The organism is Paenibacillus sp. MAHUQ-45 (assembly GCF_058133325.1).
The window spans coordinates 698179-755693 of the sequence record NZ_JBYUPV010000003.1; the positions used below are offsets into that span (position 1 = coordinate 698179).

Annotated in this window: 55 protein-coding genes (2 of these 55 only partly in view); 13 read left to right on the forward strand and 42 right to left on the reverse strand. The window is 49.0% G+C overall.

The genetic code is table 11. From position 1 onward, the window contains the following. Both AC3Y23_RS10580 and AC3Y23_RS10585 read left to right on the forward strand, forming a co-directional pair. Positions 1–1442, forward strand: the 3' portion of a protein-coding gene (locus AC3Y23_RS10580) for an S-layer homology domain-containing protein (protein WP_379198423.1). Its footprint begins 1438 nt before the window's first position; 1442 of the gene's 2880 nt are visible here — the last part of the coding sequence; its start codon lies beyond the left edge, outside the window; the stop codon is at positions 1440–1442. Positions 1443–1518: 76 nt separating this feature from the next. Then, positions 1519–2676: a HupE/UreJ family protein gene (locus tag AC3Y23_RS10585; protein ID WP_379198425.1), complete on the forward strand. Its 1158-nt coding sequence runs from the start codon at positions 1519–1521 to the stop codon at positions 2674–2676. Between the two features lie 181 nt (positions 2677–2857). Here AC3Y23_RS10585 and AC3Y23_RS10590 read toward each other — a convergent pair whose 3' ends face one another. The 6 genes from AC3Y23_RS10590 to AC3Y23_RS10615 form a co-directional block, all read right to left on the reverse strand. Beyond that, entirely contained in the window at positions 2858–3421 is a 564-nt protein-coding gene (locus tag AC3Y23_RS10590; protein ID WP_379198427.1) for a hypothetical protein, read from the reverse strand. Between the two features lie 11 nt (positions 3422–3432). Continuing rightward, the gene (locus tag AC3Y23_RS10595) at positions 3433–5202 is read right to left on the reverse strand and encodes a sensor histidine kinase (protein WP_379198429.1); all 1770 of its coding nucleotides are present in this window, start codon (positions 5200–5202) and stop codon (positions 3433–3435) included. After that, a complete protein-coding gene (locus AC3Y23_RS10600; protein ID WP_379198431.1) occupies positions 5199–5879 on the reverse strand; it encodes a response regulator transcription factor in 681 nt (226 codons plus the stop codon). Before AC3Y23_RS10600 ends, AC3Y23_RS10595 begins: the two co-directional genes overlap by 4 nt. Before the next feature lie 18 nt (positions 5880–5897). After that, positions 5898–6041 (reverse strand): hypothetical protein, encoded by a 144-nt coding sequence (locus AC3Y23_RS10605; protein WP_379198433.1) that lies wholly within the window; start codon positions 6039–6041, stop codon positions 5898–5900. A gap of 4 nt (positions 6042–6045) precedes the next feature. Next, complete coding sequence (locus AC3Y23_RS10610) at positions 6046–6723, reverse strand: hypothetical protein (RefSeq protein WP_379198435.1); 678 nt, start codon at positions 6721–6723, stop codon at positions 6046–6048. A 168-nt stretch (positions 6724–6891) separates the two neighbouring features. After that, on the reverse strand, positions 6892–7929 hold the full coding sequence (locus tag AC3Y23_RS10615) for a YeiH family protein (RefSeq protein WP_379198612.1): 1038 nt from the start codon (positions 7927–7929) through the stop codon (positions 6892–6894). 206 nt (positions 7930–8135) lie between these two features. Between AC3Y23_RS10615 and AC3Y23_RS10620 the strand changes: the two genes are divergently transcribed. Further along, positions 8136–9029: a LysR family transcriptional regulator gene (locus AC3Y23_RS10620; protein ID WP_379198437.1), complete on the forward strand. Its 894-nt coding sequence runs from the start codon at positions 8136–8138 to the stop codon at positions 9027–9029. Between the two features lie 3 nt (positions 9030–9032). Here the strand turns inward: AC3Y23_RS10620 and AC3Y23_RS10625 are convergent, their stop codons facing one another. From AC3Y23_RS10625 to AC3Y23_RS10660, 8 genes are all read right to left on the reverse strand, one after another. Beyond that, a complete protein-coding gene (locus AC3Y23_RS10625) occupies positions 9033–9713 on the reverse strand; it encodes an ABC transporter ATP-binding protein (RefSeq protein WP_379198439.1) in 681 nt (226 codons plus the stop codon). After that, positions 9710–10816, reverse strand: coding sequence for an ABC transporter permease (locus AC3Y23_RS10630; RefSeq protein WP_379198441.1), 1107 nt, complete (start codon positions 10814–10816; stop codon positions 9710–9712). The genes AC3Y23_RS10625 and AC3Y23_RS10630 overlap by 4 nt, the downstream gene beginning before the upstream one ends. A gap of 107 nt (positions 10817–10923) precedes the next feature. Then, positions 10924–12300, reverse strand: coding sequence for a sensor histidine kinase (locus AC3Y23_RS10635; RefSeq protein ID WP_379198443.1), 1377 nt, complete (start codon positions 12298–12300; stop codon positions 10924–10926). After that, a complete protein-coding gene (locus AC3Y23_RS10640) occupies positions 12297–12974 on the reverse strand; it encodes a response regulator transcription factor (protein WP_379198445.1) in 678 nt (225 codons plus the stop codon). Before AC3Y23_RS10640 ends, AC3Y23_RS10635 begins: the two co-directional genes overlap by 4 nt. 104 nt (positions 12975–13078) lie before the next feature. Further along, complete coding sequence (locus tag AC3Y23_RS10645; RefSeq protein WP_379198447.1) at positions 13079–13900, reverse strand: NAD(P)H-binding protein; 822 nt, start codon at positions 13898–13900, stop codon at positions 13079–13081. Positions 13901–14059: 159 nt separating this feature from the next. Next, entirely contained in the window at positions 14060–14506 is a 447-nt protein-coding gene (locus AC3Y23_RS10650) for a MarR family winged helix-turn-helix transcriptional regulator (RefSeq protein WP_379198449.1), read from the reverse strand. 170 nt (positions 14507–14676) lie between these two features. Then, entirely contained in the window at positions 14677–14904 is a 228-nt protein-coding gene (locus tag AC3Y23_RS10655) for a helix-turn-helix transcriptional regulator (protein ID WP_379198451.1), read from the reverse strand. 75 nt (positions 14905–14979) lie between these two features. Continuing rightward, complete coding sequence (locus AC3Y23_RS10660; RefSeq protein WP_379198453.1) at positions 14980–16173, reverse strand: metallophosphoesterase; 1194 nt, start codon at positions 16171–16173, stop codon at positions 14980–14982. Between the two features lie 274 nt (positions 16174–16447). Between AC3Y23_RS10660 and AC3Y23_RS10665 the strand changes: the two genes are divergently transcribed. Next, positions 16448–17632 carry an MFS transporter gene (locus tag AC3Y23_RS10665; protein WP_379198455.1) on the forward strand — a complete coding sequence of 395 codons (1185 nt, stop codon included), beginning with the start codon at positions 16448–16450 and terminating at the stop codon, positions 17630–17632. 4 nt (positions 17633–17636) lie between these two features. Then, entirely contained in the window at positions 17637–18098 is a 462-nt protein-coding gene (locus AC3Y23_RS10670) for a heme-degrading domain-containing protein (RefSeq protein WP_379198457.1), read from the forward strand. Positions 18099–18323: 225 nt separating this feature from the next. Here the strand turns inward: AC3Y23_RS10670 and AC3Y23_RS10675 are convergent, their stop codons facing one another. The 5 genes from AC3Y23_RS10675 to AC3Y23_RS10695 form a co-directional block, all read right to left on the reverse strand. After that, complete coding sequence (locus AC3Y23_RS10675) at positions 18324–19067, reverse strand: IclR family transcriptional regulator (RefSeq protein WP_379198459.1); 744 nt, start codon at positions 19065–19067, stop codon at positions 18324–18326. Between the two features lie 152 nt (positions 19068–19219). Continuing rightward, the gene (locus tag AC3Y23_RS10680) at positions 19220–19630 is read right to left on the reverse strand and encodes a bacteriohemerythrin (RefSeq protein ID WP_379198461.1); all 411 of its coding nucleotides are present in this window, start codon (positions 19628–19630) and stop codon (positions 19220–19222) included. A 127-nt stretch (positions 19631–19757) separates the two neighbouring features. Next, positions 19758–20663 carry an NUDIX hydrolase gene (locus AC3Y23_RS10685; RefSeq protein WP_379198463.1) on the reverse strand — a complete coding sequence of 302 codons (906 nt, stop codon included), beginning with the start codon at positions 20661–20663 and terminating at the stop codon, positions 19758–19760. Between the two features lie 336 nt (positions 20664–20999). Next, positions 21000–21863, reverse strand: a complete 864-nt coding sequence (locus AC3Y23_RS10690) for a cation diffusion facilitator family transporter (protein WP_379198466.1) — start codon at positions 21861–21863, stop codon at positions 21000–21002. An 875-nt stretch (positions 21864–22738) separates the two neighbouring features. After that, positions 22739–23242 carry a ferritin gene (locus tag AC3Y23_RS10695; protein WP_379198468.1) on the reverse strand — a complete coding sequence of 168 codons (504 nt, stop codon included), beginning with the start codon at positions 23240–23242 and terminating at the stop codon, positions 22739–22741. A 229-nt stretch (positions 23243–23471) separates the two neighbouring features. Here AC3Y23_RS10695 and nagZ point away from each other — a divergent pair, with 229 nt between their 5' ends. Next, positions 23472–24818, forward strand: a complete 1347-nt coding sequence (gene nagZ / locus AC3Y23_RS10700; RefSeq protein WP_379198470.1) for a beta-N-acetylhexosaminidase — start codon at positions 23472–23474, stop codon at positions 24816–24818. Positions 24819–24826: 8 nt separating this feature from the next. Here nagZ and AC3Y23_RS10705 read toward each other — a convergent pair whose 3' ends face one another. The 12 genes from AC3Y23_RS10705 to AC3Y23_RS10760 form a co-directional block, all read right to left on the reverse strand. Continuing rightward, on the reverse strand, positions 24827–25915 hold the full coding sequence (locus AC3Y23_RS10705; RefSeq protein WP_379198472.1) for an efflux RND transporter periplasmic adaptor subunit: 1089 nt from the start codon (positions 25913–25915) through the stop codon (positions 24827–24829). Between the two features lie 29 nt (positions 25916–25944). Continuing rightward, complete coding sequence (locus AC3Y23_RS10710) at positions 25945–27324, reverse strand: ABC transporter permease (RefSeq protein WP_379198474.1); 1380 nt, start codon at positions 27322–27324, stop codon at positions 25945–25947. Next, positions 27314–28033 carry an ABC transporter ATP-binding protein gene (locus AC3Y23_RS10715; protein ID WP_379198476.1) on the reverse strand — a complete coding sequence of 240 codons (720 nt, stop codon included), beginning with the start codon at positions 28031–28033 and terminating at the stop codon, positions 27314–27316. Before AC3Y23_RS10715 ends, AC3Y23_RS10710 begins: the two co-directional genes overlap by 11 nt. Before the next feature lie 33 nt (positions 28034–28066). Beyond that, a complete protein-coding gene (locus AC3Y23_RS10720) occupies positions 28067–30676 on the reverse strand; it encodes a hypothetical protein (RefSeq protein ID WP_379198478.1) in 2610 nt (869 codons plus the stop codon). A 244-nt stretch (positions 30677–30920) separates the two neighbouring features. Beyond that, positions 30921–32258 carry a DUF4129 domain-containing protein gene (locus tag AC3Y23_RS10725; protein ID WP_379198480.1) on the reverse strand — a complete coding sequence of 446 codons (1338 nt, stop codon included), beginning with the start codon at positions 32256–32258 and terminating at the stop codon, positions 30921–30923. Then, complete coding sequence (locus AC3Y23_RS10730; protein ID WP_379198482.1) at positions 32255–33343, reverse strand: DUF58 domain-containing protein; 1089 nt, start codon at positions 33341–33343, stop codon at positions 32255–32257. The genes AC3Y23_RS10725 and AC3Y23_RS10730 overlap by 4 nt, the downstream gene beginning before the upstream one ends. 3 nt (positions 33344–33346) lie before the next feature. Continuing rightward, positions 33347–34327 (reverse strand): AAA family ATPase, encoded by a 981-nt coding sequence (locus AC3Y23_RS10735; protein ID WP_379198484.1) that lies wholly within the window; start codon positions 34325–34327, stop codon positions 33347–33349. Positions 34328–34413: 86 nt separating this feature from the next. Continuing rightward, a complete protein-coding gene (locus AC3Y23_RS10740) occupies positions 34414–35502 on the reverse strand; it encodes a GerAB/ArcD/ProY family transporter (protein WP_379198486.1) in 1089 nt (362 codons plus the stop codon). A 22-nt stretch (positions 35503–35524) separates the two neighbouring features. Then, complete coding sequence (locus AC3Y23_RS10745; protein WP_379198488.1) at positions 35525–36679, reverse strand: Ger(x)C family spore germination protein; 1155 nt, start codon at positions 36677–36679, stop codon at positions 35525–35527. Then, on the reverse strand, positions 36676–38109 hold the full coding sequence (locus AC3Y23_RS10750) for a spore germination protein (RefSeq protein ID WP_379198490.1): 1434 nt from the start codon (positions 38107–38109) through the stop codon (positions 36676–36678). The genes AC3Y23_RS10745 and AC3Y23_RS10750 overlap by 4 nt, the downstream gene beginning before the upstream one ends. A gap of 243 nt (positions 38110–38352) precedes the next feature. Beyond that, positions 38353–39345 (reverse strand): aldo/keto reductase, encoded by a 993-nt coding sequence (locus tag AC3Y23_RS10755; RefSeq protein ID WP_379198492.1) that lies wholly within the window; start codon positions 39343–39345, stop codon positions 38353–38355. Between the two features lie 194 nt (positions 39346–39539). Then, positions 39540–40628: a LuxR C-terminal-related transcriptional regulator gene (locus AC3Y23_RS10760; RefSeq protein WP_379198494.1), complete on the reverse strand. Its 1089-nt coding sequence runs from the start codon at positions 40626–40628 to the stop codon at positions 39540–39542. Between the two features lie 112 nt (positions 40629–40740). Here AC3Y23_RS10760 and AC3Y23_RS10765 point away from each other — a divergent pair, with 112 nt between their 5' ends. Together AC3Y23_RS10765 and AC3Y23_RS10770 are read left to right on the forward strand one after the other, a co-directional pair. Then, entirely contained in the window at positions 40741–41478 is a 738-nt protein-coding gene (locus AC3Y23_RS10765) for a class I SAM-dependent methyltransferase (RefSeq protein ID WP_379198496.1), read from the forward strand. Next, complete coding sequence (locus AC3Y23_RS10770) at positions 41478–42599, forward strand: saccharopine dehydrogenase family protein (protein WP_379198498.1); 1122 nt, start codon at positions 41478–41480, stop codon at positions 42597–42599. Before AC3Y23_RS10765 ends, AC3Y23_RS10770 begins: the two co-directional genes overlap by 1 nt. A 37-nt stretch (positions 42600–42636) precedes the next feature. On the opposite strand, the gene AC3Y23_RS10775 is transcribed toward AC3Y23_RS10770, so the two are convergent. Beyond that, positions 42637–43497 carry a DUF421 domain-containing protein gene (locus tag AC3Y23_RS10775; protein ID WP_379198500.1) on the reverse strand — a complete coding sequence of 287 codons (861 nt, stop codon included), beginning with the start codon at positions 43495–43497 and terminating at the stop codon, positions 42637–42639. A 166-nt stretch (positions 43498–43663) separates the two neighbouring features. Between AC3Y23_RS10775 and AC3Y23_RS10780 the strand changes: the two genes are divergently transcribed. The 3 genes from AC3Y23_RS10780 to AC3Y23_RS10790 all read left to right on the forward strand — a co-directional run bounded on the left by AC3Y23_RS10780 (position 43664) and on the right by AC3Y23_RS10790 (position 45210). Further along, entirely contained in the window at positions 43664–43870 is a 207-nt protein-coding gene (locus AC3Y23_RS10780; RefSeq protein WP_379198502.1) for a DUF1657 domain-containing protein, read from the forward strand. Positions 43871–44124: 254 nt separating this feature from the next. After that, positions 44125–44556 (forward strand): Lrp/AsnC family transcriptional regulator, encoded by a 432-nt coding sequence (locus AC3Y23_RS10785; protein WP_379198504.1) that lies wholly within the window; start codon positions 44125–44127, stop codon positions 44554–44556. Positions 44557–44574: 18 nt separating this feature from the next. After that, entirely contained in the window at positions 44575–45210 is a 636-nt protein-coding gene (locus AC3Y23_RS10790) for a LysE family translocator (RefSeq protein ID WP_379198506.1), read from the forward strand. 151 nt (positions 45211–45361) lie between these two features. On the opposite strand, the gene AC3Y23_RS10795 is transcribed toward AC3Y23_RS10790, so the two are convergent. The 4 genes from AC3Y23_RS10795 to AC3Y23_RS10810 form a co-directional block, all read right to left on the reverse strand. Then, positions 45362–45730 (reverse strand): DMT family transporter, encoded by a 369-nt coding sequence (locus AC3Y23_RS10795; RefSeq protein WP_379198508.1) that lies wholly within the window; start codon positions 45728–45730, stop codon positions 45362–45364. Next, on the reverse strand, positions 45730–46284 hold the full coding sequence (locus tag AC3Y23_RS10800) for a TetR/AcrR family transcriptional regulator (RefSeq protein ID WP_483874848.1): 555 nt from the start codon (positions 46282–46284) through the stop codon (positions 45730–45732). Before AC3Y23_RS10800 ends, AC3Y23_RS10795 begins: the two co-directional genes overlap by 1 nt. Before the next feature lie 156 nt (positions 46285–46440). Further along, positions 46441–47481: a Gfo/Idh/MocA family protein gene (locus AC3Y23_RS10805; RefSeq protein ID WP_379198512.1), complete on the reverse strand. Its 1041-nt coding sequence runs from the start codon at positions 47479–47481 to the stop codon at positions 46441–46443. A gap of 17 nt (positions 47482–47498) precedes the next feature. Further along, the gene (locus AC3Y23_RS10810; protein WP_379198514.1) at positions 47499–48386 is read right to left on the reverse strand and encodes a sugar phosphate isomerase/epimerase family protein; all 888 of its coding nucleotides are present in this window, start codon (positions 48384–48386) and stop codon (positions 47499–47501) included. A gap of 125 nt (positions 48387–48511) precedes the next feature. Here AC3Y23_RS10810 and AC3Y23_RS10815 point away from each other — a divergent pair, with 125 nt between their 5' ends. After that, positions 48512–49402, forward strand: coding sequence for a helix-turn-helix domain-containing protein (locus AC3Y23_RS10815; RefSeq protein WP_379198516.1), 891 nt, complete (start codon positions 48512–48514; stop codon positions 49400–49402). 505 nt (positions 49403–49907) lie between these two features. On the opposite strand, the gene AC3Y23_RS10820 is transcribed toward AC3Y23_RS10815, so the two are convergent. Genes AC3Y23_RS10820 through AC3Y23_RS10840 form a run of 5 tightly spaced genes read right to left on the reverse strand, consistent with a single transcriptional unit; the run spans position 49908 to position 54934 of the window. Further along, positions 49908–51011, reverse strand: a complete 1104-nt coding sequence (locus tag AC3Y23_RS10820) for a Gfo/Idh/MocA family protein (protein ID WP_379198518.1) — start codon at positions 51009–51011, stop codon at positions 49908–49910. A gap of 17 nt (positions 51012–51028) precedes the next feature. Beyond that, complete coding sequence (locus AC3Y23_RS10825) at positions 51029–51760, reverse strand: ThuA domain-containing protein (RefSeq protein ID WP_379198520.1); 732 nt, start codon at positions 51758–51760, stop codon at positions 51029–51031. Positions 51761–51786: 26 nt separating this feature from the next. After that, on the reverse strand, positions 51787–52947 hold the full coding sequence (locus tag AC3Y23_RS10830; RefSeq protein WP_379198522.1) for a Gfo/Idh/MocA family protein: 1161 nt from the start codon (positions 52945–52947) through the stop codon (positions 51787–51789). A 19-nt stretch (positions 52948–52966) separates the two neighbouring features. Continuing rightward, the gene (locus AC3Y23_RS10835; protein WP_379198524.1) at positions 52967–54034 is read right to left on the reverse strand and encodes a LacI family DNA-binding transcriptional regulator; all 1068 of its coding nucleotides are present in this window, start codon (positions 54032–54034) and stop codon (positions 52967–52969) included. Between the two features lie 15 nt (positions 54035–54049). After that, positions 54050–54934 carry a LysR family transcriptional regulator gene (locus AC3Y23_RS10840; RefSeq protein ID WP_379198526.1) on the reverse strand — a complete coding sequence of 295 codons (885 nt, stop codon included), beginning with the start codon at positions 54932–54934 and terminating at the stop codon, positions 54050–54052. 126 nt (positions 54935–55060) lie between these two features. Here AC3Y23_RS10840 and AC3Y23_RS10845 point away from each other — a divergent pair, with 126 nt between their 5' ends. Continuing rightward, a complete protein-coding gene (locus AC3Y23_RS10845; RefSeq protein WP_379198528.1) occupies positions 55061–55954 on the forward strand; it encodes a DMT family transporter in 894 nt (297 codons plus the stop codon). 156 nt (positions 55955–56110) lie between these two features. Here AC3Y23_RS10845 and AC3Y23_RS10850 read toward each other — a convergent pair whose 3' ends face one another. Beyond that, a protein-coding gene (locus AC3Y23_RS10850; protein WP_379198530.1) for a DHA2 family efflux MFS transporter permease subunit crosses the window boundary here: on the reverse strand, positions 56111–57515 show its 3' portion. The gene runs 86 nt beyond the window's last position; 1405 of the gene's 1491 nt are visible here — the last part of the coding sequence; the start codon falls outside the window, past its right edge; it ends in the stop codon at positions 56111–56113.

Below are 57515 nucleotides of genomic sequence, written 5' to 3' on the forward strand. Positions count from 1 at the left end.
CTTCGGCAGCAATTGACTTCAATTACGCGATCAGCAACGCCAATGCCGTGAAGAATCTTGATACTACGTTTACGTATGACAGTACGAAAATCAAGTTCGATAGTGCTTCAGCAGTCTCAGCAACCCTGGGTACACTGACCATCACCGAAAAACCAGGTGAGGTTAATATCAAAGCCAATCCTGAAACGCCTTTCCGTTCTGAGGCTTATGGCAAGTACGAAGATTTGATTAAACTAAGCTTCAAGCTTGTCGATCCGAAAAACCCTGCAGTAGCTAGTGTGAAGCTTAGTGCTTCAGCCCTTACGACGCAGAATAAGCACATCGCTGTCCCATCCAACCGGGATGTGGAAACAGCGTCTGTAGCGGTGGGTACCCAAGTTAGTGAAATCACACTAAGTAAAGATGCGCTTAGCTTAAACGTAGGCGAAACAGCTAATCTGACCGCCGTTGTCGCACCAGCAGATGCAACGAATCCGGCAATCAGTTGGATCTCCAACAATGATTCAATCGCAACCGTTGATGCAAACGGCAAAGTGACAGCTAAGTCGGCAGGAACAGTTGAAATCACTGCAAAAGCACTGGATGGATCAAATCTTGTCAGTAACATCAGTAAAGTCGTCGTAGCTGCACCTTCAGGTGGTGGTACACCAACTACAGCCCCAACTGCTGCACCTACAACTGCTCCAACTACCGCACCTACAACTGCACCAACAACCAAACCATCTGCTTCACCTACGCCTGCGCCAACCAACGCACCTTCGTCGGGATCGGGGTCGAATACTTCGCCAACTGCTTCACCTACAGCCTCACCGACAAAAACACCTGCGCCGACGGCAACGACTGCACCAGCAGCAAGCGCTACGGCGGCACCAGTCGCTACACCAGCACCTGGAAAAGGAAACACACAGACCTTTACGGATGTTCCTGCGTCCTACTGGGCCGCTGCTGCAATTCATGATCTTGTCTCCAAAGGCATTCTAAATGGAACCAGTGCTACTTCCTTTGAGCCTGGTCGCAGCGTAACGCGTGCAGAATTCACAGCAATGCTCGTCAGAGCGCTCGGTCTTACAGAGAAGGCGACCGTGGCATTCTCAGATGTTAACAATGGTGATTGGTATGCCGATGCCGTTGCGGCAGCGGTCAAAGCAGGGATTGTGCAAGGCACTAGCCCTTCCCAATTCGGCTCTAAAACAAATATTACCCGTGAAGAAATGGTAACCATGCTGATGCGCGGATACGAAAAGCTGCATGGCAAGTCTTCAGTAAGCTCCGGCAGCACCTTCAACGATGAAGCGAAAATTTCAGCTTGGGCTGCGCAATTTGTTAAGGAAGCCGCAGCACTTCAGCTGATCAACGGCCGTGCCCAAGGTCTATTTGAGCCTAAGGGAATCACTACGCGTGGGGAAGCCGCTCAGGTTATTTATAACTTACTCAATAAATAGTGAAGGACAACAGGGTTTACGGGAATACCGTTCATATGAACGGTATTCCTGTTACTCTTTACAGGGAGGACGAACGATGATCCGTATTCATTCTGCATTAAAGTTTTCCTGTTGTCTGGTGCTAGCGCTGGTCATTCTCCTGATACCGTTTGAACGGCAAGTGGATGCCCATGCGTACAGCGCCGGTTACACTACCGTTACTTTGACCCAATCAGCCTTGGAAATGACCTATGCCCTTGATGACTTATCAGTAATTGAGCTTATCGGCGGGGATGACAACAAGAATGGCAAGCTTGAGGCGAGTGAATTTGCTGCAGTGAAAGACCTTCTTGAGGCTTTACTGCAAGAAAATCTGCTGATCCTAATCAATAATAAGCCTCAAGAGTGGACTCAAGTACACAGTTTGACACTGGAACAGGAATCAGGTGCAGAAAAAGCCGTGCTTAAGGTCTCCTTCCCGCCTGTTCAAGCCACCCAATCCGTATCCTTAACAGACCATCTGTATTCCCAAGATGCCGCAGCCAACTACGTTAATTTGTTAACCATTCATTATGGCAGCTCCAATACTACGCAGGCTTTATCCGGCAAGTACCGTGAATGGTCCATGGTGCTCAGCGACAAGGATTATGCGGGTTTACCGCAAGATTTGCAGATTACATCCGAAGGTTCTGATTCGACGGAAGTCCTGTCAGGCTGGTTCTCTTTCTTCAAACTCGGTATGAACCATATTTTGAGCGGATATGATCATTTACTCTTCCTCTTCTCCCTGCTTCTTGCCAGACAGACGTTCAAGCAGTATGCGGCTATGATCACCGCCTTTACTGTTGCGCACAGTATTACCCTGACATTGACAGTACTCGGAATCATCAGTCTCTCGCCAAGAATCGTCGAGCCGGCAATTGCGCTGAGTATTTGTTTCGTGGCAATAGACAATATGATTCGCAAAGAAGTCAGTTACCGCTGGGTACTAACGTTTCTGTTCGGCCTCATCCATGGGATGGGCTTCGCCGATATTTTGACCGAGATGGAATTGCCCAAAAGTCAGCTTGCCGTAGATTTGGTCAGTTTTAACCTTGGCATCGAGGCAGTTCAGGTTATCCTGATTGCAATTCTGCTTCCGGTACTAGGATTGCTACATAAATGGAGATTCTCCAGGCGTGCGGTGCTCGCAGGTTCGTCGATTGCTTTTCTATTAGGCGGAGTCTGGTTGCTGCAACGACTGGTTTTTGCCTGATAGCAGGCGTATTTGATTGCCTTTCTTCTATTATAAATAGAGCAGGAGGCGGCAGAATATTATTGGTGTTTTGGGACATTACCATGTACCTCGCCTGAAGTTCTCCAACGTGAAAAAGGACAGACAAAAAGCCGCGCAAGCGGCTTTCGTTATTACTCTGTAGCTCAATTCTGTTTTCCGGTTATTTTAGTGTAATCGTCTTTTTCCACGTCAGTTCCTGACCCTGATCGTTCTTAAAGGTGAACTTCACTTCACCTTGCTCCTTCTTCATTTCATCCGGGTAAATAAAGCCCATAAACTGGCCGTCACCGCTGATGTAGAAGCCATCGCCTCCGCTCTGACCATGCTCCACAGCTTCTTGCAGCGTATTTACGATATCATGTTTATCCGATTTCCATTCCATCTGCGACAATGCATACCCTTCAGGCCGCTGCTTAACGGAAAAATCAAAGCTATTTCCCTCAATGGGCTTGGGTGTCTGGTCGATTACGATCAGAATCTGTTTCTCTGTCACTCCATTATTTCCATTATCGCTAGGGCTTGCCACTTTTGCTGTTGGTGCCCCTGTGGGTGCTGTTGCCGGTTCTTCTGTAGGTACGGTGTTAGGTTCGCCCTGTGTCACCGCATTTGGCGAAGGGGAGGGCGCACCGCCATTGGCAGCAGACTCCGGTTTTGCTCCGCAAGCACTCAGTAGTAGTGTTGTTGCAAGTACTGCCAGCACATTCATGGTTGCTATTTTGTTCATTTGATGCATCCTCAGCTTTCTTCTGCTATTATCATTGGCTTTGCTTGTTCCAGCGTAAAGTTAAAGGCGACGCCCTGCTTCGTGTTCTCGGCACCGTACCGACTTCCGTGCAGGTCCAGAATATTCTTCACAATGGCAAGTCCGAGGCCGGTTCCTCCGAACTTCCGGTCCCGGGAGCGTTCAGCACGATAGAACTGATCCCAAATCCGCTCCAGATCATCCTCAGGAATAGACGGACCATCATTCTCGATGCGAGTCATAATAATGCCGGGTGATTCCTGCTGTATTTGAATTCTTATCGTGCTATGTTCCTCGGCATACCGGACGACATTGCTCAACAGATTCAGGATAACCTGTTCCATACGCCTAGGGTCTGCCTGCACGGCCCATTCTTCGGTCTCCAGGATATCGATGTGAAGATTCTTGCTTCCCAGCTGATGCGCGAACGATGAGGTCACATTTCGTACAAGACGTCCCAGATAAATCTCCTTGGGATTCAGGCGGACAGCTTTGGCCTCAAATTTGGACAGCTCCAGCATGTCCATGATTAAGGCGTTCATCCGATCTGTTTCGTTGACAATCAGATTAAGGTATCGCTCTCTTTTATCCGTGGCCACATCATCCTGCAGTCCCTCTGCGAAGCCTTTGACAATCCCGAGCGGAGTCTTGAGCTCATGCGAGATGTTCGCAATCAATTCCTTGCGCAGCTGCTCAGAGCGCTCCTTCTTAGCCACTTCCTCCTGTAGTTCCTGGTTGGCTTCCGTAAGCTGCTTCAAGGACGTATCCAGATTTCGGGACAATGTATTCATGCTCCGTGACAGATCACCGAACTCGTCCTTGGAAGTAATTGAAGGCTGCTGGCTGAAATCCAGTTTTGCCATGCGTGTAGCCGCCTTGCTGAGCTTTACTAGCGGGTACGAGACGATTCTGGAATAGATCAAAGATAGCAATGTCACCAGAATTAGAATCACTGGGGCCAGAAAAAGAAAGTACTGGGTCAGGATACTAACCGCTTCTCCGACCGGCTGAAGCGAAGTCATTGCAAAGACATAACGACCTCCCTCTCCGGCTTCAGGAAGTGAAAGAACCACCACAGCGTACACGATACCGCTCCATTTGTCGGTCCATTCCATCTGAACGGGAAGCCCTTTTGTCAAACGATCCCTGTCTTTGTCCATCTGGTTCATCCAATCGCCAAGCGCGTTCTGAATTAGCGTATCTTGGTAATATGGGTTGAATGACCGATCCTCAGGCAGCAACAAATCCGTGATCGTGCCCGTGACACGGGACAATCCTTCCTCTGGCTGTGACCCGGTCGTCTGTAGCTTTGCAGGCTGCATAATCGTATCCTTTTCATCCATATAAAATCCGTCTACGACCAGGTGATCACCGATATGGAGACCGGCTGGAATATCGTTCAGCATGGTTCCGTCCGATGATATGCGGATCGTAATGCTTGCGGCAGGAGACTCAGGTGAAGCTATCCGAATAAAATAAGGCTCTACACTTATACGTTCAAACTGATGATTGAATATCGCGAGACTGACATCATGCTGGTTCATAAAGTCTCCGAGCAGACGAGCGGCTTGATCTCCACCTGAAGGCACCGCCCCATACTGGCGGCCAAAATCCTGTACATTCTGTTCCAGCTTGCTGATCTTGGTCGTGCGGTAAAAACGTTCGAAGAACAGTCCTTCCACCAGCATGGCAATGGAAAAGACAATCACAATCATCACGGAGGTCACGACGAACAGCTTCAGAACTACCCCGTTCTTCTTCATGGCTCCAGCTCGAATTTATAGCCCGAACGGATGACCGTGCGGATCAAAGTGCCTTCACTGCCCAGCTTGGCCCGCAGCTTTTTGATGTGGGTATCCACCGCCCGGTGATCGCCAAAGTAATCCAAGCCCCACACCGCGTTCAGAATATGGTCACGGGACAGAACGATGCCATAATTTTTGATCATCATCAGCAGCAAATCGTATTCTTTGGGCGACAGGTTGAGAAGTTCACCGCTTAACGTTACCGTATGAGCTTTTTGATTCACCGACAATTCTCCATAAACCAACGTATCGCCTTTCCGCCCAATCGTCCCTTCCGTTCGCTTCATCAAGGCCGTGGCGCGGGCCACCAGTACCTTTGGACTAAACGGCTTGGTCACATATTCATCCGCCCCGAGCTCAAAACCCATCAGCTGATCATCATCTTCTGTTCTCGCCGTGATGATAATAATCGGGACATCCGACTGCTGGCGAATCCGTCTACACACCGACCAACCATCCATTTCCGGCATCATAATATCGAGCACCACCAGATCAACCATCGACTGTGCAAAAATCTCCAGCGCCTGCCGTCCGTTCTCCGCTTCATAGACTTCCCATTGTTCTTTCTTGAAATAGTCCGTTATAAACTCCCGTGTCAGCACATCGTCTTCCACCAGCAAAATCGTTCTCTTCATGTCTTGAACACTCCATATTTACCGATTCACCGCGATCACACCGATTTTCTTGTCAACTTGACCGATCCACAGCTCGCCGTCGCCTACCATAACACCCTGCCAGTTCACGAATAGCTTGTCTTCCTGCTGAGACAGCAGCTTCTTCTTCACTTTAGCGGTCATGATGTTATTGTATTGGGAGATAAACTCTTTTTTTGTTTTGATTTGCACACTTTTTTCCTTTAGTGTTCACGCGCAGCGGATAGGATATGCTGTCGGCTACCGCTGCTTTGTTATTGGCGGCTACATCCTTTTGCAGCTTGCTCAGAAAGTGTGTGAATGCGAAGGGATTATCGATCCCAGCTACTTCATATGGATTTTCTATAACGTTGACTGCATACACAAGCACACGATTATTGATCTTGCTGATCCACAGTTCTCCATCCCCGATCATGATGCCATTAGCATTGGAAAAGGCTTGATTCGGCTGCTGAGCCAGCAGCTTGGCACGCACATTAGCGGTCATAATCCGCTCATATTTTTGCACAAATTCTTCTTTGGTGTAAATGGGGAAGGTTTTGCCGCCCTTGTTCAAATTAAGTGGATAGGACATCAGCTCAGCAACTTCTTTGCTTTTGTCTTCAGAGACTGCTTTTTGTAGTTTGGCTAGGAAGGTCGTGAATTCCTTAGGATCGTCAAACCCAGCATTGTAGTATGGATTATTGTTGCTTTGCTGTACGGCAGAAGCTGCTGCTACTTTAGTGGAAAAAGCTTCTGTGAAACCAGCCTTTTGATCGGCCCATACCGGTCCTGTCAATGCGGTTGCAGCTACTGTGAGTCCTAGCAAAAATGCGATTTTTTTCATTGTTTATTACCTCCAGGGGTCATTTGATAAACCAAGTATAGTCCCCGCATGTGTACAACAGGTGTACATGAAGTGTTATTTCAATATGGTTTGTCCTTGTGAGGTTTTAAAAATAAAACAGCGCCCTCCGTCAATTACGGAGGACGCTGTTTACTGCTATGCAGTGGCTTAATTCAGCCCAAAGGCATGAATGAGCAAGAAGCCGAGGATGGAGAGCAATATAGACCCGATCAGTCCAGCATAGAAAGGCTTTTTGCCCAGACGCCGGAAGGTAGCGACATCTACGCCCAGTCCGAGGCCCGCCATGGCCATCGCCAGCAGCATATAGGACAATACGAGAAGAGCCGATATCACCTCGCCTGGGATGATTCCCAGCGTGTTCACCCCGCTCATGAGCAGAAAGCCAAAAATAAACCATGGCACCGGCAGCTCACGCCACTTGAATGTATGGACCTGTCCTTGTTGTTCCTGTGCTTGTTCCTTACGCGCCTGCCGCGCATCCCAAAGGCCAATAACCAAAGCGATCGGCACCAGCATCGCTACACGTGTCAGCTTCACAATCACCGCCATATCCAGTGCTCCCTGACCTCCCGGTGCCGCCGCCGCGATAACATGCGCTACCTCGTGCAGCGTTGCCCCTGAGAATATCCCGTAGCCAGTTACGGTTAATCCTAGCAGCGGATACAACAGTGTATATGCAAGCGTGAAAATAGTGCCCAGAATGGCTACCGTAGCGGCACCGACTGCCGTCTCTTCATCCTTCGCCTTAATTTGTGGTGCAATGGCGACCACTGCTGCAGCGCCACAAATGGCCGTTCCACATGCGGTCAACAGCCCAAGGGACTTGTCGACCTTGAGCCACCTTGCCAATCCATAGACAACCACAAGCGTGAACACAATATTGATGGCAGCAATCGCCACTACTTTATAGCCCGCATGAACGATGTCCAGTAAATTCAGCTTTAATCCAAGCAGTATGATACCGAACCTTAACAGTTTTTTACTGGAGAAGGCTATTCCGGTCTGGGCCTGCACAGGTACACCCCAAACCGCTCGAAACAGAATACCAAGTAGAATCGCAATAACCAATTGACCCATGATGCTCAAAAATGGCAAGTACGACAGCACCTTAGCTATGATGGATAGTAGTATCGTCAAACCTATCCCCTGCAAAAATCCGCCGTTCTTCATACCTTTTAAAGACATTCGGTGTGTAAGTCCCATCATCTTCGTTGCACTTCCTTAATGAGATAAATTATACTCTCACTATAGAAGGAGTGAAGCCGAAAGGGAAATACGACTTTGCGATAATAATCATTACAAAAACTTATTATTAGACGAAATAACTATGCTAAAATGGCTGTAACAAGCCTAATAGGCCCCAGAATCTATTTTAAAAATGAGGGATTATAATGATCACTGATGCACTGCGCGTGTTTGTAACCGTTGCAGAACAACGTCATTTCTCCAAAGCCGCAGAGCTGTTGAACCTGTCTCAGCCGGGAGTTAGTCTACATATCAAGAATCTGGAGAATGAGCTTGGAGCCAAGCTGCTGCACCGTTCACCGAAGCAAGTCTCCCTGACCGAAGCCGGGTCCATTCTCTATAGACATGCCAAGCGGATTTTGTCCCACTACGAGGACGCCCGTCAGGAGATTCAACTGCTTCAGGATGAGGTCACAGGCAGTATCCTGATCGGGGCCAGCTTTACGATTGGCGAATATATTTTACCGGGGAAGCTTGCGGCGTTCGCCAGCCAATACCCACAGGTCAATATTCAGGTCACGATCGGTAACACTCAGGAGATTATCGGGGCTATTCGAGGAAATCAGCTGGATATCGGTTTTGTTGAGGGTGAAGTGCAAGCTTCCACTGACCTTGAGATTATCCCTTACATGAAGGATGAGATGATTGTTGTAGCCTCCTCTGATCACCCGCTGTCCGAATCTGTTGTTGTAGAGCAGGCCATGCTACAAAATCAGGTCTGGGTACTACGTGAACTAGGCTCAGGAACTCGCGCCTTCAGTGACCATTTCATCCAGGAGACGGGGATTGAAGCGAAGCGATCCCATGTCTTCACCAGCAGTCAGGGCGTGAAGGAAGCCGTCGCTGCCGGGCTTGGAATCGCTCTTTTATCAAGATGGGTGGTACGAAAGGAACTTGCTGCGGGTGAAATTACTGAGCTACGCATCCGGCAGCTGCAATTAGAGCGAAGCTTCTCCATCATCCGTCATAAGGAACATTCCCGTTCGATGGCGGTGGATGTGTTTTTGCAAAAGCTGCTTTTTGGCAAAAAAGAAGGCTGAAGGCTAAACGCCTTCAACCAGTATTCCCTCTTCTAAATGCAGTACACGATCACACCATTCCAGCATTCGCTCGTCATGCGTGACCATCACTGCTGCCTTACCTTCTCTCTTTACCTCGTCGGCAATCATGCTGACGACCTCTTTGCCTCGCTTAAAGTCGAGGCTAGCCGTCGGCTCATCCGCGAACAGAATCGCCGGCTTGTTCATCCACGCCCTGGCGATGGCGACCCGCTGCTTTTCCCCACCGGAGAGTGCCTCTGGGTATTGGTTCCGCCGTTCCCAGATCCCCAGGCGCTTCAGCAAGTAATCTGCCCGCTGCTTGGACTCCTTCGTCCCAAGCTTCGCCAGCTTGGCGACATACAGGAGTTGCTCTTCCACCTTCAGATACGGGAGTAGCTGAGCGCTTTGGAACATGAAGCCGATTTTCTCCAGCCGCAGCTGAGTCAATGCGCTTTTATCCTTGTCTTTTAACGATTCCCCGTCAATCAGGACTTCACCGCTGGTCGGCGAGAGGAGTGCACCTGCTGTAGACAAAAAGGTACTTTTCCCGGAACCCGAGGGTCCCAGCACCGCTACGAATTCCCCTGCCTGAACTTCCAGGTTCAGCTTGTTCAGCACCGATATGGTCGTGTCCCCGTCACCATAAGTTTTAGTTACTTGCTTCATTGTTAGTTTCGCACTCATGCGTAAGCCCTCCCTATCGCTTCCAATGCATCGACTTTCGCTACCCGTACCACCGATATGAGCGATCCACACAAGGACATACCTACGAATAATAAGCTGGTCCACAGAATCGTCATCGGTTCAAGTTGGAATGGCATCGAAGCCGGCAGCGCCATGTTCATCCCAAAGGTCAGCGCCAGACTGATAACCAAGCTCGCAATGGACAGAATCATAACCTGACCTACGACGCTCCAGGCGAGGTAAGACATCTTGGTGCCCATGGCTTTGAGAATGCCGAACTGGCTTGTTTTTTGAATGGTGATGACATAGAAGAACACAGCCAGTACAAAAGCAGCAATAACAAACAGGAAGACAATCATCATGAGTAGAGAGCCTTGCTCGGCGGAATATCCCGGAATGCTCTTGATCGCCTGCTTCTGGGTAATAATCTCCACATGATCCAGCTTGCCATTCAGCTCGGCGGCCTGATCACCAGTGATCTTCAGTGCAATAACATTAAAGGATGCTGCTTGCGGAGAACCTTCTCCTTGGCTAGCACCTTGCTTCATCTCCTGCCACTCTTGTTGATTGATATAAACCACAGGGGTATGGCTATAGGAGCTGTCCTTCACGAATCCGGCTACGGTAAAACTTCGGCCAGTTGCCTGATCGCGGAGCGTGCTTCCGATGGTAATACCGGACTTCTCCAACTTCTTGTCTACGAGCACGCTGCCTGTGGTGTCATTCGTGAGCTTATCGCCCTGCACCACCTTAGGAGCCAACATTCCGTTCATATCTACTGCAAAATAAGTAATGTCAGCCTTCACGTCATCGGCGTTGCCACTCCCTGCGGTAACCGTGCTCATCTGAACTGCAAGCGGGGTTGCGTTATCCTCTCCGGTGACGGCCCGAACCGCTTCAAGCTCTGGATCGCCCAGAACGGAACGTCTGAAGGTATGCTCCGCATCGCTCTGTACCGCGAAATAATTCGCCGGCATGTTCTCAATAGCGGAGATATTAGCATAGGCCAGGCCTCTTGCTAGTCCAGTGACAAACAGGACCAGAAATGAGACCAGGAGCATAATCACCATGATCAACGAATATCTGGCTTTGGAATGCCTCATCTCTCTCAGGGCTAAAAACATAATACCACTCCTTCTACTCTGTATAGCTACAGTGTAGAAAGTGAAAATGAACGGAGTATGAATAACGAATTACAAAAACCCACTATTTACAATAGTGGGAGGGTCACGGTGAATGTCGTCCCTTCACCTACGCTGCTCGTAACCTCCACGGTTCCGGCATGTGCTTCAACAATCTTTTGCACAATGGCAAGTCCGAGGCCGCTGCTATGCGTCTCATGGGTGCGCGCCCGGTCGACTTTATAGAAACGGTCGAAGATCATCGGCAATTCTTCTTCGGCGATGCCTTCACCGGTATCTGTGACCGATACGACGCAGTTTCCCCCAACCAGCTTGGAGGTAATGGCAATGGAGCCACCGACAGGAGTGTATTTGATGGCATTGGACACCAGGTTCATCCACACCTGATAGAGCAGATTGGAATCAGCTCGGATGTTGATATCCGCCAGATTGAGACGTACGGCGAGCTGCTTTTCCGTTAGCCTCCACTCCATAATCTGCACAACCTGACGTAACTGGGCCTTCAAATCGAAGTCTTTCTTAGTCAGCGCCTCGGCATCATAGTCCAGCGAAGACAAAGTAAGCAATTGCTTGCTGAGCAGGGATAGACGACGGCTCTCTCCGTCAATGATGGTGAGATACTCCAGCCGCTGCTCTTCTGGCAGCGATGTTTCTCTAAGCGCATGCGCAAAACCCTGTATCGACGTAAGCGGCGATTCGATCTCATGCGAGACATTGGCGACAAACTCCTGCCGTGCCTGGTTCGTCCGTTCCAGCTCCCGGCTCATCACCATAAAATGCGAAGCCAGTTGGCCAATTTCGTCCTTCCGCCATGTGTTCAGTCTGATATCGTAACGGCCCTTGGAGATCCGCTTCGTGGCTGTAGTCAGCCGTGTAATTGGTCGTACAATATGAAGTACACCGATCATCACAAAGCCCAGACTGATTAGAAGCGTGAACCCAATAATCATCGCAAAAAAGATCCGCAGCTCTCCGAACTGAACCTGAGCATCCGGCCGTAGGAACAGCGCATAAGTGCCTGCCGCCGTGTTGATCGGCACGCCAATTGAATTCCGCAGCTGGTTGTCAAAAAAACCAGTGATAAACGGCTTGCTAGGAAACTCAGCAATTCCGTGGTATATCTGACCTCCAAGCACTGTGTCGATCTGCTCTTTCTCCAGATCCTTGACCCGGAAGGGCTCGCCATAGGTGCGCTCGTTGCCTTTTCCATCCGTCAAGTAGAGCCGGTAGCCGAGGGCTGCCGTGCTTTGCAAATAATCCTCTTGCGACTCAGGGTGCGTGGCAATAAACTGCTGGATTTGTACAGCCATCCCGGTTAGCTTCGCATCGTTCTCCGGCTTGACCTGAGACTGATAGTAGAGATTAGAGATCAGGAAGCCGAGCAGACTGCTCACAACAATGATAGAGCAAAAGACAATACACATCCGAACATACAAAGATTTCATGTGTTGATCATCTCCACCTTGTAGCCGATGCCCCGCACCGTCCGAATTACAAAATCATCTTGATACGCCGCAAACCGCTGCCGCAGCCGTTTAATATGTACATCAACCGTCCGCTCATCTCCCTCATACCCCGCCCCCCAGACCAGCTCAATCAGCTCGGAACGCGAGAACAGCCGACCCGGATATTGAGCTAACTGCGCCAGCAGCTCGAATTCCTTTACAGGAAGCAGCAGGACATCATCCCCATCGTTAATCTCATAATTTTTGCGGTCAATGACAAGGGAATTCAGGCGGATCTTATCGTTGGAAGCCACAGAATAACGCCGGAACAACGCCTTCATCCGAAACAACAGCTCCTCCGGCTCAAAAGGTTTGGTCAAATAATCGTCGGTTCCCCGCAGGTAACCTTGCTCTTTGTCACTGAGCTGCTGACGTGCCGTCAGAAGAATAATCGGGATATCATACGTCTCACGGATATGTTGGCATAGCTCCAGCCCATCGACATGGGGCATCATCACATCGACAATCGCCATGTCCACCGTGTGCTCTTTTAAGACCGTAATTCCTTCCCGGCCATCCTTGGCCTCCAGCACCTGATATCCTTCTCTCGTTAGCACATGCTTTAATAAAGTACGGATGTTCATATCATCATCGGTCACTAGAATTTTCTTCATCTCTTCTCACTCACTCTCTGCCATACCTGGACATCATATAATGCTCCCATAGTATCAACATTAGAGCGATTCAACAACTCTTTGTAAGTCTGTGAAGCGCTAGTTCAATCGCCTGTGGTACGGATAAAGGGAATAATACTCTCTTTTAGAGAAAGCAGAGGTCCGCCAATAAAAGTTTCCAGATCTCGTGAGGTAGAAGAGGTATCGAGCTTGACGAGGAATGGGTAGATCCAGTGCTGCACCCCTGCGTCTTGCTTATGAACCACTGGCTGACCAGAGATCTCCGACAGTACTGCAGCGAGATGGCCGAAACCCCACGTCTCTGAGGCAGACAATTCATAAACGGTATTCTCATGGCCGGTTGAAGCCAGTATGCTGGCTGTGCCCAGTGCAAGATCACGACGGGTTGCCGTGTTAAATGCCCATTCCCCCGGTGCAGTAATCAGTTCGCCGCTCGTTATCGCTTCATTCAATCCAAGTACGCCAACAAAATCCGTATATAAGGCATTGCGAAGAAAAGTATAGTTCAGACCGGAATTAAGAATTGCCTGCTCCGTGCGCAGATGCACATTATGCTGCGGATCGGCACCAGGCTTCGGAAAAGCAATACTTGTGTAAAGGAAATGCTCCACCTTCGCATTCTTCGCTGCTTCAATGACATGGCTATGCTGAACATAGCGGATATCGTCATCCGTATTCGAGCTGGAGATGAGCAGCAGCTTGGTAACCCCGGCGAAGGCTTCACCAAGGGTATCTGGAAGATCATAATCCACAACCCGGATCCCCGCTCCGAGGGACCGCAAAGGCTCTGCCTTCTGCAGGTTCCGCACACCTGCTATCACCTGCCCCGGAGGGACAAGTTCCACCAGTCTCTTTACAATCATTGTTCCCAGCTGCCCGGTTGCTCCGGTAATAAGTATCGACATAAATAACATCCTTTCAAATATGCGAATTTAGTTAAGTTATTAACTATTCGGACAAAAAGAGCGTGCTGAAAATTGGCAGTTGAACTATGGCTTACATGTCTACGAACCTGTTGACCATGAAGGCCATCGTCCAACTCCGGCAAGCAACGTTTTCTTTAGCTACGCTCTATTCAATTTCCGAAGTAATCCCATCAATTGCTCCATTTCCTGCGGCTCCAGCCGCTGCATCCGCTCACCCACAGCAAGCCGATTTTCCGGTAAATGCTCCTCCAGCAAGGCTTCACCTTTACCAGTCAAGGAGATCACCGTCTTCCTGCCATCTGCTGCATCACTGGCCCGACTGATGTAGCCGTCCTTTTCAAGAGGAGTCAGTAGCAGGCTAATATTGGCCTTGGTAACCCCTATGGTCAACGCCAGTTCGGAGGGTAGGATGCTGCCGCCCTGCTTGGCGATCTCTACCAGAATGCGGATTCTCGCCCCATTCAGACCCTTGGATTGCCAGTACTTCTCGGAAACAGCCACCAGATTGGCTGTCGTCTCCACCAGAGTGAAGAACGCTTCCGTATGCAATGGCTGGTTCAGTACATATTTCTGCAAATCATCCATAACTTTGTTGTCAGCTCCAATTAGTTAATAGCTTAACTATATTCAAAATACATCAGCTCTGCGGCTTTGTCAAACTATGCAGATCATCGCGCTACCATCATCTTAAAAAAATAGGCCAACCTCAAGTATCCTGTTGACCTGGTACTACTCCCTCCACATTAAGGAGGTTATTAAAAATAAAACAAATCTTCAAATTTTTTATCCAGCGCAATGCATAAGATCAAAGCCAGCTTGGCGGTGGGATTAAATTGTCCTGTTTCTATAGAGCTTATCGTATTTCTTGAAACGCCAACCATTTCAGCCAATTGTGCCTGAGATAATTTCAGCTCTGTTCGAGCTTCCTTTATAAAGGAATACTGAACTTCACCGGCATAAAAAATACACCCCTTAAATAGCATCGGATAAACCAAGGGTTTATTCCAATGTCATTTCTAAGGGGTGTATTTCACATAGACTGAGGGGTACTGTTGTTACTAAATCAACACAGGATTGACTGTCACAGGCTCCTCACTATAACGCTTGCGGCCTTCCGGCAGCACTTCCAACTTAATCAGTTCTGAGCGGCTCGCGAGGCGGATTGGTGGTCCCCAAGTGCCGAAGCCGGAGGAGACTACGACATGCAGGTTGTCTTTTTGCAGATATCCCCAATCAAGCTCAAACAATCGTTTGGTGATCCAGTGATTCGGTGCAATCTGACCGCGGTGCGTATGGCCCGACAATAGAACATCCACCCCGGCCTCGGCTGCAGCTCCAAAACCGGTCGGTTGATGGTCCATCATGATAACAGGCTTGGAATGATCAATTCCCTCTAACAGTGCAGGTACGCTCAATCTGCCACCGGCTTCCATCGTTTCCGCAGTTTTGTCCTTACGACCTACGATATAAACACCAGCTGTCTCCACAACCTCATCTTGTAGCACTCTAATCCCGATGCTCTTCATCACTTGAGTATATTCCTGGATGGAGCCGCCATAGTATTCATGGTTCCCCAGCACAGCATATACACCATAACGGGCTTTGAGCAGCTTTAACTGCTCACTCATCCGATTCCGAACGAACGGCTCGATGCTGTCATCCAGCACATCCCCGGCTAGCAAGACAATGTCCGGCTGCATGCGGTTGATCTCTGCCACCATTTTTTTCAGATGACGATTGCCCACGATATTCCCCAGATGCAGGTCGGATGCTACGGCGACGGTCAGTGGCTTCCGAGTTCCACGCGATTTGGCGATGGGCAATGAATGATTCCGCACAACCGTACTCCAAGCATTTCTGGAGCCCCAAATCAAGAACAGGGCCAACAGCACTAGCAGCACCCCGCCAGCATCAGACACGAAGGAATAAGGCACTTTACCACTCCAGTGGAGCAGCAGATAAACCAAATCTGTCAAAGGCAGCAGGAGAATAGCAAATTCCATACAAGCCAAATAGTATGAACCTACGACTTTAAACAGTCTTCCAACTGGTTTAATCCCCTGCGGCCATGGAATCATTCCGATGACGTATGCCAGTGCAACAATTGTAAAGAGACTCCAGAACCAAGCCGGAGACGATCCTGGCAGCCATTCCTGAACCAGCAGCCACAGGTGATAGCCGATGTAATAATTCACTAGAACCAACCCAAGCAGCATTAATACTCCCGAGGCTATTCTTTGCAAAATCTTCATTGTGTTTCTCCCCTTTACTGCATTCTTCTGTATCTAACTCAAATCATAACACAAACCGTTAACACAGTATAAATTCCACGCATGGGATCGTCAAAAACCGCAGATTTATTCCTGCTGTAATGGCCCTAGCTCGTTTCTATTTTTGAAACTTTTATGCATTTTTTGAGGTTTATTTTTAACTTCCGTTATTATAAAAACAGCTTTTGCTGCAAGACTTCTCCGGAGAAGTAACTCAAGCAACAGAGCTTCAAGAGAGGAAGTGACTTGATCCCTAATGTCAGCCAAGATTTATATCGCTCTACTCTCCCTTGCCATCAGCGCGTTTGCTATCGGCACAACAGAGTTTGTCCTGGTAGGGCTACTGCAAACGGTAGCGGATGATCTTTCCATCAGTATCACACGAGCAGGAACACTTATTTCCGGCTATGCCATCGCAATTGCCGTAGGAACTCCGCTCATCGCGACCTTTTCAGGGCGTTTTCCCAAAAAGCAGCTTCTGCTCCTTTTGATGGCCATATTTACCTTAGGCAACTTGCTGGCAGCATTCTCGCATTCGTATGGTCTGCTAATGTTGTCACGGATCATTACAGCCATCGCCCACGGTGTGTATTTTGCAGTAGCAGCTACCGTTGCTGTGGACATGGTTCCGGCCAGTCATAAAGGTACCGCTGTCTCGATCATGTTCACCGGACTAACCGTAGCCACCATTGCCGGCGTTCCCATGGGAACGTATATCGGCCAGCATTTCGGCTGGCGGGCTACCTTTGGCGTTGTGGCCGCACTTGGCTTCATCTCTTTGGTCTCCAATGGTCTGGCGATCGGTAAGGTTAGTCAGGATTCGAGCAAGCTTCGCTTAAGCGATATCAGAAAGCTGGTCTTTAACAACCGTATCCTGCTGGCCTTACTGATGACCGTACTCGGCTTCGGGGGAACGTTTACCTTATTCACCTACCTTACGCCTATTCTGGAAAATATCAGCGGCTATGCACCCAGCTCCATTACGCTTCTGCTGCTAGTCTATGGAGTTGCTGTTGCGATAGGCAACCTAGTCGGCGGAAGACTCGCCAATGCGCACCCTGTAAAATCGCTGCGGCTTGTGTTTTTGTGCCAAAGCATTGTATTGCTGCTGCAAATCGTACTGCTGCCGAGCAAGCAACTGACCATTCTGGGGCTTGTCTTAATGGGCTTCTTCGCCTTCATGATGTCTCCGGGAGTTCAGGCCTACATCCTGACACTCGCTGAAAAGTTCGCCCCGTCAGCTAAAAATCTGGCATCAGCACTGAATATTTCCGCCTTTAATATCGGCATTGCGGCTGGATCTACCATAGGAGGCTATGCCGTGGACCATCTGGATTACTTGGACACTGCTTGGCTTGGAGCCATCATGGTGTGTGGAGCTATGCTTTTGGCCATGCTCAACTATCGTCTAGACCGACAACAACAACTTTTTGAGGAGTGAAATTATGATGAATCTTCAATCGCTGGAACAACTGGAGAACCAACTCCAATTAGATCATTTTACTAACGAGGATGCCCTGGAGCTCGGACTTACCATTATCAACTATGCCAAAGAACAAGGCACCTCAATTGCCGTTCATATTGAGCGGAACCGCGTCCCATTGTTCACCCATCTGATGGAAGGCACCTCTGATGAGAATCACCACTGGATCTTCCGCAAAAAGCGGGTAACTGACCACTACAACCGTAGCTCCGCTTACATTGCCGAACGTTTCGCCCAAAGTGGAACTACGCATACAGAGAGCTCTCTTCTATCACCCGCTGAATATCAGGCGGTAGGCGGAACCTTTCCGCTACGCATCAAAAACGTAGGTGTAATAGGCTCCGTTACAGTGGCCGGACTAACAGGTCAACTTGACCATGATTATGCGGTAGAGGGCCTAAAGCGATTTATAGATAGTAATTAATTCAGGGGAAACGTCGGGAAAATACGGCTGCATAATGCCAAGTCAATTTCCACGACGTTTCCCCTGTTTTTCCAACTTTCTGGTATTGGTGACATCTTAGACAAGAACATTCAAGAACAATGAGAAGCTTTTTATGATTGCTATTGCGCTAAATCAAGGATGTAACGGCTTCATCTAAAGATTAATCTTCAATGATAAAAAGCGAGGCCCTCCCTGCCGGCATTGTTATTCATTCTCCAGCAGTTTCGATATCTGCATGCTGCATTCCAGTAATTGTCTGCTCAGCGCCCGGTCTTTCTTTTTGGTCATCCGCGCAGAAGGACCTGAGATGGCAACAGCAGCTATAGCAGTCCCTTTATAAAAAACAGGAGCCGCAATACAGCGGAGGCCGATTTCCGTCTCTTCGTCATCAATGGCATACCCTTGCTGGCGAATCACTTTAAGATGCTCTCTCAGCAAGTGGAAATCGTCAAAGGTATTTGGGGTATTTTTGTGCTGGATAACGTTCTTCAGTATAGCTTCCAGCTTGCGTTCATCCAGATGTGCAAGAATGGCTTTGCCGAAGGCGCTAAGATGTGCGTAAGCCTGGTCGCCCACCTTGGAATGAATCCGCATCGTATGTGTTCCTTCTACCACTTGGGTTGTCACGACATGGATACCGTTAAGAATCCCAATGTAGAGGGTCTCACCGACCTCACGGCTCAAATGATACAACGGTGGGACAGCCACCCAGTCCAGCCTGGGGGAAGGGTGACTCACGGCTCCGCCTATTTTCTCCGTCACACTATAAGCGAAATCCGTCTTTTTCACATAGCCTGCAAGCTCCAGGGTATGCAGCAATCGATATGCGGTAGATTTATTCAGATTAACGATCTGGATGATCTCACTTAGTTTCATGGACTCTGTCTGCTGCAGCGTCTCCAGGATCAGAAGCCCTTTTTTTAAAGTGGACGATTCATATTGCTTCAAGATACTCACCTCTTGTCTGTGGTGTAGCCATAATAAGTCAAAGGCAACAGAAGATCAAATATTGATCCATTCATATCAACTATTGAAATATAATTTCTGTATGCAAAAAGCCAGCAAACTCCGGCTAGGAAGCTTGCTGGCTTTAAGTCATGTTATACGGCTTTGCCGCGGCTGGCCATGTATTCACCGATCAGCTTGTCACATTTATTAATGTGATTAACAAGCCAGTCCGTCAAGGTTCGGTTCAATTTGATCGTAGACAGAACGGATACGCCCTTGGCGTTGATCGTTTCTTCAAGCTCAAGCACTGTTTTCACAAAATCCGCGTGGGTCTTGCGATGCTCTGTCAGCTCCGGAAAATCAATCTCTCCCATCAGTTCTTCTTCGTCGCCGAAATGCTCGAGTGTGTACTCTTTCAGGAATTTCAGAGTTTCCATAATCTTGTCCCGGCCCTGCTGATTCGAGCAAGCTTCGAAAAACTCATTGAGCTTCGCCAGAAGCTGTCGGTGCTGACAGTCAATCTTTTCTACCCCAATATCATAAGAATCTTTCCAGGCAATCATGGCCTCATCCCTTCGTTATCCCAAACCATTCAAATGGGAAATAAGGTATATTCTCCACCTTTTTGCATGAAAATTCTGTTAACAACATCACACGACAATTTTCTACAAGAAATATTATCAATGCTGGCTATCTATGGCTCCACTCCGAGTTAAATCGGTACAACTTCGATGGGCGATGTCCAGCATCCTTGGTGTACTCTTCGGTTTCGGTAACGGCATCGGCCATTTTCCGGCGAAAAGCTGCAGCCAGCAACTCTTTTCCGAGAATAATCTCATACACTCGCTGTAATTCTGACAATGTGAACAATGGTGGCATCAGGTTGAAGACAATATCGGTATATTCAGCCTTGCCCCGCAGACGCTCGATCGCATACTCAATCATGATGGAATGGTCAAAAGCTATTCCTTGGCTCTCTATAACCTCACGTGATAGTTTTTTGACACGGCCCTGTACGGACTCCACGATTCGCACAACTCCAGATAGGGTCTCTTGCTCATTCTGAAGCTTGATGCGGACCCGCTTCTCTGTATCCCTTCCTTGTTCAGTGGTTCTTGTGTGTTCTTCTTCTATCGAATAGGACACATCGAACCAGGCAGCCTCTGTCGCATCGTCCCCAGCTCGTACATCCAGCGTAGCTCGGTCAACCAGCGCCATGTACGAGCAGCTAATGACCCGAGTACGCGGATCACGATGCACATCTCCCCAAGTAAATAGCTGCTCCATATATAGATCCTCTATATTCGTTTCGCTGTACAACTCGCGCCGCGCCGCATCCTCAATGCTTTCATCTACAGCAACGAAGCCGCCCGGCAATGCCCACTGGCCCAGGTACGGGTGCTCGCCCCGTTTGATCAATAGCAGCTGGAGAGATTTTTGGGGAAGCTTGCGGTAGTTGTCTTGTTCCAGATCCATAACGGTAAAAATCAGCATATCTACTGTTAGAGAAGGGTGTTCATAGGCATTAGCATCATAATTCGCTAGAAATTGTGCTTCAGTCAACCCACTGGCGTCCGTCAGGCTTGAATCAGGCATAAGTTTCATGCTCCTTTTCTATAAAAACATTAATATTATCCAGTTGTTAATATCATATTGTAATTATACACTCATCTCCCTGTACCCAGTCAACAACATAGAAAAACCGGGAGCATCCTCATAAAAAGGACAGTTCCCGGTTCCAAAGATTCTTGTGTATCTTCTTCTCTAAACACAGTTGAGCGCCAAAGACTTAATCCTATATCTGTATACAAATAAAAAAAAGAGTATACCCGCCCAGAGAAAATATCTGTCAGCCATAAATAGTGACAGTACCTCTTAGCAGATATACTTTTTTTGCGAACGAACAGTCAACTATATTTTTTAAGCTTATTGTTAAATTGGCTCAATGTGTACATGCACGTAGGAGACCCGGTGCTGGTCCTTCAATTGATCCTCAATTTCTTCCGTAATATCGTGGCTCTGAACCACATTCAGCCTGGCATCCACCAGCACGGTTGTATCAACCAAAATGTTATTGCCGTGGACACGGGCTTTAATATCCTTGATCGACTGCACACCGTCAATTTCGGCTACCGTACACTTCATCCGTTCAAGCTCCGTCGCGTCGAATCCATCTGTCAAGTCATGAGTGGCCTTGCGGAAGATATCAAATGCAGTCTTGCAGATCATCAGGCCAACGATGGTCGCTGTAAGCGGGTCCAGCCAGGGAATCCCGAATTGGGAACCGATAATCCCGATAAAAGCACCTATGCTGACCAGCGCATCCGAGCGGTTGTCCTGCGCCACAGCTTCAATAGCATTGCTGTTGATACGCCGCGCCAGCTTTATGTTGTACATATAGACCGCCATCATGATGATTGCACTTCCCGCCGCGGTCCAGGCAGCGATGAGATCCGGTGTCGCAAGTGACGGCTCCATGAATTTGTTCACACCTTGGTACAAGACCTGAAGTCCGACCGCGATCATAATAAAAGAGGCAATCATTGCCGCAATAGTCTCTGCACGGAAATGTCCGTATCGGTGATTGGAATCCGGAGGTCTACGCGAAATTTTCAGCCCCGTCAGGACAGCTATCGAAGCTATAATATCCGTAGTATTGTTCAATCCGTCGGCAAGCAGCGCCTGGGAACCCGAGATCGTTCCTATGAACAGCTTGACGGCGGATAACAAAATATACGTTGCTATGCTTAGCCAGGCACCTCTTTCACCCTGTTTTATGTCTTTGTAATTATCCAAAACCAAGTACCCCCAAGCAATAGTATTGTTCTATATTACACGCAGCTAATCGGGTGGGTCTAGAGAAACAGTGTTGCCGAACGGCGCAAGAGTTACCCCTACCAAATAGAGTTGGGACACATGAATTTTTTTGTCGTGTGCAACAATATTTGACTCCGTTCAACTTTTTTTAGTCTGGCGGGCGATAACAAACATAAAAAAGCGGTTGTCTCAAAGCCATAGGCTCTAAGAACATCCGCTTTTGCATGAGCTATCCATTGAGATAGCCGATATTTACTGGCGACTAGATGCTCATGGTTAGTGCCTAGAAACTCACGCTCGTAGCTGGTGGCTCATAACCCATGGCTCATAACCCATGGCTGATGATTCAAGACTTGCGACTTGAAGACCCATACTCGTTGATAGTGATCCACGACTTGTGGCTTGTACTCATACTCATGGATCGTGACCCATGACTTGTAGCTAGTAACTCGCTCACGGCTTAAAATAATGGCAATTTTGCACCTTAATTCAAGATACAATTCATATATTTGGAAAATAAATGCAATTTCGCACTCTATTTTCGCGGATATAGCCTATTTCAGGGAAAATCTGGAGAATTAACATACATTTCTGCCCTTAATTCCTGTTTTGCATGTATTAATCACAAATTAAGGGGCGAATTTGCATCTATTTCTTAAGCCTTTGACCTTCTTGACGCTAGCCAACCGCATGGATCAAAGGCACAGAGCAACGGTTTTCCAGAAACGCAAAGCAGCGATTCTCCAATAATGGAAGATCGCTACTTTGCTGTGTCATTGCTTTTTCAAATGAAGCAAGGCTATCTCTATCGAGGAAACACCACTTAGGTGACGTCCTCAATAAGTAGTCTGATATTACTCTGCTGGAGCAGTAAAGCTGCGAGTAGCAAACTCAGCATCTAGCATATAGAAAGCGTTGCTGTCTTTTTCGATACGTTTCAGCTTGGAGATGATGTTGCTAAACAATGCTTCTTCTTCCACTTGCTCGTCAATGAACCATTTCAGGAAGTAGATGGTCGCATGCTCGCGCTCGTCCAGGGCAATATCCGCAAGATGGTAGAACTTCTTGGTGTTCTGTTGCTCATGGGCATATGCATGCTCAAACGCATCCAGCATCGAAGTGTATTCATTCTTCGGCTCCTTAAGCGCCGCCAGTGTTGCCCGTTTGTCGCGGTCATTAAGGAATCTGTAAATTTTCATTGCATGAAATCTTTCTTCTTCAGCTTGAACCAAGAAGAAGTTAGCAAATCCGTCGAGACTCTCACCGGAACAATAAGCAGCCATCGCAAGGTATACGTGAGCAGAATAGAACTCAAAGTTCATCTGTTCATTAAGTGCATTAAATAATTCGTCTTTCATGGACACGTCACCTCAAAATTTAAATTTAAAAATATGTATCGTCTCACATATATCTTATCACCCAGACTGATAAAGGGGCAAGTCTACCCTCACGGCTACTGCTCAGAGCCCCTTCTCCTTGGGACAGATAGACGAATAATGGTATTATGGAATTTAAAGGTGGATACACTAAAGCGGGTTCCGATATCAATCCACATTACTTCATGAAGACGAAAGGAAGATTCCAACGATGAAATCAGCAGATCGCCTGACGATGCTTTCCACATATAAAAAACGCATTCCCCTTATTGCTTCAGTGCTTCCCATTGCTTCCGTACTACTCTTGTTTCCCCTTCTTAGCGGCTGTGGCAGCGGCACTTCGTCATCCACAACATCCGTACAGACGCCTCCAGTAACGCCATCCATATCAGCAGCGGAGCCGTCCAAAACAGAAGGTAACGTCTCAACACCTACGCCCGCAGCGCCTACGGCGGAGCCTGATCCTACAGCCCTGCAGCTTCAGAGCCTGACCCTTGAGGAGAAGATCGGACAAATGCTGCTGGTCGGCATTAATGGCACTACCCTGGATGCGGGAGCCAAACGAATGATCACAGAAGATAAAGTAGGCGGCATTATCCTCTATGGCAACAACATCGACAATTTGCAAGATATGGTCAATTTAGTTAATGCCATGAAGAAAAGCAATGCAGCCAATCCTGCTCCTTTGTTCATGAGTGTCGATCAAGAAGGTGGAAAAGTCAGCCGTATGCCTACGGAGTTCGCTACCATCCCCTCTAACGCCAAAGTTGGCCTTACCAATGACGTGAATGCCGCACGAACCATGGGCACACTGCTGGCTCGGGAGGTACGATCGGCCGGGTTCAACATGAACTTCGCTCCTGTGCTGGATATTAACAGTAATCCCAAGAACCCTGTTATCGGCGACCGTTCCTTCGGCAATTCGGCGGATAGCGTTGTGAAACTGGGCATTGCCGAGATGAAAGGCATTGAGAGTGAACGGGTTATCCCAGTAGTGAAGCATTTCCCTGGACATGGCGATACCTCCGTAGACTCTCATCTGGAGCTGCCTGTTGTAAATAAAACAAGGGATCAGCTGGCTCTGTTAGAATGGCTTCCCTTCCAGGCTGCCATTAAGGAGAATGCCGATGCGGTCATGGTGGCTCACATTCTGTTTCCTAAACTGGACCCTGACAGACCTGCATCCTTATCTCGCAGTATCATTGGCGACCTGCTTCGGAAAGAGATGGGCTACAAAGGAGTCGTTATCACTGATGACCTGACGATGGGCGCGATCATGAAGCATTTCGACCTGGGCCAAGCTGCGCTTGACAGTGTCAATGCTGGCAGCGATATCCTGTTGGTCGCCCATGAATATGACAATGAGAAACGTGTTCGCGAGGCGATTCTGCAGAACGTAAAGAACGGTAAGCTCAAGGAATCGAGAATCGACGAGAGTGTCTACCGTATTTTAGCGTTGAAGCATAAATACGGCCTGACTGACAACTCCGTCCCCGTTCCTGATCTTACCGTTCTCAACAAAGATATTAAGGCTTGGCGCTCAACAATTGCTAAATAACTGTGTTCCTATTGGAGAACAACCGTATCACCAGGCTTAACCCCGGTCAGAATCTCTGTCTTGTCAGTTGTCTCCAGTCCAATCTTGATATCTTTCCGCTCGACTTCACCGTTACCCTTGTCCAGCATGACATACGCGGCATCTCCTTCATGGATTACGGCCATGCTGGAGACCACCGTAGCGTTCTCTTTTCTTATGGCTTCAATCTCGCCATTCAGACTTAGACCGCCGATGAGATGCTCATTGGCGTCAAGCTTAATAATGACTTCAAATTGCGGAACCTGACTGGTGTTATTTCCCTGTCCCGCTGCGGTAGTAGCAAACTTGGCTACCTTAGTCACTTCACCGGACAATTTCTCTTCTTTGAGCGCAGTCATTTTCACGTCTACCATCATGCCGGTTTTGATCCGGAACACATCCTGCTCTCCTACCAGAGCGACAAATTCAACCTTGCTTAGATCGACAATCTTGCCGATGTACTGGTTGTCCGATACCGTCTGTGGACGTTCGCTGGTGCTGTCAAAGAGGAAAATCCCACTTGCCGGAGCTCGATAAATGGCTGTATTCAGCTTTTCTTTCTTGCTGGCAAGCTCCCGGGCCTGAATCTCCGCAGTCACCTCATTCAGTTCATCGCCGATCCGCTTCGCCTCCTGGGAAGCCAACACCTTCAAACGATCTGCCTCGGTTGCGCCCAGCACGGCGCTCTCCTCATCCTGCTGACTCACGAAAGCATTCAGCTCCGCTTCCAGCTTGCCTTTACGGATAGTCGCTTCCGTTGTCGCAATATCGTTCTTCAGCGCCTCTTGATCCAGTGTATACAAGATATCGCCTTTTTTAACTTGTCCGCCATTCTCTACCTTCCAGGCAGTCACCTTGGAAGCAAACGGCGCGTAGACGAGTGTTTCATGTTCGTACTGTGATTTCCCTTTGACCTGAATCGTCTTATTAATCGTCTCCTGGGTAACCGGGAAGGTGATGCTTTGCACCGGCTCCTCAATCGGCAACGCTTCCTCCTTTTTGAACATTTTGTCATAAGCGAAATAACCGGCTACGGCAACAATCGCTAGGATGAAGACCCACTTTATAATCCTTTTCATTCCCTCGGCTTCCTTTCTGCCACAAAATACTAATCCCGTTTGATGGCCGTAAGCGCATTGGTTCTCGATGCACTAATGGCCGGATAAATCCCTGATAAGACGCCGGTCATGATGGCGAATGCGATGCCGATCGGAATCGTCATCAGTGGAATGGCGATGACAAGACCACCTTCACTTCCGCCCATACCGCCGGAGGAGCTGATTAGCTTGTTCATGCCGGTCACGATCAAATACGAGAATACCACGCCCAGCAATCCGCCCAGCAGACCAAGCAATGCCGCTTCTGTAATGAACATGTTGCGAATCTGCCGCATATTGGCACCCAATACTTTCATGATCCCAATCTGACGTCGACGTTGATGGGAAGACATGGTCATAGCAACAATAATTGAGATCGACGCGATAATCAGAATAAATATCCCCACGCCTAGCGCTACTTTTTTAATCATACCGAATTCCTCTGCAAGCATTTCCTTCTGGTACAGATTTGTACTTGTGTTCAGGGTAAGCTTCTGAATGACCTTCTCCAAAGCTACAACGTTATCAGTATTGTCAACCTTAATGATTGCATTGTTATAGGCACCTGCTTGTACATTGGGATTATTGTTCAGATTGAGCTCCTCCAGCAGACGATCCGCTGTTTCTAGAGACACATAGATCTTCTTGTCATACATCGCCATATTGTCATCCATTCCCTTAGGCTTGGCGAGGACCCCCATGACTCGAATGGAGGAGCTAAGAATAGTCTTGCCGGTGTTATAGTCCATCGATTGGAGCTGAATCTGCTGCTGGTACAAATTCGATGGCAAGCGGCTAAGATTATCATACTGCTGCCTGAGATCATTGTTGTAAGGATCATTCCCCATCGCCTCGAACAGACTTTGCCTTGTCTCATTATCAATCAGACCCAGTGTCGCCCCATAATTCAGTACAGCCATTCCTGCTAGCTCAGAAGGACCTCCCTGCTTGAAGGTATTATCGTACTTTGTCAGCAGGCTCAGATTGGTGCCAATGACCTGAATATCCGTTATTTTATTATCAATCGTGAGCATTTGAAACCAGCCAATTTCCTGAAAAGGTGCTGCCGCATTCACATGTTTCAATCCAGAGATGATCTCCAGCTTTTGCCGGGTCAGCTTGCCGGGATCGAGCTTCTCGTTATCTTCTCCTCCCTGACCCCCATTCTTGCCCTGGTTGGGTACACCACTATTGGGGGTTACGGTGATCTCATCCATCTTGAATCGGCTGTTGATCTGTTTCTCAGTGTACGCCTGCGCTGAATCTCCGAGACTGAGTGCAACGATAATGGCAGCACATCCGATAGAAATCCCTGCCATACACAGTCCAGTAACCACCTTCCGGCGTTTGATCTGATCCCAGGCCAGGCGCGAAATATCTCTAACTCTCATCCTGCTCTCCTCCTTTGGACTCCGCTTCGGCAGGAGGCTGGTCTTCGGTGATCATAAATCCGTCCTTCAGTGTGAAGATACGTTGCATCTGTTCTGCGACCTCGATCTCATGGGTAACAACGATAAAGGTTGTGTTCATTTTCTTATTCAATTCAAGCAGAATCGTGATGATCTCTTCTTCTGTTCTGGAATCCAGGTTCCCTGTCGGTTCATCTGCGAATATTACGGAGGGCTCCGTGATCAGGGACCGCGCGATACTGACACGCTGCTGCTGACCACCAGACAACTGTGCAGGGAACAAATTGGCTTTATCCGGAATCCCCACCGCTTCCAGCAGCTCCAATGCCTTTTTCTTACGCACGGATGGAGCCACAGACTGGAAAACCAGTGGCAGCTCCACGTTCTCACGTACGGTCAGACTGGTAATAAGCTCATAAGCCTGAAAAATAAATCCGATGTTCTTCCGCCGGAACTCAGACAGTTTGTTCTCGCTCATTTTCACAATATCATGGTCGGCAATGTAAATATGCCCTTCCGTAGGCTTCATCAGCCCCGCCATCAGGTTGAGCATAGTCGACTTCCCGGAGCCTGAGCTGCCCAGAAGTGCGACCATCTCGCCCTTCTGAACCGAGAAGTTGATGTCATGCAGAACGGCAGTTGTTTCACTGCCATTCTTGAAAGAATGGGTTACTTTTTCCACTCGCAACATACAAGCTGCTCCTTCTGTACTTTAATAGAGGGTTTATTTTTCTGGCGTAGGCGCTCTGTCAATGAACAGGGAATACGCCTGACTGGCCAACTCAATCCGCTCGCCCTGGAACTCGTCATAGAGCGTGATCCGGTAGGCTCCTCCGGCCAGTTTCTTGTAAACCGGGTTACTGAAGGATAGATTGATCGTATTGGTACTGCCCTCTGTAAGATCTGTGCCAATAACAAGACTCTTTTCTTGGGATAGGCCATAAGGATCTGTCATTTTGAGTACCAGCTTGTGGTTAAAGGTCCCCATATCATAGCTGGCATCGCGCAGCAGATTGTAGTTCATCACAATATTGATCGTATCTGTACCTTGCAGGTTCCGGCCATCCGAACTAAGCATGGACAAGGTGTAAGGGTACAGCTTGACATTCAACAGATTGTTCTCCGGCGGAGTCTCCACAGGATTGAGATCGAGTGATGCAATATTAATGAAGCCGGTTGGCTCCTGACCTGGCTCACTGAGCTTGTTGCCGGTAATGCCTGGCCCCAGGTACAAAGCAATGTTATCCGTGTTCACGGACTTCGGAAGCTTCGCCCAGAACGTGACCAACTGCTTGCCTCCTGGTGTTGCCGAAGTATCGGGCTGATTGGATAACGCTTCAAACAGCTCACCGTTCGGCGTCGCAAAGTAACCTTGGATGCGGGCCATCTTGCTCTGTCTTTTCTCTTCGCTGCTAAGGAGCAATTCGGAGTATACAATGTTAGAGTTAACCCCTTCATAGATTGTGGTCTTGTGCTCCTGAACTTTGGCATTCTTACCCTTGGCAATGATCTCGTAGCTTCCTCCGCGCTCAATCTGCGTCACGGCATTGATCATATTGTCTGTAGTGAACGTCAGGAAGGAGACAGTCTCTTCTTTGACGGTTGTATACAGGTTGATACTCAGTTTATCAAACCTCTGGGTGTATGGAATTTTGGCCATCACGTAGATGTCGGCCGATTTACCCGGTGCGAGTGATTGGAACTCCTTGTCCATAAACAGTTCGGTCGAAGTAGCAAGATCGCCATTGTCTAGCTTCATAGCACCTTTTAGATCTGGGAGAGACAAGTTTACAGACTGAGTGTTGTTAATATTCAGCTTCGCAACAACGATATCGTCATCTTTCCATGGAAAACGCTGCACGGAAAGCAGACGGTAATTGAAAGTTCCGTAATCATTCGTTGTTCTATAATCCTGCCCCTTCTGTGTATCCGGTCGTAACGTATACGGGATAGAGAAATACGCCACTGGAATCGTCAACTTGGCCGTATTGCTACCAGTTCCCTGGCCTGCGCCGGCATCGATGCCGCCATTTCCGGTATTGTCTGGAGATATAGCCTTATCCGGCATGGAGCCAACGGATTCAATCATTTGCAGCTGCAATGTGTTCTGTTCAACCGATAGTGGAATCTGGGCCTTAAGCGAGATCACTTTCTCCTCAAGTGGCTTCAAGACGAGTCCGTTAATTCCCTTTGCGTTTACAGGGAACGAGGTTCCTTTAGCAGACTTAACTGCCAGCTCATAATTCGGCAAAGTGACGGCCTTGTTCCCGGTATTCTTGAAACGGAGCTGGAAGGTCCACATGCCGGTTTCATTTTCTGCGTAGACTGCTGCATTGCTCAGTTGGGTCTCTACAGAGTTATTGTTGATGATGATTTTTTTGGTGATACCCTTGGCGACCGTTAAATCAGGTGTTGTCGCTGCTGGAAGCTTGTAAGCAGACTGCGGAAGGTCCACCTTCAGCGTCTCGTCTCTTTGCACAAATTGCAGCCTCATATTATCGGTCTTAAGGTAGGATGGAATTTCGGTTAAATAATAGATCGTTTTCTTCTCTTGCGGTTGTATCTTGTACCCTGCCTGCGAACTGTCGAGTGCCAGCTCAAAAGCGGTGCCGCTTGCCGAGACCAGATAAGCCTTATAACCAGGATCACCGAGCACTTTGTTCCCTTTATTAGTGACATTCAGGCCAATCTTGGCATAAACTTTGCTGCTATATTTATAGATTTGGAACGATTCTGAAGACGTAGCAACGGGAATGTCACTCATCGTGGTGTTCAGGATTTTTCCATGCAGAGTCGACTGGGAGTAGCTTGCAGGAACGCTCATGGAACCCGCTTGTCTCAGATAGCCCTTGGCTTTGGCGTCCCAGACATACATAGAGATCTTGATGCCGTTCAGAGTGTTGGTCTTGCCAACGTTAACATAATAGGTTACACGCAGATTTTGCTTCGCATCGATACTTTTTTTCAGTGCATCCGCTGTGATCGGGCTACCGGGAATGACTGTGCCACCTGAAGTGACAACACGTGAAAAATAGTGGATCAGACCGGCATTGCTGCTGCCCCCGTTGGCATAATTAAGGGTGTACGTGAGGATATTCCCCCCTGCTTGTGGCCACAACCTGATGTCCTCAAGGGTAGCATTGACCCCTGCTCCCAGTTGCACACTGCCTAAATTGGTTGTTGTGCCTGGTTCCAGGGCCGCTACTTTGATCGGTGCATTGACATTATTAATAGTGTTGCCTGAAGAAGCTGCAGACGCTGAGTAAGCCGATAGTTGACTGATAATAAAAGTGCTGAGTAGCATGGCTACATATGTACGTCTATGTTTTCTCATTCATTTCCCCCCAAACGTATTTACATGGATTATTATAGATGCTTAGTCCTATGGGAATTGTGTCCAAGTTGTAACCCTTATGATAAAGTTGTAACCCTTGCTATGTACTTAGATTGCTGGAATAGCTTCACTTATGATTTTACGCTTCTTGTTCTAATTGGGTTTCAACTGGGAATTATTTCTTAAGAAAAACAGCAGCAACCAGATGATGGCTGCTGCTGTTTTGGGACTTGCTATAGAACGTTCAGGATTTCGATTTCTGAAAAACTATGATCTGTGCCACATCGGCATCAGTAGGTTCTTCCTGACCGTACCTGGCCTGATCATACAGATCAAGCAGCCTCTCTTCCGGCATGGTGGCAGTGTCCCTGCCTTCCTTGCGTTTACGGTTTCTGCTGGCACTCCATACCGCTAAGTCAGCACCGGTCTCTTGGGGGGTCAGATGCTTCTTGATCTCATAGCCATGCTCCTGCTTGGAGTGCAGCCACTGGCGGTACAACCACCTTACCTGCTCCCGATTACCCTGCATATGCTCCCAACGATCCCGGCGGCCTCCACTAACGGCTGTGGTCCAGAATTGTCTGAAATTTTGCACCGTTTTCTCCCAGGCAAAAATGCTACTCTCTTCATCCTGATAAGTCTCGTTGCCACGGCTCGGCTGCTTACGCATCAACATGGCTAGAACAGCGGCAATGGCCTTGTGCAGCATACCACCGGTATTTCTGTAGAGCCAGCGTAAGAAATAAAAGGCAACTATCGCAATTACGGCTGCTACGATAACATAGGACAGCAAGTTAAGAATATGCGCAATAAGACCGGGGTCATTGGCTTCCGCGGGAGGCAGTGCCGGTGTGGCACGTGCTGGTTCATTCGGCTGCAGCGGAGTTTCTTCCGAGCCAGATAACAATCGGACGATCCATGACAATAACTGGCGAAGAGCGCTGAAGAGCAAACCACCGATTATCCGGCCCGCTCCTGCTGCCAGAGCTACCGCAGCAACAACAACGAGAAGCACAGAGATACGATTATGAAGTCGCAGGCCTGGCGGTAAGGATGAGGTCTTTCCGGAAAAAGAAGTATAACGCAAATGATCGCTATTGGATGCTAGGAGAACAATAATGACGCTCAGACTTCCGCACCAAGTGAGGAGTGTCGTCCATGACTCAAGCTGAGAGACTCTTGGAAACACTATAGCCGCTACAAAATAGAGACTGATCCCGGTGAAATAAGTTCTATTCCCGCCAATTCTTGACTCAGTAGTCAGACCGAGGTAGGTCCAGATGATGCAAGCAACAGCCATAGAAATGCCTGATAATGATATGCCTGAAGACAGAAGTCCGGTCACTGCTCCAAGCAGTATGGACACTAATAAATGCTTCCACCTGATATTACACAAGGATCGTAGCAATACGCCAGCCAATGACAACAGTGCAAGTAAGAACATCCATAGTGGTGTCGTGTACTCAGACAGAAGGAATGTGGCGTACAGCATCATAAGGGGCAGAAATAACAATAGTTGTAGCAGCGCATGAGCCCAAAACATCAACGAATCTTGCAAAAATCGCCGGGACGGCCCCTTCATGCGCTCTCCCTCCCTTGCTCCGGAATGGTAAGCCATTCCACACCATTGCCTTCCTGTATCAGTCGACCAGCCGCTTCCAGCAGCTCCGCGCCCTGATGGCAAGTAATGATCAGATAGTCTGTATCTCGGGTCCCGTTCTCGGCTTGTATCTCCAGCAGGCGGCTCATTGGCAGTGTCCGGTCAAGCGTCAATCGTGCCAGAAGTTCCAGCATCTCCTCCTGATGGGCAATAGGACCGGAAAGGACCGGCTCACGGACATCGCCATCTATAAGCCTCCCATTACAGATGAACGCGGTCTCAATGCCATGGTCCAGTGCATATCCGGCCACAGCTGCGGCATAACGGATGCCCAGCTCTATTCGTTCCACATCTGTTATGTTCCTCCACATGGATTCGCTAACCTCAATGTTGAGACAGATCATCAGCCGGGAATCCGCCGAATAATCATTCTTATGAACCTGCATGACTCCGGTACGTGCCGTAGCCTTCCAGTTGATCATGCCCATGGAATCTCCCAAGTTGTACTCACGGATGCCGGCAGTCAGGAATGGATCTTCTACGATCCAGCGCTTGACGGCCAATTCGCCCAGCCAGCTATGCACCGGCAGGGGGATCTCATCAAAGCTGATAAGCTCGGGGTACACCAACAGTTCCAGCTGAAGGGGAAAGGTCTTAACGACTTGACTGAAGCCGAACAGGTCTCCAGTAGTCATTGTTACCGATTCCAGTGTATAGAAGCCCCTCCGCTCACCTACCAAGGAATGGCGACGTTTGATGTGACGGTAGGAGCGCAAATAGAACAAACTTATATGGTTCTGGTAAATGTCACCGGAGCTGATCCCCAAATTCTCCTGTCTGCCGAACTCCAAGCCTGTAGCGATACTGGATTCCATTCGCAGCCAAGGAAGCGGCAGCAGCTTCGCATTAACAATCTCTTCAACCATCTCTAGCTCTTCACCTGCGTAGACGGCTTTTCTAGAGAAATAACGGTCGTAGCTTAACGCCTTCAGGGCATTCTTCTGATAAATATGAGATATGATTAGCAGCAACGCTACAGCGAAGAGGATGAACCACACTAAAGCCATGGCTTAGTCCGCCCTTCCGCCTTTGGCTGCCAGCAGCGGTTCAGCAGGCACTTCCACTTCGCGCAGAACCTGTTCTACAACTTCTGCCGCCTGCCCCTCTCGAGCCTTCATGCCTTGATGCAGAAGCAGGCGATGTGCCAATACCGGGACTGCCACGGCCTTGATATCATCCGGTGTTACGAAGGAACGCCCCTGAATAAGCGCATACCCTTGAGCAGATCTTAATAACGCACCGCTGGCCCGTGGACTCGCCCCCAACCTCACCGCCGTAGATCTGCGGGTAGCTTCAGTGATGCGGACGATATAAGCGAGAAGATCGTCGCTGACACTAATCTCAGCTGCCAGCTGCTGTGCTGCACGAATCTCCTCTCCCGATGCCACCGCTGTCAGGCTCTCAAGCGGGTTGCCAAGCCGGAACCTTTGGAGAATATGTACCCCTTCTTCAAGCGAAGGATAGCCAGTTTTGATCCTCATCAGAAAGCGGTCGAGCTGCGCTTCCGGCAGCGGAAAAGTACCTTGATTGTCCACAGGGTTCTGAGTTGCGATGACAAGAAACGGTGCTCCCAGCTCGTGCGTAACCCCATCGATCGTGATTTGCCGCTCCTCCATACATTCCAGCAGACTGGATTGTGTCCGGGGTGTAGCACGGTTTATTTCATCAGCCAGCAAGATGTTGGCGAAAACAGGACCGGGACGGAACTGAAATTCTCCGGTCTTCTGATTATAGTAATTAATGCCGCTCAAATCAGAGGGCAGAAGGTCCGGTGTGAACTGAATTCGTTTGAACTGGCAATCCAGTGACTTGGCCAGAGCCTTGGCTAGCAGAGTTTTTCCTGTTCCGGGCACATCCTCAAGCAGCACATGGCCATTAGCCAGTAGTGCGGTCAGCAGCAGATCCACTCCATCTATTTTCCCAACGATAACTTTGGCCAGATTCTGGCGAATATCACTGATAAGTCTCTTACCTTCAAGGATATCTATCATGGATAACACTTCCTATCTGATTAAAGGTATCTACTATAGGATAATCATACCAGAAAGCGTATACATTATAAATGTCCAGATAATGTCTATTTCAACGGTCTTTTTCGAAAACGGACAAGGGCAACGATAAAATAAAACACCGGAAGGCAGTCTACTGCGAACCAAATCCAGATGGCAACCGCGGAGTTATAGTCCCGGTTGTATTTCGCCACATTTTGCGAATAGAGATAGGCAATCACTAAGGCAATCAGCGTCAGAACCTCCACCATGTATTTCTTCCCTTTGTTTTTAGTCAGATTTGACAAGCACCGAACAGCAACATAAATGAGAAAAGCACTGTGGATAAACAGTGAGGAAGACCATACTCCGATGAGAAGCGGGTCAATATTTCCTATAATATTGTCATGCGTAGAACTGCGGATCATCTCTAGAAAAGGAAACTGAATTTGGGGACCAAGATAGGCTCCTAGGCTCAGTAGAGTCAGCAACCACCCTATAAGTATCGATACCATAACCAACAGAGAGGCCACCGTCAGCTTTTTATAGACATTCTTATCTAGTTTGAGTTCAGGCACAATGAATAGAAAGACGACCCACTCGGAGACCCAAGACGTCACAATCCACGAATCCTTAGCGGCAATGATCGGGTCATGATAATGTATCAACGCAGGCAGCATGTTAAGGTCCACTTCCTGTACGAACAAAAACACTGTGAAGAGCGATGCCGACACTATTAGCAGAAACAACCCGTCCGTCATATAGATCAAGCTCGAGAACCGAAGCTTCGCTGTGTACATAATGACCAGCCCTATGAGTAGCTGAATAAACCATGGAGGAGTTCCACGCAGGTAATTGGAGCCGAAGAACAATACGAAATTCTCCAGATCCAAAGACACATAGTAGATACACCAGCACAACAGCAGCACAATGACAATCTTATGAACCCATTTGCCGACAATACTGCCCCCGAAATCCACCCAGGCCTGTCCCGGCTTCAGCCGCCCTACATAAACCGCACAGAACATCATCCCAATGCTAAGCAATGTGCCGCCCATTACCGCCATCCATGATTGATAGGTGGGACTTGAAATCAGCGTCGGCACGAGGAAAATGGACGCTTGTGAATTCATATAAATAAACGCGAACCGGGTAAGCTGCCATTTAGTTGTGCGCATGGCGTACTCCTTTCACATTGAATCATACTTCGGTGCCATAATCTCCAATCTGGAAGTTCGCCTTCACTCGGATTTCGGCATGATTCTTATAGTAATCTTCCCAACGATCACGTATCTTCCGCCATTCCTTTGGATAGTTCCACTCCATGAGCAGGCCAAGTTCCAGCACATCCGCGCCAGCTGCCTTTGTCTTTTTCAGCGCTTCGTTCAAATCTTGAACAGCCTTCTTTTCCAACGCTTCTATTACGATGCGACTGAACACGGTCTTGCTTCGCCTCTCGATGTCCTTCTTGTAGACCAGGCTGGCCCGCCCTTTGAGCGTGACATAGAACACAGGCCCTCTCTCCGTCATACGTATGGTTCTGGACCCTTTAGAAGTGAAGAACACGGCACTCACCTTGCTTTTCCCCTCATCCCAGGTTACAGTCATCACCGGATCATGGGGATGCCCCAGTGCCCAAGCCAATGACCTGGCGTCCTGCAGGCCAACCATGCCTCTCATTTTATCCTTTTGAAAAAGCATTGCTCCCTGCATCCCTACCCAATATTCAGGCATAGCTGGAACCGTATTATCCGGATTGTTTCCAAAGGACAGGTAGTTGATGGCATAGCCCATTCCACTGGCCTCCGCAATCAGACACTGCTTGGCTGTGGTGCCCAGTACATAGTTGCTTTGACCGAACTTCATCAGGACCTCGCCCGGAAGTGTCTCGAAGGTTGGTGTAAGTTTTGAAATCATCTGCGCCCTTCCCGGTGCGGCGAAAATGTAGGTGCCCAGCGGTAAGCTTGGTTCTCTTCTTATCCATTCCAAGAGTTCGGCCATCCGGGTGCTGGCATATTCCTTACCAACCACTATCGCTTTGATCTTCGCCAGGCTGATATTTCTCGTCAAATCCTTCTGAATCAGCATCAGTGCGTCAGTGACCGTCTCCGCCGTTTTGGTGACTTTCGCATAAGTCTTGCTGCTGCCGCTGCCAGCGCCGCCGCCCGACTGCTGTCCATTCATTAAACGGTTGGTCAAGGGTGAACTGATCGACAACTCGACCGTATTTGGCTTATTGCCCACATCAAGGTATACGGCGTAGACGAAGCTTAATTCATTCAGTTCCACCTTCGACCAGCAGCCCGTCAAATTCAGCATTAGCATTAGGGTGATCCCCAGCTTCAGCATATTCATTTTTTCCGCTGTCTCCTTTGATCCCGCTTCGTAAAGGCATCGCTGCGCTTGTTCATATAGGTTGAAGGTACCCGCAGTAACGTATCCTTCCAGTCCTGATAGACAAAGGGCGCAATCGGCTGCATATATGGCGACCCAAAGGAACGAAGATTAGCAAGGTGTCCGTAGATCACGAAGGTAGCCGTGAATACACCAATCAAGCCCATGGTGCCCCCGAGAATCAGCAGCGGAAAGCGCAGGAGCCGGAACGTTAATCCAAGCTCCAGATGCGGAATAATGTAGGAAGCAATGCCTGTGATCGATACAACAATGACCATCGGAGCCGACACAATCCCTGCCATCACCGCCGCCTGTCCAATAACGATCGCCCCAATAATTGATATGGTCTGCCCGACAGGCTTCGGAATACGTGTCCCCGCTTCTCGCAACGCCTCAAAGGTCAGCTCCATCAGCAGGGCTTCTGTCAATGCGGAGAAAGGAATATTCTCCCTAGCTGCTGCAATGGTAAGTAGCAAATTGGAAGGAATAATCTGGGCGTGAAAGGTGGTGATGGCGACATACAGTGAAGGAAGCAGCAAAGCGATAATGGAGAATACGAATCGTACTATCCGAATCCAGCTGCCCGCGAAATAGCTCTGATAATAATCCTCGGAAGATTGCAGCAGAGAAAAAAGAGTTACCGGGGCTAGCAGCGCAGAGGGTGTACCATCCTGCAGCAAGCCGATTCGGCCCTCCATGAGCGAGGCCGCCACAGAATCCGGGCGTTCTGTATACTGAAACAGCGGAAATGGTGTCAACACATCATAGGTGATATGCTCTGCCAAATAGCTGATGCCCAGGATGCCATCGATGGACAAGTCCTGTAGCTTACGGTCAATCTCCTCCAGAATCTCTGGTTTATAGAGCCCTTCTATGTACAGTACGTAGACGTCAGTCTTCGTATATTTACCGATGCTATAATGTTTCATTTTCAGGTCAGGATGCTTGATTTTATGACGCAGCAGCGATAAATTCGTCTCTATATCCTCAATGAAGGCTTCCTGGGGACCGATAACCACCAGTTCATTCTGTGATTCGCTGACTGATCGCTTCTGATATTTGGTGATATCAAAATAGTAAAGGAACGGAAAGCCCTCCATCCCCAGCACCACATTTCCCATGACGACCAGATCTGCTGCTGCGGTGATATCAAAGCATTTCAAGCTAGGGATGGAGAACGCCGACCCGCGTTCCAGCCGTTCGAGAAATTGCGGCCAATCCAGTTCGGAGTTGCTCTCTCTTTTTAATACGTCGCTAATGCCTACCTGAAGACTCCGAGGATCAATAATAGAAGGAATGTAAATTAGCGTACAGGTGTGTCCATGTACTTGGAAGACCTGATAAACGATGTCGCTACATCCGGTCAATTGCTGCTTGATAGTATCGAGCATCTGAGCATCCAAGGTCTTCGCCTCCGGTCATAAGTTAAGATGGAAATCTGCTTTAGTTTGCCAATTTAACAATAAGTTATACGATACGAGGCAATGGGACGGATTAAGTTGATATGCAAAAAAGCCAGCCCCACTTGTTAGAACTCCCCCTATTTGTTAGACACGACTAACAATGGAGGGGTAGTTCAGTCCGGGAACTGACTTTATGTTTATGTGTAACTTGTAGCTGTGGTAAAGGCTCTGTTAAAAAGCGCGCCCGAGTCCGCCGCTGACTTCGTGCGGCACATAGGCTGATTCCAGCCGCTCTACTTCATCCGGGGTCAGCGTGATATCAACGGCTGCCACCGCATCCTCCAGATGCTGCATCTTGGTTGCGCCGATGATCGGCGCCGTGACCGGTTTCTTCTGCAGCACCCAGGCTAAGGCCACTTGCGCGCGCGGAATGCCGCGCTCTTCGGCAATCTCCTTCACCTGTGCGGCCACGCGGTGATCGGCTTCGTCAGTCTTGGCGTATAATTGCTTCCCAAACTCATCGGTCAGGGAACGCGCGCTCGACTCTTCCCAGTCCCGTGTCAGCCGGCCGCGGGCTAGCGGACTCCACGGGATCACACCAATACCCTCAGCTTCACAGAGTGGCAGCATTTCCCGTTCTTCTTCACGGTACAACAGATTGAGATAATTCTGCATGGAGACAAAGCGAGTCCAGCCGTGAATTTCCGCTACATGCAGCGCTTTAAGAAACTGCCAGGCATACATGGAGGAAGCACCGATATAGCGGGCTTTACCTGCTTTGACCACATCATGGAGCGCCTCCATGGTCTCTTCAATAGGCGTTTCGCTGTCCCAGCGGTGAATCTGATACAGGTCAACATAATCCGTACCCAGCCGCTTCAGGCTATGGTCGATTTCACTCATAATAACTTTACGCGAAAGTCCGCCACCGTTGGGACCTGGTCGCATCCGGCCATGAACCTTTGTTGCGATGACCACATCATCACGGGCCGCAAAATCCTTCAGTGCCCGCCCGACGATCTCTTCGCTTGTCCCATCGGAGTACACATTGGCCGTATCAAAAAAGTTAATGCCCAGCTCAAGCGCCCGGCGGATGAACGGCCGGCTCTCTTCTTCCCCCAGTGTCCAGGCATGGTTCCCGCGCTCGGGTATCCCGTAGCTCATGCAGCCCAGGCAAATACGCGAAACCTCAAGACCTGTCGAACCCAGCTTTGCATAATCCATTGAACATCATCCTCTCAACCAGAAGTTATGACGAACACTTACGTTACTAGTATAGCTCCCACAATGAGGAAATAAAAATACAACAAGCTTCCGTACAACATAGAGACCCTTGCCTTGGTAGTATTCACGGTCAAATAATATCACCCTATGCAAACGCCAATCCGGGAAGAGCCGATTTATCCGGGACTAGTGTTTTAAGCTTGCTTGTCACTATTGTAACGAGAGAACAAACGCCAGATTAGCTCTCTACGGCTCGTAACACCCGTCTTGATGAAAATCGACTTGAGATGATCCTGAACGGTGTAAGCAGAGATATGCAGCTTGCGGGCTAATTCCTTGGTGGATTGCCCCATGGCGATCTGCTCTACAATTTCTTTCTCCCTAGACGACAATCCATACGACTCAGCAATTAGCGGCAGAATGTCGGCGGTTCGGGCTGGCTCAAAGGTAACGGCCAGCTGAATCTGGCCGGATGTCTCCTCCATTCTGCTGGCGGCAATAACCAAATAATGACCCGCTGGCAACCGTAGACAGATCTTGGCCTTCGAGGGCTGATTGTCCTCAGGAGCAGTCTGTTCCGCAAGCAAGCGCGAACAGACTGCCCGCACCGGACTTGGCAGTGCCTCCGCCCCAAGCTGTTCCCACTTCCCTAGCATGGACAGCCATTTTCTGGCTTGGCCATTAGTCGCGAGCGGGATCAGCTCATGGGACAGCACCATGATGCCGATATCCTCCTGCAGCCCTTGAATATCCTCCGGCGGCGTGCTTAATGCATACCCCCGCAGAGTTCGGGCTATCCAAGACGCGACAGCCGCCAGAAAGTCTTCCTCCTCTGCCTGGAAGACAGGCCTTTCCACTGACCTGAACAATGTCAGGTATCCCCAGCACGCCCCTCCGCTCAGCAGGACTGCACGGATTTCATCTCCGAGCCCTGCGGGCTTTAACACAGCAAGATAACGCCCGCTTCGCTCCAGCTCTCCCTCCGTAGCTCCGCTAAGCGTTGCCACTGGGACCGACCGCTGGACCAAATCATCATATTTGTTGAAATCTTCATGCAAATATTCATATTCAAACAGCCGGGCATGAATAGCATCAATGCCTTCCCCTGCAATGGCTCCAGTGGACAAGAGTGTGTACGGATCAACCGTTGTACAGCATGCGGCATCAAAAGGTATCCAGTCCTTCAGCTTGCTAATCATCGCCTCCCTGTATTCATGCGATGATGTCGCTCTTCGCTCCAGGCGCTCCAGCTCTTTCTTGAATGCTTCCAGACTCTGTAACATGCCCTTCTCCTTCTGAATCCCACAAATGTGGGATGGTCTCATTCTGACTTCACGCTGATAATTACTAATTATAAAGCAGCGCATCATATCATCAAGTCAGGAGAGGTTGTATATGAAGAAGCAAGACTCGAAAGAAGACAACGGAAGCAGAAATTGGGAGCACCCCAATGTTAATAGATACGAAGAGACCATTGCCTTAAAGATACCCGGTTATCACATGATGTACGAGCTGTTAGAACGGCTGCTAGCCGTAAGATTGGGGAACCACACTTCAGCGAAAGTGCTGGTTGTCGGTGCAGGTGGCGGTCAGGAGATCGTTACAATAGGTGCCAAACATAAAAATTGGCATTTTACTGGTATCGATCCTTCCAGCCGCATGCTGGAAATAGCTTCTCGGCGGATCAGGGAGGCCGGCTTTGAGCAGCAGACCACCTTGCTGCAAACCGGACTGGAAGGTTTTCCACACCAAGAGCCATATGATGCTGCAACCTGTATGTTGGTGCTTCATTTTGTAAAGGAGCGGGAACAGAAAAAGCAAATGCTCGCGCAGATTGCCAATCAGCTGAAGCCTGGGGCCCCCTTCTTCCTGTCATCCATTAACGGAGAAGCCAGTTCCGAGGCATGGACCCATATGATGAGAGCTTGGCAAAGCCATATGCTGGACCAAGGCATCAGCAACACGGAGTGGCAGCAATTTGCGGATTCCTTCGGAGTTACCTCTCACCCGCTTCCATCCAAAGAGGTTGAACTGCTTCTGGAGGAAGCCGGATTCAATACTATTTCACGTTATTTCAGCTCATATCTGGTTGAAGCATGGTTTGCCTTCAAAAAAGATGAGGAGAATGCCTGATGAACAAGGATATTATCGTCATCGGTGGTTACGGTCATGTTGGCTCACAAATCTGCTCCCTGCTCAGCGAATACTATCCTGGGCATGTCTATGCGGCAGGTCGTAGTCTGGAACGTGCAAAGCAATTCTGCATGACTACTGATGGCAAGGTTAAACCACTGCGCCTGGACCTCGTAGAAAAAGCGGACCCAGAGCTGCTTAAACGGACAAAAATAGTAATAATGTGTATGGATCAACAAGATACTGCTTTTGCCGAAGCATGCTTGCAAAACGGAGTGTATTATGTGGATGTATCGGCTAACGGCGCTTTTCTTACCTGCCTTGAAAATCTGACATCTCCCTCCAAACCGCTCCCTGGAACGGCTGTATTAAGTATCGGACTAGCCCCCGGTTTAACTAACATGCTGGCTCGTCAAGCCAGTGAAGCTATGGACCATACAGACCGCGCGGACATCACCATTATGCTGGGCCTTGGTGACAGCCATGGAAAAGCAGCCATTGAATGGACCTTGAACAATCTGCGGGCAGACTTCGATATTGTGGAGAACGGAAGCAAGGTTGCAGTGACCAGCTTCACAGGCGGCAAGATAAGTGATCTTGGTGAGGGATTGGGACGTCGTATAGCCTACCGCTTTCCTTTTTCCGATCAGCAGACCTTGCCCCGGACACTCGGCATCCCTTCCATCTCCACTCGTCTGTGCTTTGATTCCCGGATCGTTACTGCTTCCGTAGCGTGGCTGCAGAAATTCGGGCTGAGCAAAATGCTCCGCAGCGAACGAATGCGAAAAGCGGCAGTATGGTCTTTTGGCAAACTCCGCTACGGTAGTGATCAATTTGCCATCAAGGTGGATGCCTATGGCACGAAGAATGGTCTCCCCTATACAACGGAATATGGACTTCAAGGGGAAAATGAAGCCCAGATCACGGCCCGGGTAGCCGCTTCCGTGGCGGGAGCGATTTATAGCGCAGCATTGCCTCCTGGTGTTTTTCATATCGAAGAGTTATTCACCATCACTCTTGCCAGAGATCGTCTTTCACTGAGGCTGGCAGATACCACTGGGACTGGGCAATCCTATACCATTGACGAGATTACCTGCTGGACCCGTGAGGTGCCCCAATAACGTAAATTAATACCGGATACTGACGAGCGACGCTTCTTTAGCCCTGAAGATAAGGCTTTAAAGTCTGCACCATCTCCAGCAGCTGCTTGGAGGCGTCCTCGTACATCTGTTTGGCTTCCTTGTTCTGTGTGGACAGACTGAACATCTCCATGTCTGCTTCAGCTTTTTTGAGAGTGGCGTAGAGCTGCGGCTTCTCCTGCGCCTTCGGCACCTTGATTTTGTCGGCATAGAGGTCCACTGTCAAATCACCATAGGAATCCACCTGTCCCAAAAATACATCTTCGGTTTTCAATCCCATTAGTTCCAGCTTACCTTGCAGCCAGCCTCGAGTCTGACCCAGATTGTCCAGCGGTTCATCCAGAACCTTCCCGTCCATGATGACTGCCAGCGGTTCTTTCTCCTGGGGAACGATAATTCCCAGATCCTTGGGCGTTAACGGCTGGTTTTCCTTTTTCAGCAGGACGTTAATCGAGCCGGAGGATTCCATAATTGCAAACTCGACATCAGCGAGTCTGAACACATCCTTCTTGCGTAATTCCGCCAACAATTCATCCGAAGTCAAACGCTCCTTCTTCAGATTCTCTTCCATAATCTTGCCATCCTTGACAACAACCATGGATTTGAAGTCGATGAAATCCCTTGCTTTCTTGCTCTTGATCTGCAACAATTCAATGCCAAGCGAGACGGTCACCCAGACCGCAAGGGCAATCAGACCAATATACCAGGTCGTCTCGGTATCAAGGGAAATATAGGCCGCCAAGCTCCCGATGGTAATGCCCGTAATGTATTCGAATAACGAGAGCTGAGACACCTGTCTCTTCCCGAGCAATTTGGTTAAAAAGAAAAGAATCACCACGGCGCATAACGTCCGCACAATAACCTCCAACCATAACGGCAACTGTAACTCCTCCTTTGATTTAAGTGTCCTCGTTGCTTAACAGATTCATTATTTGTTAATTGAACCGGAAGAAAACAGGGATTTTTTCCCCTGAATAATGCTGCAAAGCGGAGCGAATCATATTCAACGTTAATTAGTTTTAATCACCCGAAGGAGGAACTTACAAATGACGGTAGCTTCACAGGTAAAAACATGTCTCTCTTCTCTAAAAGGCGCTCAAGCCAGCTTGGAACAGTTCGCGCTTGAAACTCAAAATCAGGATGCCAAAACCCTGTTCACCAACGCTGCAGCACAAGCACAGCAGATCGTACAGCAAGTAGAGAGCCGAGTTCAGGACCTCGAAAAAGAAGAGCCGCAATATAAAGGTTTCTAAATAAGAAAAGCCCTGCTCCAGTAAAGGAGCAGGGCTTTTCTTATTTAGCGGAGACCACTTCGGTTTGTGCGGAACTCTCCGTATCGATGTCACTTTTTTATGCTTGAATTTTTTAAGTATCATCCGCTCATAAAGTATCTGAATTTAATTATTTTAAATAATATTACGACTACGCTTAAAAATATTATTGATTTCGGCACTCGTATTTTCATTATTTCGGTTTTTTGTATAATTAACCTAAAGGAGTGAAAGCAATGGACGAAATCGACCTTCAGATCTTAGAAATGCTGAAGAGCAACGGCCGCATGACAAGTTCCGAAATTAGTAAAGTCATTCATTTATCCGTGCCTGCCATCACTGAAAGAATCCGAAAACTTGAAAAAAACGGAGTGATTGATCAATTCACGGTCAAATTAAATCGTAAAGCAATAGGGCAAAACTTCGTCGTTTTTATTTTTGTACAATTGCACGGCTCGGCCGAAACTCAAAAATTCCGTGAGAATATTATTCAATCACCGTTAGTTCTGGAGTGTCACCATATCTCGGGAGAATACGATTACCTCCTGAAAGTTGGGCTAGCGGATTTATCTGAAATGGAGGAGTTTATCACGCATACGCTAAAGGCCAATCATGATGTTGTAAGATCCAATACGATTTTTATATTATCCTCGCTAAAAGAAGAATAACGAAAGGAGTTCATCCTTATGTCATGGGAGTGGCTGGTCAGAGGAATCCTGTTAGGGGTTTCTATTGCAGCTCCTTTAGGTCCAATCAGTATATTATGTATCAAGGAGACCTTAAGCTCAGGTTTCAAAATCGGTCTATTCTGCGGTTTGGGAGCGGCCACAGCAGATGCAGTCTATGGTTGTATCGCCGGGTTAGGCTTATCCACCCTCACTGCTTTTCTAGTCGATTATAAAACGGTGCTACAAGCCTTAGGCGGACTATTTATTTGTTATCTTGGCATAAAGTCGCTACGAACTACTCCCCATACGGGAAGTAGCACAGAACCTTATAATCCAAAAAGCTCATTCAATTCATACATAGTAACGCTGCTGCTGACGCTATCCAATCCTATGACGATTATTTTTTTCCTCGGCGTTTTTAGCGCTTCCGGTGTTCAGTTGTCACGTAGCAGTTCCGATATGCCATTGTTGATAGGCGGTGTCTTTCTGGGTTCCGTGTTATGGTGGGTCTTTTTACTAGGGAGCACCGCTTTGTTCAGGATCCCTATGACGACAAAACGCTCGAAGCAGAACTGGTTCAACAAACTATCCGGATTGGTGATGTTATCTTTCGGTGTGATTGCTCTCATTCAATCTCTTGGTGAAATCTGGTGACAAATGGGAGCGCTGCGCTCCTACAGTTCCAAACTTCCCCCTTCGTTCCTCCTCGATTTTCGTTACTTTCTTTTGTTCATCTTATATAGTTTTTACTCAAACAAAGGAGGGTGTCCCAATCAGCCACTGGCTGTTTGGACACCCTCCTTTGTTATTTAGCAGAAACCACTTCGGTCTGTGCAGAATTTGTTGTATCCCCGTGACCTGGACCAAACAGATTCAGGACGACTACACCAATTACGATCAGAGCGATGCCGACGAGGCTGCCAGTCGATATTTTCTCCTTCCAGATCAGTACCGAAATAATGACAGTAGCCACCGATCCGACCCCTGACCAGATGGCGTAGGCTGCATTCAACGGAATCGTCTTCAGCGTCAGCGATAAGAAGAAAAAGGCCACCACAAAACCTACAACCACGCCGATAACGGGCAAGGGCTTGCTGAATCCCTGTGATGCCTTAAGCATCGACGTGCCGAACAACTCAAATATGATAGATAAAGCCAGATACAAATAACCCATTATTCTTTATTTCCTCCAGACCATGAAATTAATTGTTCAAACACTTGATCCCGCAGCTTCTCGTCCAGTTGGGCCATTCCGAACAGTTCCGTAAACCATATGCCGTCGGCGGCTAGTCTGATGATGGTGGCTTGAACGGGATCGATACCATCATGGATAATGTTGTTCTGCCAGCCCTTGAACTGCTCCCTCATTCCGTCCAGCAGCTTGGGGTTTGCAAAAGCGGCAGCAAATAGCGCTGAGCTCCTGTCAAGGCCCCGCTCCACGTCCTTAAAGGCAGTTCTCACATATGCACGACTCCATGAGCCTTGTGCATTAGGATCAGCCTCTGCTGTTTGCTGGACATTCTGTCCGTACTCTTCATTGAACTTATCCACCATACCGGTAATCAGAGCATCTTTACTAGCAAAATGATACAATAGTCCGCCCTTGCTGACGCCTGCCTCCTTCGCTACCGCATCTAGCGTCAGTTGAACCATCCCGTCCCGCTGAACAATGGTTGAGGCTGCATTCAGAATCGCTTCCCGTTTGGAATTGGCATTATGAGCTGTCAAAAGCATCACCTCTTTACATTTAGTGTACCGTCTGGACGGTTTGTGGGTCAACAGTAAAATGCTAATCGGTAGTTTTTTTATTAATATATGCAAAAAAGCCAGCAAATACGGTTGTAGCCGCTTTGCTGGCGCTCTTCTATTCCTTATAACTATCCTCTAAATGTTCATCAGATCCGCAATATGAATCTTCTGCCCAGTCCGAGCACTCTCTAGCGCTCCGAACACCATGGCCATGCTGTAACGATTATCCCTGCAATCTGTCTCTGCCGGACGTTGCTCTTTCAGCGAGAGGAACATTTCATCGAGGCAGCCAGGGTGGAACGTATTCTTCATTTCCATCTCCGGGCCTTGCACAGTTTCATAATCATAGAGAAACTTTCCGCTCTGGTCGCCAGTTGACACCACTTCCGCATAAGGCATACCGTTGCCGTCCCAAATCGCAGTCCCCTTCTCACCGGTGATCCGCCAAGAAGCTTCCCATGAGGTTGGAGCACCTTCTGCACACCAGGAACCTTGATAACTAAACACAGAACCATCTGACATTTCAAAAATGCATATGGCCGCAGCATTTCCAGCATACCATGATCCCGGAGGATTAAACTCCTGGCAGTAAACCGTCACCGGATTGGCTCCACTGATGTACCTCGCCTGATCAAAGGTATGTATCGCCATGTCCAGCAGCAATGGGCTTTCCATCGCATCACGAAATCCACCGAAATGGGGAGCCAAGAAAAAGCTTGCGCCGATATAGCCGGTCCTGCCGATAGTTCCCTGTTCGATCAAGCTCCGTAGTGAACGAATCCGCTGATCAAAGCGACGGTTCTGCATCACAGCATGCGTCATACCTGTCCGTTCCGTTAAGGCCACAATCTCATTACACTCTGCCATTGTGCTTGCCAGTGGCTTCTCTCCGAAGACCTGACACCCCATTTCCAGGGCGATGCGAGCAATCGTGAAATGACTTTCTGGAATCGTAACGTCAAATACTAGAGTGGCGCCAGTCTCGCTGATGGCTTGCTTCAGATCAGTGAACGTTGGGCAGGTTAGATTGTACCGCGCGGCCATCGCCTGTGCAGCTGAGGGGTACAGATCAACCAATGCAACAATTTCCGCATCCTCCCGCCCAAGTGCATATTCCACCCAGGCATTCGCCATTCCTCCGCAGCCAGCTACAGCGATGCGATATGATACTGTCACTTTAGCGCCTCCTTTGATTAGGTCGGATTCGGAACGAAGCTTCCGCCGCGGCAATGTTTAAGATAGTTAAGGGCATGAACTTGCCCGGTCATCTCCAGCTCATCCTTGTAGACCGGATCATGCCAGCCTTCAATATCAATGGTACCTTTGTAGCCCGCTTGGCGCAGGATAGTGATAATATCCGCCCAGTTCGTATCTCCGAAGCCCGGTGTGCGGTGCCACACATACTCCTTGGACCCATGAATACCATATTCCTTGACAATATCCCAGGCGATGGTTGCGTCCTTGCCGTGTACATGGAATATTTTATCCGTCCATTTGCGCAGCTGCGGGATTGGATCAATCAAGGCCACCATTTGGTGACAGGGTTCCCATTCCAACCCCAGGTTGTCGGCAGGCACGGCGTTGAACATTTTCTCCCAAGCCTGTGGGTTGTGAGCGATGTTCCAATCGCCGGATTGCCAATTGCCACCCATGGAGCAATTCTCGAAGGCAATGCGCAGGCCACGGTCAGCTGCTTTCTTCGATAGTTCACCGAAGACTTCTGCAAACTTCGGCAGGGAGTCATCGATGGATTGACCTGGTAAACGACCGGTGAAACCGGATACCATATCCGTACCGAACAAGTGGGCTGTGTCGATTAGACGTTCCCAGCTTGCCAATGCATCTTCGTTGCCGTTAGTGTTGATGAGCGGATTGCCAAATATGCCGACAGAAGAAATGACAAAGTTATGTTGATCCGCCAGTTCACGCACGCGTTTGGCCGTCTCCGCTAAGTCTGTCTCTCCTGTTGTTTGCCAAAAGGTCAAGCTAAAGGATTCAAAGCCATGTCCTACGATTTGCGGAATCACACGCACGGCATCGCCGCCGCCCACCAAAGTACCGATTCTAAGTGTATCTTGCATCTTGTGTACCACTCCAATATTGGTTTATATTAAATTCAATATCACAAGTATATCCGTCATTTTCACCTAAATCTCTGATTATATTGTGTTATTATAGTTCAATCTTGTGGTGGAGGCTGAAGTCGTTGACATACCCGAAGGAGCTTAAAGAATACCCGCAACTGGAACAAAAGACGTACCCGTTCCGCTTATTCATCAACGATCGCCAGGAGGCAAAGGCGGGTGAGAACATTCTTTTCATACACTGGCATGAGCATTTCGAGATCATTGTGATGCAGCGTGGCAGCGCTATTTTTCATGTGGACAGTCATCCTTATGAGGTTCAGGCGGGTGAGGTCCTGTTCGTTCCCTCAGGGGGACTGCATGTCGGCTACACTACCAAGGATGGGCCTCTTTGCTATACCTCTATCGTGTTCCATGGGTCGCTCTTCGAGGACTGGAAGCAGGACCCGCAGCATGAGCAATTCGTTGAACCTTATGTGAGCAACCGATATCAGTTTCCGGTAAGGCCTGCCGAGTATATTCCGTCCTTTGCCGCACAATCTGTACTGCTTCAGTCCATTATCGAAGAGGATCAGATCAAGGGGCCAGCTTATCAACTGGCGATCAAGAATTACCTCCACCTGCTGTTCACCTTGCTGTCACGCCATTTTTTGCCTCAACAGCTCGTTGGCAGTTCCAAAGAACATCATTCATTCAACCGGGAACGATTCAAGCCGCTGCTAACCCATGTAGAGAAGCATTTCGCTGAAAAAATCACTATTGAACAGGCAGCCAAAACCGTCAATCTCAATCCTTATCATTTCTGCAAAACGTTCAAGAAGCTAACCGGACGTACCTTTATTGATTATGTGAATCTGTGCCGGGTTAATGAGGCCGAGCGTCTATTGCTGGAGAGCAATCTTACTATTACCGAAATCGCTGGACAGGTTGGCTGTGACAATCCCAATTATTTTACGAAGCTGTTCAAACAGTACAAGGGCATGACTCCGTCAGGGGTTCGTAAATTTCCATGATTTACACTGCGAAATCTTACGAAAATTGGTCAATCTAGCGGGAGAATGTCAGCAAATACGATACGATCTGGAGATCACGCCTGATAGACTCAATTTCACTCTATAGGGTAATCGAATAACGGGAAAACCTCCTGTTAGTTTCAGTGAAATCCCTTCTTTTCTAAAAATAACTGGAAATTATCCTGTTGATTATCTCTTTTCTAGGGAATTACGGGATATATGAGGTTCATAACTGGAGAATTTCCCTTTATTTATCACAAGGAAGGTGAAAGGACACATTTAACGGGATATTTTCCTGTTATCAAAGCCTCTCTTAAGATTCGAACGTGGCTCGGGTAGTTATTCTGGTGAAGTGTAAACTTGCGATCGCTGTTGTTCTCATATTCTTCTATGTTAAGCCGCCTCTATGCGCTGAACTTAAGAAAAAAAGCCCGCCCTCATAAGAATGGAAGTGATGAGTAACCATTCCTACGGGGCGGGCTTCTTTTATTGACTGAATCAATATTTAATCCAGTGTATATGGCGTCAAACCAACTGGAAGCGCTGCAGGACGGCTGCAGGTACTCTCCATGGCATAGAAGCTGCGGGAATCAGAGGAGTCGTGGAACGCCCACATCGCTTCCAGTACATGATAGGCCAGTTCTCCGCTAGCCCGGTGAGGTCGCCCGGTGCGAATGGCATATGCCATATCGGCTGGACCAATGCCACGTGTATTCTGGTCATAACCTGGCAGCAGCGGCTGCTCGCTCCATTCACTCTCACCTGTGCGCCGGAATTTTACCGGTCCGCCAAAGTTATTTGGATCGGGAACCTGAATCGTTCCCTCAGTCCCGTATATTTCAATATGAGGCAGATCACTGCCCCCGAAGACATCGAAGCTGGTGATAAGGGTCGCAATGGCACCCTCTGCGAATTGTAAGGTTCCTGCCACATGAGTCGGGATGTCCACCGGAATCTTCTGCCCGGCTTTTTTCTCACTGGTGATGGTCCGTTCCGCGAGTGCCTTGCCTGTCATCCCTGCTACGGCAGAGATTGGCCCCAGCAGTTGAACCAGCGCTGTCAGGTAATAAGGCCCCATGTCGAACATTGGTCCGCCACCTGCCGCATAGTAAAATTCCGGATCGGGATGCCAATTCTCATGACCTCTCGACATCATGAACGAAGTGGCTGCCATAGGTCGGCCAATTACTCCATCCTCTATTAGCTTCAGCGAAGTCTGGATGCCCGAGCCGAAGAATGTTTCTGGCGCACTGCCCACCAACAGCCCTTTGGCCTTGGCCGTTTCCAGTACTTTGCGCCCCTCTTCTCTCGTAACCGCAAGAGGCTTCTCTACATAGACATGCTTCCCGGCTTCCAGCGCCCGGAGACAAATCTCAGCATGAGCAGCCGGGATCGTGAGGTTGATCACAATCTCGATTTCGGGATCTGCAAGCAGCTCCTCTGTTGTATACACACGTGGGATATTGTATTTCTGTGCCTGTTCCCGCGCTCTTTCAAGATCCATATCTGCACATGCGACTAGCTCCAAAATCTCAAACTTGTTGCAGTTTTCCATATAGATGCCGCTGATTTTTCCGCAGCCGATAATGCCAACTTTTACTTTATCCATTGGTCTTCTCTCCCGAATTATAGTTGACTGTCCGCCATGCCGCTGTAGCTATTCCCTGCACCTGCTGTGGTTCGTCCGCCAACCTGTTTTCCTTCAGCTGCCCACAACAGTCCTCTTCTCATCAGTTCCTTCACCTGTGGCAGCTCCACGATATCAGCGTGATGACCAAGCGAATTGTAGTACACGCGTCCTGCACCCCAGCGCTTGGTCCAGACCACTGGCATATCCACCGCTCCGTTAGCGGAGTGAGGCCCTTCTGCTACAGGGAAACGGGTAGTCGCCAGAACTTCGATAGCGGGATCAATATGCAAATAATATTGCTCAGATGTAACATTGAAATCTGGAATGTCCTGCACCAGCGGGCTGGAGCTATGACGGATGTTCACTGTATATTCCACTCCGTCATTGCCAGGATGAGCTACCCATTGCCCGCCAGTCATGAACTGCCAGTCCACATTGGTGCGGAAGGAATCACACATGCCACCGTGACAGCCTGCCAGCCCAGTACCACTCTGCACGGCCGCAGATACATTATCGACAAGCTCCTGCGAGATCTCGCCCATCGTCCACACTGGGACAATCAGATCCAGGCCCAGCAGCTTCTCGCGGTCTGCAAACGCCTCCAGAGTATCCGATACTTCCACTTCGAAGCCTGCCTCCCGCAGAACACCAGCGAATACCTCGCTTACCTGCTGCGGTTCATGGCCATCCCAGCCGCCCCATACGATCAATGCCTTTTTTGCGCTCATTAGAAATCTCCTCTCAGGTCTGTAAGCTACATTTCGGACAGGCTAACCCAGCGACGCTCTTCAATCGAACGTTCCACGGCTTCAAGCACTGCCTGACATTTCACACCGTCCCGGAAGTTGGGTTCCGGCAGACGGCCTTCTTCAATGGCATTGGACAATTCCAGCACTTCATGAATAAATGTATGTTCAAAACCGATGGTATGTCCGGTTGGCCACCAGGCCGCCGCATATTCATGAACAGGATCAGTGGCCAGCACACGGCGGAAGCCCTGCACATCTTCGTCATCTGAGGTCAGAAAGACCTCCAGTTCATTCATGCGCTCAAAGTCGAACTTTACACTGCCAAGACTTCCGTTGATTTCAAAAGAATTGGTAGAACGGTGTCCCGCGGCAAAACGCGTAGCCTCGAAGCTGCCCATGGCACCGTTTGCAAAACGGGCCAAAAAGAGCGTAGCATCATCCACCGTAACCTCACCACGTGGTCCTTCTGCGCTTCCCTTAGCAGTAAGACCTGTCATTTCAGCAGCTAGCGGACGCTCCTTGATGAAGGTCTCACTCATACCGATCACTTCCTTAATATCGCCTACAAGGAAATGTGCTAAATCAATGAGATGCGCCCCCAGATCACCATGAGAACCGGACCCGGCAATTTCCTTCTGGAGCCTCCAGACTAGCGGGAATTCCGGATCGAGAATCCAGTCTTGCAGGAACCAGGCCCGGAAGTGATAAATCTTGCCGAGACGTCCACTCTCCACCAGCTTCTTAGCCAACCGTACGGCTGGGGAAAAGCGGTAATTGAAGCCTATCATATGGAGGACGCCAGCCTCCTCTGCGGCCTGAAGCATTTCCCTGGAATCCGCAAGCGACAACGCCAGCGGCTTCTCGCAGAACAGATGCTTGCCCGCTTTGGCCGCAGCCAGCGCAATTTCCTTATGGACATTACTTGGTGCATTGATATCCACCAGATCAATATCCTCTCGGGTCACCAGTTCCCGCCAGTCCGTAACGCTATCCTGCCATCCAAGCCGCGCGGCCGCTTCCTGCAAATCTTCGGCATTACGTCCGCAAAGCACGGACATTTCCGGCTTCAACGCCTGAGGAAAAAACATCGGAAGAGTCTTGTAGGCATTGCTGTGAGCCTTGCCCATAAATTTATACCCGATCATGCCAACGCGCAGTTGTTTCATTTAATACCTCCTAGGGAATTCAAATGAGGGTTGAAGCACGAACAACAAGCTCTGTCGGAAGCTTGATCCGAAGCGGCTTGTCTTCTGCAGCCCCGTCCTCCGGCGTATCCAGCACACGGGCTGCAGCCAGCTCGCCCAGCCGGTAAAATGGCACACGCACACTGCTCAAGGCAGGTGTGGTCAATTCAGCTGCATCGGAATCGTCATAGCCGATAATAGCAGGCATGTTTTCTCTAGTAATTCCCAATTCGAACAACCCTTGCTGCAGACCGATCGCCATTCGGTCATTGGCTGCAAACACAGCATCAATCTCGCCCAGCACGGCTGCAATTTCCGCTGCCGCACGGATGCCGCTTCTGCGGCTAAAGTTTCCCTCAAACTGCAAGGAAGACTGCACGGATAAACCGGCCTCGCGTAGTGCACGGGAATACCCTTCCATCCGATCGCGGCTGTTCGAATAGACCTGCGGCCCATTCAGAAAGGCAATCCGCGTAAAGCCCTGTTGAAGCAGATGCTGAACAGCCAGCATACTGCCCTGAACATGATCTGCATCCACCTCGGGGAAGTTCTCTCCTTCAAAATGCTGGTTAATAAGACAGAAGGGATATCCATCTTCCTTCAACCGGCGCAGTGCTTCAAGCTCTTCCTTCTCTTCTTTGGCACCAAGGACAATACAAGCATCCACCTTGCGCATCCGAAATAGCTCGCTGTAATCCATAGTCCCGTCTGAATTGCGAAAGAGCATCAGCAGATCATAACCTTCATCCCGTGCTTTGTTCCCGATACCGCTTAGAATCTCAGAAAAATAATAAGCAGAGAACAGACGTGCCTTGGGCAAATATGGCATAACCACACCCAGATTGCCGCTGCGTTTACGGGCAAAGCTTCGGGCTAGCGAGTTTGGCGTATAGCCCAGCTGTTGGGCTGCTTCCAGCACCCGCTGCTTCGTCTCTTCCTTAAGCGGACCGACATCATTCAGCACACGTGATACGGTAGCTTCAGATACACCGGCCAGCTCGGCCACCTCTTTTCGGCTGGCGATAGGAATCAACTCCTTTACAAAATGTACACGCGTACATTCTCTCATGCAAAGCTCACTTCGTCAATTCTTTTCTGCATGAACCTCCACCCATTCTTGCACATGCCGAACGAACTTTTTCGTTGCAGGTGAAGCGTGTTTCATCGAATGAACGGCGATTCCCAGCGATCGAAAGCTTGGCTCCTCGAGTTCCAGCATCACCACGTTATGATTTTGGCGCATCAACACCAGCTCCGGCAGAATACTTATGCCAAGACCTTTATCTACCATGGCAATGATCGCATAATCATCCCCAGCCGAGAATTTAACATTAGGTTCAATGCCAGCCTTCTCCAGCACCCGCCGAACATCATAATCCGAGCCGGCCTTGGGAATAATGAAATCCTCATGCGCAATTTGCGACAGGGGAAAGTAAGGTGCCCCGCTGATCGGATGCTCCTGTGAAACAATGGCAAGCATACGATCTTTTTTCAAAGGAAAAACTTCGAACTTGTCACGCGTAGGTAGCGATATAAAGCCGCAATCGATCACCCCTGCCTCGATCCATTGTTCAATCTCCAGGTAGTCGCCCTCCATGAGCTTGAACTCAATATAGGGATACTGACTACGGAACTGCTTGATCATCCCGGGCAGCCAATGGACAGATACGCTGGTGAATGTACCGATGGTGATCGTTCCCGTCTCCAGTCCATGAATGTGAGTTACCTTCTGTTTCAATTGCTCATTCCAGTTCAGAATCTCGCGGATTGGCTGTAGCACCTGTTCCCCGTTCACAGTGAGTCTGACACCTGAACGATTGCGGATCAGCAGCGAGAAGCCAAATTCTGTCTCCAGACTGTTAATGGTGTGACTGATACCCGATTGGGTGAACCCAAGAACTTCTGCTGCTTTGGTGAGGCTACCCAACTCCACTACTTTTAAAAACACTTCGTATTTACTGAGACTCAAGCCAGTATCCCCCTCGTTCATATGTATGATATTTATTCATGTATTACATGATAAACATTCAGTTAACTTATATAATCAGGCATATTATACTATACTCACTTCGATGATTAAAAGGATGATGAACTGATGAAGCCGTTTAAGGCTGATCTCTTGCTATTGGTTGTAACTGTATTTTGGGGCTCCTCCTATCTGTTTATGAAAATGGGGCTGGATAGCCTCGGCGAATTTAATCTGATTGCGCTCCGATTCGGACTTGCTTTTATATTGTCTGCCGCGATTTTCCACAAGCGTCTGCGCATGATTAATGTTAAGACCTTAAAATATGGCGCCTTGCTTGGCTTCCTGCTGTTAGGCGTGTTCACATGCATTACGTTCGGGCTCAAGACAACCACTACTTCCAATGCCGGGTTCCTGGTCGCGTTAACCGTCATTTTCGTTCCGTTGCTTCAAGTGCTGTTCTTCAAAAATAAAGTCGGATTCCCGCAAATCTTCGGCTCCCTGCTCGCCATCGGCGGAATCGGTCTGCTAACGCTGAATGCTTCGCTAACCGTACGGCCCGGTGATCTTCTCTGTACGCTGTCGGCAGTATTCTATGCAGTACAGATCATCGTTACCGGCAAAGCGGTCAAAGAGCATGACTCGTTAAGCATCGGTATCCTGCAGCTCGGCTTTGCTGGCGGTTACGCACTGGTGCTTTCCCTGCTGTTCGAGACGCCTCATCTGCCCTCTACCTTGCCAGGCTGGACCGCCATTTTGGCACTGGGCATTCTGTGCAGTGCTTTCGGCTTCATTTTGCAGCCGGTTGCACAGAAGTACACTTCTCCTGCACGCACCGGACTCATTTTCTCGTTAGAGCCAGTCTTCGCCGCCTTGTTCGGCTACTGGTTCGTCGGAGAGAAGCTGAGTCACCAAGGGTATGCCGGAGCGGCACTCGTTCTGCTCGGTATTGTTGCTTCTGAGCTGCTGGGTAAAGCATCCTTCGCCCCGGCTTGGATACAGGGGAAACGCGGCGCCAGTTAATGCCGCAGTCATGATTGGGCAGGACAGCCGTGCTTGTCCCCGCGCCTCAAATTTTCTACATAGCGAAAACCGCAAGCCTCCATGAAAGGAGACTTGCGGTTTTTTGTGCCACAACTATGGCTGCGTTATGCGTTACACATTCCTGAGCTAAGTGGCTTAGTGCCCCATCATCATAGCCGCATCAGCCTTATCGCCCTCTCCAGGGTTCGCGGTTGCCACCTTTGGCTTGCGCAGGATGATACTGATGACTACACCAGCCACAGCGATACAGCCGGCCAGGAAGAAGACATCATTGAAAGCCAATACTGAGGCCGCCAGCGGATTGCCGCCTTTGCCCATTTCACCCATATGGGTTGTAATTTGACTGGTTAGGTAGCCGGTCATACCTGCTACAGCAAAGGAAACAACAACTTGTTGTGCAGCTGCAGTAAGCGGCGTTACACGGCCAACCCATTCACGCGGTGCGGAATTGAGTACATGCGTGTTCAGTGGCATCATGGTCAAGCCCATACCCAGACCCATCATGAACAGGTATACCATAATCTGTGGAAGCGCGGTGTCCATTGTAATACCCGACAGCATGAATAGCGCAACAGAGATAATCGTCAGGCCGACAAAAGCCAACGGACGTGCACCGATCTTATCGAACAGACGACCGCCAATCGGCATACCGAATCCGGCAGCCAGCGCCTGTGGCAACAGAATCAAGCCAGTCTCAAGCGGTGTGAAATTGCGGATCTGCTGAAGATAGAGCGGAACGAACAGCATGGTACCGAATAGTGCCGCTTGTGTTACCCAAGTCAGGATAATACCGCGGGTAAAGTCGGAAGAACGGAAAACGCGCAGTTCCAGTAGCGGATGCTTATGCAGCAGCTCAACGATAACGAACAAGACCAGTGCTACGCCACCAACGGCCAACCCTACGATTGTCGATGTGGACGACCAACTGCCGCTACCGCCTTCGTTAACGCCGTAAGCCAGCATGGAGAAGGCGATTGGCGCCAGGATCATGCCCAACAGATCGAGGTGTGTTCTGCCTGTTTTCTCGGAAGTCGGCAAGTATTTAATGCCCAGAATGACAGCTATGATACCAATTGGCAGGTTGATCAGGAAGATCCAGTGCCAGCTTACGTACTCCACCAGCCAACCGGAGAGAATCGGTCCAAGTGCTGGGGCAAGCAGCATCGGAATCCCGAGCATCCCCATAATGGAGCCTCTGCGTTCCGGCGGTGCCAATTTGAAGACCATTGCCATCCCGATTGGAGCGACCATCCCGCCGCCCAGACCTTGGATTACACGGAAAAGAACAAGTTGGCCCGAGGTTTGGGCAATGGAGCACAGTACGGAACCCAAGACGAACATGATTACCGTTGCCAGAAAGACCTGCTTAGAGCCAAAACGGTCTGTCATCCAGCCAGCCAGCGGAATAACTGCAGCCAGTGCTAGCGTGTAGCCTGTAATGGCCCATTGCACTGTTTTGAGGTCTGTCGAGAAGTAATCGACAAGTTTAGGGACGGCGACATTGACGACTGTACCATCCAGAATAACCATAATCATACCC

Excerpts from the sequence above, each read along its gene's own strand:
- AC3Y23_RS10585 (WP_379198425.1), top strand. The coding sequence starts at position 1,519 with ATGATCCGTATTCATTCTGCATTAAAGTTTTCCTGTTGTCTGGTGCTA.
- AC3Y23_RS10590 (WP_379198427.1), bottom strand. The coding sequence starts at position 3,421 with ATGAACAAAATAGCAACCATGAATGTGCTGGCAGTACTTGCAACAACA.
- AC3Y23_RS10595 (WP_379198429.1), bottom strand. The coding sequence starts at position 5,202 with ATGAAGAAGAACGGGGTAGTTCTGAAGCTGTTCGTCGTGACCTCCGTG.
- AC3Y23_RS10600 (WP_379198431.1), bottom strand. The coding sequence starts at position 5,879 with ATGAAGAGAACGATTTTGCTGGTGGAAGACGATGTGCTGACACGGGAG.
- AC3Y23_RS10605 (WP_379198433.1), bottom strand. The coding sequence starts at position 6,041 with ATGACCGCTAAAGTGAAGAAGAAGCTGCTGTCTCAGCAGGAAGACAAG.
- AC3Y23_RS10610 (WP_379198435.1), bottom strand. The coding sequence starts at position 6,723 with ATGAAAAAAATCGCATTTTTGCTAGGACTCACAGTAGCTGCAACCGCA.
- AC3Y23_RS10615 (WP_379198612.1), bottom strand. The coding sequence starts at position 7,929 with ATGTCTTTAAAAGGTATGAAGAACGGCGGATTTTTGCAGGGGATAGGT.
- AC3Y23_RS10620 (WP_379198437.1), top strand. The coding sequence starts at position 8,136 with ATGATCACTGATGCACTGCGCGTGTTTGTAACCGTTGCAGAACAACGT.
- AC3Y23_RS10625 (WP_379198439.1), bottom strand. The coding sequence starts at position 9,713 with ATGAGTGCGAAACTAACAATGAAGCAAGTAACTAAAACTTATGGTGAC.
- AC3Y23_RS10630 (WP_379198441.1), bottom strand. The coding sequence starts at position 10,816 with ATGAGGCATTCCAAAGCCAGATATTCGTTGATCATGGTGATTATGCTC.
- AC3Y23_RS10635 (WP_379198443.1), bottom strand. The coding sequence starts at position 12,300 with ATGAAATCTTTGTATGTTCGGATGTGTATTGTCTTTTGCTCTATCATT.
- AC3Y23_RS10640 (WP_379198445.1), bottom strand. The coding sequence starts at position 12,974 with ATGAAGAAAATTCTAGTGACCGATGATGATATGAACATCCGTACTTTA.
- AC3Y23_RS10645 (WP_379198447.1), bottom strand. The coding sequence starts at position 13,900 with ATGTCGATACTTATTACCGGAGCAACCGGGCAGCTGGGAACAATGATT.
- AC3Y23_RS10650 (WP_379198449.1), bottom strand. The coding sequence starts at position 14,506 with ATGGATGATTTGCAGAAATATGTACTGAACCAGCCATTGCATACGGAA.
- AC3Y23_RS10655 (WP_379198451.1), bottom strand. The coding sequence starts at position 14,904 with ATGCTATTTAAGGGGTGTATTTTTTATGCCGGTGAAGTTCAGTATTCC.
- AC3Y23_RS10660 (WP_379198453.1), bottom strand. The coding sequence starts at position 16,173 with ATGAAGATTTTGCAAAGAATAGCCTCGGGAGTATTAATGCTGCTTGGG.
- AC3Y23_RS10665 (WP_379198455.1), top strand. The coding sequence starts at position 16,448 with ATGTCAGCCAAGATTTATATCGCTCTACTCTCCCTTGCCATCAGCGCG.
- AC3Y23_RS10670 (WP_379198457.1), top strand. The coding sequence starts at position 17,637 with ATGATGAATCTTCAATCGCTGGAACAACTGGAGAACCAACTCCAATTA.
- AC3Y23_RS10680 (WP_379198461.1), bottom strand. The coding sequence starts at position 19,630 with ATGATTGCCTGGAAAGATTCTTATGATATTGGGGTAGAAAAGATTGAC.
- AC3Y23_RS10685 (WP_379198463.1), bottom strand. The coding sequence starts at position 20,663 with ATGCCTGATTCAAGCCTGACGGACGCCAGTGGGTTGACTGAAGCACAA.
- AC3Y23_RS10695 (WP_379198468.1), bottom strand. The coding sequence starts at position 23,242 with ATGAAAGACGAATTATTTAATGCACTTAATGAACAGATGAACTTTGAG.
- nagZ (WP_379198470.1), top strand. The coding sequence starts at position 23,472 with ATGAAATCAGCAGATCGCCTGACGATGCTTTCCACATATAAAAAACGC.
- AC3Y23_RS10705 (WP_379198472.1), bottom strand. The coding sequence starts at position 25,915 with ATGAAAAGGATTATAAAGTGGGTCTTCATCCTAGCGATTGTTGCCGTA.
- AC3Y23_RS10710 (WP_379198474.1), bottom strand. The coding sequence starts at position 27,324 with ATGAGAGTTAGAGATATTTCGCGCCTGGCCTGGGATCAGATCAAACGC.
- AC3Y23_RS10715 (WP_379198476.1), bottom strand. The coding sequence starts at position 28,033 with ATGTTGCGAGTGGAAAAAGTAACCCATTCTTTCAAGAATGGCAGTGAA.
- AC3Y23_RS10720 (WP_379198478.1), bottom strand. The coding sequence starts at position 30,676 with ATGAGAAAACATAGACGTACATATGTAGCCATGCTACTCAGCACTTTT.
- AC3Y23_RS10725 (WP_379198480.1), bottom strand. The coding sequence starts at position 32,258 with ATGAAGGGGCCGTCCCGGCGATTTTTGCAAGATTCGTTGATGTTTTGG.
- AC3Y23_RS10730 (WP_379198482.1), bottom strand. The coding sequence starts at position 33,343 with ATGGCTTTAGTGTGGTTCATCCTCTTCGCTGTAGCGTTGCTGCTAATC.
- AC3Y23_RS10735 (WP_379198484.1), bottom strand. The coding sequence starts at position 34,327 with ATGATAGATATCCTTGAAGGTAAGAGACTTATCAGTGATATTCGCCAG.
- AC3Y23_RS10740 (WP_379198486.1), bottom strand. The coding sequence starts at position 35,502 with ATGCGCACAACTAAATGGCAGCTTACCCGGTTCGCGTTTATTTATATG.
- AC3Y23_RS10745 (WP_379198488.1), bottom strand. The coding sequence starts at position 36,679 with ATGAATATGCTGAAGCTGGGGATCACCCTAATGCTAATGCTGAATTTG.
- AC3Y23_RS10750 (WP_379198490.1), bottom strand. The coding sequence starts at position 38,109 with ATGCTCGATACTATCAAGCAGCAATTGACCGGATGTAGCGACATCGTT.
- AC3Y23_RS10755 (WP_379198492.1), bottom strand. The coding sequence starts at position 39,345 with ATGGATTATGCAAAGCTGGGTTCGACAGGTCTTGAGGTTTCGCGTATT.
- AC3Y23_RS10760 (WP_379198494.1), bottom strand. The coding sequence starts at position 40,628 with ATGTTACAGAGTCTGGAAGCATTCAAGAAAGAGCTGGAGCGCCTGGAG.
- AC3Y23_RS10765 (WP_379198496.1), top strand. The coding sequence starts at position 40,741 with ATGAAGAAGCAAGACTCGAAAGAAGACAACGGAAGCAGAAATTGGGAG.
- AC3Y23_RS10770 (WP_379198498.1), top strand. The coding sequence starts at position 41,478 with ATGAACAAGGATATTATCGTCATCGGTGGTTACGGTCATGTTGGCTCA.
- AC3Y23_RS10780 (WP_379198502.1), top strand. The coding sequence starts at position 43,664 with ATGACGGTAGCTTCACAGGTAAAAACATGTCTCTCTTCTCTAAAAGGC.
- AC3Y23_RS10785 (WP_379198504.1), top strand. The coding sequence starts at position 44,125 with ATGGACGAAATCGACCTTCAGATCTTAGAAATGCTGAAGAGCAACGGC.
- AC3Y23_RS10790 (WP_379198506.1), top strand. The coding sequence starts at position 44,575 with ATGTCATGGGAGTGGCTGGTCAGAGGAATCCTGTTAGGGGTTTCTATT.
- AC3Y23_RS10795 (WP_379198508.1), bottom strand. The coding sequence starts at position 45,730 with ATGGGTTATTTGTATCTGGCTTTATCTATCATATTTGAGTTGTTCGGC.
- AC3Y23_RS10810 (WP_379198514.1), bottom strand. The coding sequence starts at position 48,386 with ATGCAAGATACACTTAGAATCGGTACTTTGGTGGGCGGCGGCGATGCC.
- AC3Y23_RS10820 (WP_379198518.1), bottom strand. The coding sequence starts at position 51,011 with ATGGATAAAGTAAAAGTTGGCATTATCGGCTGCGGAAAAATCAGCGGC.
- AC3Y23_RS10825 (WP_379198520.1), bottom strand. The coding sequence starts at position 51,760 with ATGAGCGCAAAAAAGGCATTGATCGTATGGGGCGGCTGGGATGGCCAT.
- AC3Y23_RS10830 (WP_379198522.1), bottom strand. The coding sequence starts at position 52,947 with ATGAAACAACTGCGCGTTGGCATGATCGGGTATAAATTTATGGGCAAG.
- AC3Y23_RS10835 (WP_379198524.1), bottom strand. The coding sequence starts at position 54,034 with ATGAGAGAATGTACGCGTGTACATTTTGTAAAGGAGTTGATTCCTATC.
- AC3Y23_RS10845 (WP_379198528.1), top strand. The coding sequence starts at position 55,061 with ATGAAGCCGTTTAAGGCTGATCTCTTGCTATTGGTTGTAACTGTATTT.